This window comes from Nostoc mirabile CHAB5784, from assembly GCF_020829645.1.
GTDB classification, from domain to species: Bacteria; Cyanobacteriota; Cyanobacteriia; order Cyanobacteriales; family Nostocaceae; genus Nostoc; species Nostoc mirabile.
In genome coordinates, this window is record NZ_JAIVFS010000001.1 from 241,326 (window position 1) to 298,996 (window position 57,671).

At 41.3% G+C, this 57,671-nt stretch carries 48 protein-coding genes and 2 pseudogenes (2 of these 50 cut by a window edge); 21 read left to right on the forward strand and 29 right to left on the reverse strand.

Annotated elements, in window-relative coordinates:
• The 4 genes from LC653_RS01220 to LC653_RS01235 form a co-directional block, all read left to right on the forward strand.
• Nucleotides 1–2,570, forward strand: partial view of a methyl-accepting chemotaxis protein gene (locus tag LC653_RS01220; RefSeq protein ID WP_229492217.1) — the 3' portion only. Its footprint begins 364 nt before the window's first position; the window shows 2,570 of its 2,934 coding nt (coding positions 365–2,934); its start codon lies off the left edge, out of view; it ends in the stop codon at nucleotides 2,568–2,570.
• A gap of 99 nt (nucleotides 2,571–2,669) precedes the next feature.
• Nucleotides 2,670–8,804, forward strand: coding sequence for a hybrid sensor histidine kinase/response regulator (locus LC653_RS01225; protein ID WP_229492218.1), 6,135 nt, complete (start codon nucleotides 2,670–2,672; stop codon nucleotides 8,802–8,804).
• Between the two features lie 517 nt (nucleotides 8,805–9,321).
• Nucleotides 9,322–10,020: a PEP-CTERM sorting domain-containing protein gene (locus tag LC653_RS01230; protein ID WP_229492219.1), complete on the forward strand. Its 699-nt coding sequence runs from the start codon at nucleotides 9,322–9,324 to the stop codon at nucleotides 10,018–10,020.
• Between the two features lie 1,296 nt (nucleotides 10,021–11,316).
• The gene (locus LC653_RS01235; RefSeq protein ID WP_196527888.1) at nucleotides 11,317–11,661 is read left to right on the forward strand and encodes a DUF1815 family protein; all 345 of its coding nucleotides are present in this window, start codon (nucleotides 11,317–11,319) and stop codon (nucleotides 11,659–11,661) included.
• Nucleotides 11,662–12,062: 401 nt separating this feature from the next.
• Here the strand turns inward: LC653_RS01235 and LC653_RS01240 are convergent.
• A pseudogene (locus LC653_RS01240) lies at nucleotides 12,063–12,848 on the reverse strand (CHAT domain-containing protein); the annotation flags it as partial.
• A 703-nt stretch (nucleotides 12,849–13,551) separates the two neighbouring features.
• Nucleotides 13,552–13,809 (reverse strand): hypothetical protein, encoded by a 258-nt coding sequence (locus tag LC653_RS01245; RefSeq protein WP_229492220.1) that lies wholly within the window; start codon nucleotides 13,807–13,809, stop codon nucleotides 13,552–13,554.
• Nucleotides 13,810–13,925: 116 nt separating this feature from the next.
• Here LC653_RS01245 and LC653_RS01250 point away from each other — a divergent pair, with 116 nt between their 5' ends.
• Nucleotides 13,926–14,426, forward strand: coding sequence for an acyl-CoA thioesterase (locus LC653_RS01250; protein WP_229492221.1), 501 nt, complete (start codon nucleotides 13,926–13,928; stop codon nucleotides 14,424–14,426).
• 99 nt (nucleotides 14,427–14,525) lie between these two features.
• Here the strand turns inward: LC653_RS01250 and LC653_RS01255 are convergent, their stop codons facing one another.
• From LC653_RS01255 to dxr, 3 genes are all read right to left on the reverse strand, one after another.
• Nucleotides 14,526–14,723: a hypothetical protein gene (locus LC653_RS01255; RefSeq protein WP_196527886.1), complete on the reverse strand. Its 198-nt coding sequence runs from the start codon at nucleotides 14,721–14,723 to the stop codon at nucleotides 14,526–14,528.
• A 360-nt stretch (nucleotides 14,724–15,083) separates the two neighbouring features.
• Entirely contained in the window at nucleotides 15,084–15,257 is a 174-nt protein-coding gene (locus LC653_RS01260; RefSeq protein WP_229492222.1) for a hypothetical protein, read from the reverse strand.
• Nucleotides 15,258–15,636: 379 nt separating this feature from the next.
• Nucleotides 15,637–16,833 (reverse strand): 1-deoxy-D-xylulose-5-phosphate reductoisomerase, encoded by a 1,197-nt coding sequence (gene dxr / locus LC653_RS01265; RefSeq protein ID WP_229492223.1) that lies wholly within the window; start codon nucleotides 16,831–16,833, stop codon nucleotides 15,637–15,639.
• A gap of 452 nt (nucleotides 16,834–17,285) precedes the next feature.
• Between dxr and LC653_RS01270 the strand changes: the two genes are divergently transcribed.
• The 4 genes from LC653_RS01270 to LC653_RS01285 all read left to right on the forward strand — a co-directional run bounded on the left by LC653_RS01270 (nucleotide 17,286) and on the right by LC653_RS01285 (nucleotide 23,397).
• The gene (locus LC653_RS01270) at nucleotides 17,286–18,593 is read left to right on the forward strand and encodes a mannosyltransferase family protein (RefSeq protein WP_229492224.1); all 1,308 of its coding nucleotides are present in this window, start codon (nucleotides 17,286–17,288) and stop codon (nucleotides 18,591–18,593) included.
• A 30-nt stretch (nucleotides 18,594–18,623) separates the two neighbouring features.
• A complete protein-coding gene (locus tag LC653_RS01275; protein WP_229492225.1) occupies nucleotides 18,624–20,555 on the forward strand; it encodes a DMT family transporter in 1,932 nt (643 codons plus the stop codon).
• A gap of 445 nt (nucleotides 20,556–21,000) precedes the next feature.
• Entirely contained in the window at nucleotides 21,001–22,095 is a 1,095-nt protein-coding gene (locus tag LC653_RS01280; protein WP_229492226.1) for a putative hexosyltransferase, read from the forward strand.
• Nucleotides 22,096–22,131: 36 nt separating this feature from the next.
• Nucleotides 22,132–23,397, forward strand: a complete 1,266-nt coding sequence (locus LC653_RS01285; protein ID WP_229492227.1) for a putative hexosyltransferase — start codon at nucleotides 22,132–22,134, stop codon at nucleotides 23,395–23,397.
• A gap of 23 nt (nucleotides 23,398–23,420) precedes the next feature.
• On the opposite strand, the gene LC653_RS01290 is transcribed toward LC653_RS01285, so the two are convergent.
• Nucleotides 23,421–24,989 carry an ArnT family glycosyltransferase gene (locus tag LC653_RS01290; RefSeq protein WP_229492228.1) on the reverse strand — a complete coding sequence of 523 codons (1,569 nt, stop codon included), beginning with the start codon at nucleotides 24,987–24,989 and terminating at the stop codon, nucleotides 23,421–23,423.
• A gap of 76 nt (nucleotides 24,990–25,065) precedes the next feature.
• On the opposite strand from LC653_RS01290, the gene LC653_RS01295 reads away from it, so the two are divergent.
• On the forward strand, nucleotides 25,066–26,457 hold the full coding sequence (locus tag LC653_RS01295; protein ID WP_229492229.1) for a DUF2079 domain-containing protein: 1,392 nt from the start codon (nucleotides 25,066–25,068) through the stop codon (nucleotides 26,455–26,457).
• Nucleotides 26,458–26,604: 147 nt separating this feature from the next.
• Here the strand turns inward: LC653_RS01295 and LC653_RS47165 are convergent.
• From LC653_RS47165 to rimI, 15 genes and pseudogenes are all read right to left on the reverse strand, one after another.
• Nucleotides 26,605–26,730, reverse strand: a pseudogene (locus tag LC653_RS47165) (Uma2 family endonuclease); the annotation flags it as partial.
• Nucleotides 26,731–26,891: 161 nt separating this feature from the next.
• Nucleotides 26,892–27,161, reverse strand: a complete 270-nt coding sequence (locus tag LC653_RS01305) for a hypothetical protein (protein ID WP_229492231.1) — start codon at nucleotides 27,159–27,161, stop codon at nucleotides 26,892–26,894.
• 401 nt (nucleotides 27,162–27,562) lie between these two features.
• The gene (locus LC653_RS01310) at nucleotides 27,563–28,114 is read right to left on the reverse strand and encodes a DUF6887 family protein (RefSeq protein ID WP_229492232.1); all 552 of its coding nucleotides are present in this window, start codon (nucleotides 28,112–28,114) and stop codon (nucleotides 27,563–27,565) included.
• Complete coding sequence (locus LC653_RS01315; RefSeq protein ID WP_190876219.1) at nucleotides 28,111–28,302, reverse strand: DUF6888 family protein; 192 nt, start codon at nucleotides 28,300–28,302, stop codon at nucleotides 28,111–28,113. Before LC653_RS01315 ends, LC653_RS01310 begins: the two co-directional genes overlap by 4 nt.
• A gap of 357 nt (nucleotides 28,303–28,659) precedes the next feature.
• Nucleotides 28,660–28,878 carry a type II toxin-antitoxin system HicA family toxin gene (locus LC653_RS01320; RefSeq protein WP_229492233.1) on the reverse strand — a complete coding sequence of 73 codons (219 nt, stop codon included), beginning with the start codon at nucleotides 28,876–28,878 and terminating at the stop codon, nucleotides 28,660–28,662.
• Between the two features lie 3 nt (nucleotides 28,879–28,881).
• Nucleotides 28,882–29,091, reverse strand: coding sequence for a type II toxin-antitoxin system HicB family antitoxin (locus tag LC653_RS01325; protein WP_196521206.1), 210 nt, complete (start codon nucleotides 29,089–29,091; stop codon nucleotides 28,882–28,884).
• 207 nt (nucleotides 29,092–29,298) lie between these two features.
• Nucleotides 29,299–29,568 (reverse strand): hypothetical protein, encoded by a 270-nt coding sequence (locus LC653_RS01330; protein ID WP_229492234.1) that lies wholly within the window; start codon nucleotides 29,566–29,568, stop codon nucleotides 29,299–29,301.
• Nucleotides 29,516–29,854, reverse strand: a complete 339-nt coding sequence (locus tag LC653_RS01335; protein ID WP_229492235.1) for a DUF6972 family protein — start codon at nucleotides 29,852–29,854, stop codon at nucleotides 29,516–29,518. Before LC653_RS01335 ends, LC653_RS01330 begins: the two co-directional genes overlap by 53 nt.
• A gap of 268 nt (nucleotides 29,855–30,122) precedes the next feature.
• Nucleotides 30,123–33,077, reverse strand: coding sequence for a calcium-translocating P-type ATPase, PMCA-type (locus LC653_RS01340; protein WP_229492236.1), 2,955 nt, complete (start codon nucleotides 33,075–33,077; stop codon nucleotides 30,123–30,125).
• A gap of 428 nt (nucleotides 33,078–33,505) precedes the next feature.
• The gene (locus tag LC653_RS01345) at nucleotides 33,506–34,207 is read right to left on the reverse strand and encodes a zinc-dependent metalloprotease family protein (protein ID WP_229492237.1); all 702 of its coding nucleotides are present in this window, start codon (nucleotides 34,205–34,207) and stop codon (nucleotides 33,506–33,508) included.
• 1 nt (nucleotide 34,208) lies between these two features.
• Complete coding sequence (locus LC653_RS01350) at nucleotides 34,209–34,817, reverse strand: tellurium resistance protein TerA (protein ID WP_229492238.1); 609 nt, start codon at nucleotides 34,815–34,817, stop codon at nucleotides 34,209–34,211.
• A 21-nt stretch (nucleotides 34,818–34,838) separates the two neighbouring features.
• The gene (locus tag LC653_RS01355; RefSeq protein ID WP_229492239.1) at nucleotides 34,839–35,444 is read right to left on the reverse strand and encodes a TerD family protein; all 606 of its coding nucleotides are present in this window, start codon (nucleotides 35,442–35,444) and stop codon (nucleotides 34,839–34,841) included.
• A gap of 10 nt (nucleotides 35,445–35,454) precedes the next feature.
• Nucleotides 35,455–36,030 carry a TerD family protein gene (locus LC653_RS01360; protein WP_229492240.1) on the reverse strand — a complete coding sequence of 192 codons (576 nt, stop codon included), beginning with the start codon at nucleotides 36,028–36,030 and terminating at the stop codon, nucleotides 35,455–35,457.
• 565 nt (nucleotides 36,031–36,595) lie between these two features.
• Complete coding sequence (locus tag LC653_RS01365) at nucleotides 36,596–39,064, reverse strand: ATP-dependent Clp protease ATP-binding subunit (protein WP_229492241.1); 2,469 nt, start codon at nucleotides 39,062–39,064, stop codon at nucleotides 36,596–36,598.
• Between the two features lie 489 nt (nucleotides 39,065–39,553).
• Nucleotides 39,554–40,105: a ribosomal protein S18-alanine N-acetyltransferase gene (rimI, locus tag LC653_RS01370; RefSeq protein WP_229492242.1), complete on the reverse strand. Its 552-nt coding sequence runs from the start codon at nucleotides 40,103–40,105 to the stop codon at nucleotides 39,554–39,556.
• Nucleotides 40,106–40,197: 92 nt separating this feature from the next.
• Here rimI and lysA point away from each other — a divergent pair, with 92 nt between their 5' ends.
• The 5 genes from lysA to LC653_RS01395 all read left to right on the forward strand — a co-directional run bounded on the left by lysA (nucleotide 40,198) and on the right by LC653_RS01395 (nucleotide 44,094).
• Complete coding sequence (lysA, locus tag LC653_RS01375) at nucleotides 40,198–41,607, forward strand: diaminopimelate decarboxylase (RefSeq protein ID WP_229492243.1); 1,410 nt, start codon at nucleotides 40,198–40,200, stop codon at nucleotides 41,605–41,607.
• Nucleotides 41,608–41,737: 130 nt separating this feature from the next.
• The gene (gene cdaA, locus LC653_RS01380; RefSeq protein ID WP_229492244.1) at nucleotides 41,738–42,661 is read left to right on the forward strand and encodes a diadenylate cyclase CdaA; all 924 of its coding nucleotides are present in this window, start codon (nucleotides 41,738–41,740) and stop codon (nucleotides 42,659–42,661) included.
• Nucleotides 42,658–43,407 carry an undecaprenyl pyrophosphate synthase gene (gene uppS, locus LC653_RS01385; RefSeq protein WP_229492245.1) on the forward strand — a complete coding sequence of 250 codons (750 nt, stop codon included), beginning with the start codon at nucleotides 42,658–42,660 and terminating at the stop codon, nucleotides 43,405–43,407. The genes cdaA and uppS overlap by 4 nt, the downstream gene beginning before the upstream one ends.
• 126 nt (nucleotides 43,408–43,533) lie before the next feature.
• A complete protein-coding gene (gene dhiT / locus LC653_RS01390; protein WP_229492246.1) occupies nucleotides 43,534–43,797 on the forward strand; it encodes a type II toxin-antitoxin system toxin DhiT in 264 nt (87 codons plus the stop codon).
• Nucleotides 43,798–43,815: 18 nt separating this feature from the next.
• Nucleotides 43,816–44,094 (forward strand): DUF2442 domain-containing protein, encoded by a 279-nt coding sequence (locus tag LC653_RS01395; protein ID WP_229492247.1) that lies wholly within the window; start codon nucleotides 43,816–43,818, stop codon nucleotides 44,092–44,094.
• A 127-nt stretch (nucleotides 44,095–44,221) separates the two neighbouring features.
• On the opposite strand, the gene LC653_RS01400 is transcribed toward LC653_RS01395, so the two are convergent.
• The 4 genes from LC653_RS01400 to LC653_RS01415 all read right to left on the reverse strand — a co-directional run bounded on the left by LC653_RS01400 (nucleotide 44,222) and on the right by LC653_RS01415 (nucleotide 45,677).
• A complete protein-coding gene (locus LC653_RS01400) occupies nucleotides 44,222–44,467 on the reverse strand; it encodes a DUF2283 domain-containing protein (protein WP_229492248.1) in 246 nt (81 codons plus the stop codon).
• The gene (locus LC653_RS01405; protein ID WP_229492249.1) at nucleotides 44,460–44,762 is read right to left on the reverse strand and encodes a hypothetical protein; all 303 of its coding nucleotides are present in this window, start codon (nucleotides 44,760–44,762) and stop codon (nucleotides 44,460–44,462) included. The genes LC653_RS01400 and LC653_RS01405 overlap by 8 nt, the downstream gene beginning before the upstream one ends.
• 48 nt (nucleotides 44,763–44,810) lie before the next feature.
• The gene (locus tag LC653_RS01410; RefSeq protein WP_229462475.1) at nucleotides 44,811–45,083 is read right to left on the reverse strand and encodes a DUF3143 domain-containing protein; all 273 of its coding nucleotides are present in this window, start codon (nucleotides 45,081–45,083) and stop codon (nucleotides 44,811–44,813) included.
• 69 nt (nucleotides 45,084–45,152) lie between these two features.
• The gene (locus LC653_RS01415) at nucleotides 45,153–45,677 is read right to left on the reverse strand and encodes a J domain-containing protein (protein ID WP_229492325.1); all 525 of its coding nucleotides are present in this window, start codon (nucleotides 45,675–45,677) and stop codon (nucleotides 45,153–45,155) included.
• 147 nt (nucleotides 45,678–45,824) lie between these two features.
• Here LC653_RS01415 and LC653_RS01420 point away from each other — a divergent pair, with 147 nt between their 5' ends.
• Both LC653_RS01420 and LC653_RS01425 read left to right on the forward strand, forming a co-directional pair.
• Nucleotides 45,825–46,184: a type II toxin-antitoxin system Phd/YefM family antitoxin gene (locus LC653_RS01420; protein ID WP_229492250.1), complete on the forward strand. Its 360-nt coding sequence runs from the start codon at nucleotides 45,825–45,827 to the stop codon at nucleotides 46,182–46,184.
• A complete protein-coding gene (locus tag LC653_RS01425; protein WP_229492251.1) occupies nucleotides 46,181–46,480 on the forward strand; it encodes a type II toxin-antitoxin system RelE/ParE family toxin in 300 nt (99 codons plus the stop codon). Before LC653_RS01420 ends, LC653_RS01425 begins: the two co-directional genes overlap by 4 nt.
• A 153-nt stretch (nucleotides 46,481–46,633) precedes the next feature.
• On the opposite strand, the gene LC653_RS01430 is transcribed toward LC653_RS01425, so the two are convergent.
• The gene (locus tag LC653_RS01430; RefSeq protein ID WP_229492252.1) at nucleotides 46,634–47,629 is read right to left on the reverse strand and encodes a DnaJ C-terminal domain-containing protein; all 996 of its coding nucleotides are present in this window, start codon (nucleotides 47,627–47,629) and stop codon (nucleotides 46,634–46,636) included.
• A 179-nt stretch (nucleotides 47,630–47,808) separates the two neighbouring features.
• Nucleotides 47,809–49,899, reverse strand: coding sequence for a molecular chaperone DnaK (gene dnaK, locus LC653_RS01435; RefSeq protein ID WP_229492253.1), 2,091 nt, complete (start codon nucleotides 49,897–49,899; stop codon nucleotides 47,809–47,811).
• Between the two features lie 518 nt (nucleotides 49,900–50,417).
• On the opposite strand from dnaK, the gene LC653_RS01440 reads away from it, so the two are divergent.
• Nucleotides 50,418–51,266, forward strand: a complete 849-nt coding sequence (locus tag LC653_RS01440) for a M28 family peptidase (protein ID WP_229492254.1) — start codon at nucleotides 50,418–50,420, stop codon at nucleotides 51,264–51,266.
• 46 nt (nucleotides 51,267–51,312) lie between these two features.
• Here the strand turns inward: LC653_RS01440 and LC653_RS01445 are convergent, their stop codons facing one another.
• On the reverse strand, nucleotides 51,313–51,615 hold the full coding sequence (locus LC653_RS01445) for a type II toxin-antitoxin system RelE/ParE family toxin (RefSeq protein ID WP_229492255.1): 303 nt from the start codon (nucleotides 51,613–51,615) through the stop codon (nucleotides 51,313–51,315).
• Nucleotides 51,612–51,842 (reverse strand): addiction module protein, encoded by a 231-nt coding sequence (locus LC653_RS01450; protein WP_229453941.1) that lies wholly within the window; start codon nucleotides 51,840–51,842, stop codon nucleotides 51,612–51,614. The genes LC653_RS01445 and LC653_RS01450 overlap by 4 nt, the downstream gene beginning before the upstream one ends.
• A gap of 306 nt (nucleotides 51,843–52,148) precedes the next feature.
• On the opposite strand from LC653_RS01450, the gene LC653_RS01455 reads away from it, so the two are divergent.
• From LC653_RS01455 to LC653_RS01465, 3 genes are all read left to right on the forward strand, one after another.
• Nucleotides 52,149–53,681, forward strand: coding sequence for a SagB/ThcOx family dehydrogenase (locus LC653_RS01455; RefSeq protein WP_229492326.1), 1,533 nt, complete (start codon nucleotides 52,149–52,151; stop codon nucleotides 53,679–53,681).
• A 660-nt stretch (nucleotides 53,682–54,341) separates the two neighbouring features.
• On the forward strand, nucleotides 54,342–57,137 hold the full coding sequence (locus LC653_RS01460; RefSeq protein WP_229492256.1) for a PAS domain S-box protein: 2,796 nt from the start codon (nucleotides 54,342–54,344) through the stop codon (nucleotides 57,135–57,137).
• A gap of 158 nt (nucleotides 57,138–57,295) precedes the next feature.
• Nucleotides 57,296–57,671, forward strand: partial view of a hybrid sensor histidine kinase/response regulator gene (locus LC653_RS01465; RefSeq protein WP_229492257.1) — the start only. Its footprint extends 1,121 nt past the window's final position; 376 of the gene's 1,497 nt are visible here — the first part of the coding sequence; its start codon is at nucleotides 57,296–57,298; its stop codon lies beyond the right edge, outside the window.

Consider the following 57,671-nt stretch of genomic DNA (forward strand, 5'->3'; position numbering starts at 1 on the left):
AAGAATTAGAAGATTTGGGCGCTAGTAAGGATTTTGACAGCAATAACCTTGATTTGAACTTTTTTGGAGAGCATCAAGAACCTGTAAATGGCGTTGAGGAACTATCTTCAAAAAGTCCATTTGATATACCAACAGAAGATAGTATTGGAACGAGACAAATATCAGATTCTTCTACAGCTTATGGTGACGATCCTTTTGCTTTCAATGAAGAACTACAGGAACAAGAGTTAAATAACAGCAAATGGGAGGAGAAAGCAGAATTAGAGTTGCCTGCTTTCTGGCAGGAAGATATATCAGAAGAAAGCCACGAAGAATCATTAGTAAATAGTCATTTTTCAGATAATGGGAAAAATTCCGATCGCGGGAATTCAGCTATTGACAATAATAACTCTTCATCTTCTAATTCCAAAACTGGGAATAACGAGAATAATTTCCCTGATTTATTGAGTGAGCCAAAGTCCCCAGAGCTTAGTAATGAAGACTTGGAATATACAAAATCTAGTTTGGGAGACGAAACTTTATTTATTGTTCAAGAAGAACTTAAAAATAGTTCATCAACAAATAGCAACAGTCAATATGATTTGCCTGAAACCGAAGCACCCGATTGGTTGAAGTCAAAAAATTTTGCAGATGAAGAAGCTTTTGCGCCGAATTTATCTGATGATGCTTCGTCTTTTAGCAGGAATCTCCCTGTAAAAGAAAAGCAGTTTAAATCAGGCGAAGTTATCGGTAAAAATAGCTTTGATGACGATGATAATTTTGATATGGAAGCATTTGAGTCTGCCTTTGGCTCAGAAGGGTTAAGCCCTTATGAAGACTCAAACAATATACTGAATGGAGAAAATTCTAAAAGCAATATAGAGTTTTTAGATGATTTTGAGGAATTTGATGATTTAGGTAACATTCCAGGGTTTGACCTGCTCGAAGGAGATTCTAACTTCGCTGATCTAGCAATGCATTCTGCTTCATCAGAAACTAGTGGCAGTGGACGTTCTCAAGCCGTGGAAGCTTCTGCAAGTAGTGCAGCTAGCGATCGCGAAGAGGAACTATTCACAATGACTGGTTCCCATGAAGAAGTTCCAGTCTTTAGCCAAACAGATGTCTCAAAACTCGAACCCAACGTCAGCGTTGAGCAAGGATGGTTAGCACCATTAGAAAATGCCTCCATAGAAAGGAAACAATGGTTAATTGCTGGAAGTGTGGGCATTGTCTCGGCACTGGTTGTAGCCACAGTTAGCTTTGTCGCTACCACATTTTCGCCAGCCCAACAACGAGAATCAGTGCGGAACACAGGTTGGGCAATGTCACTCGCAGCTGGGATTGCAGGTTTTACCACCGCAGGCTTCATGGGAAATCTTGCACTTAAACAAATTCGGCGCACAACTGATGATCTCCAAGCTCAGTTTGAGGCTGTGCGTCAAGGAAATCTGAATGCTCAAGCCACAGTGTTTTCCGAAGATGAATTGGGTCATTTATCCACTGGCTTTAATGAAATGGCGCGGGTAATTTTCACAACCACAAGTGAAGCCCAACGGAAAGCCGATGAACAAGAGGAAGCCAAAGAAAACCTGCAACGCCAGGTGATTCGTCTCTTGGATGATGTGGAAGGAGCTGCTAGAGGTGATTTAACAGTCCAAGCGGAAGTGACAGCCGACGTATTGGGAGCGGTAGCTGACGCCTTTAACCTGACAATTCAAAACCTGCGGGATATCGTTCAACAGGTAAAAGTGGCGGCGAAGGATGTGACAAAAGGTGCAACCAACTCTGAAACTTTTGCGAGAGCCTTATCTAGTGATGCTTTGCGCCAAGCAGAAGAGTTGGCGGTAACGCTGAATTCTGTACAAGTAATGACTGACTCGATTCAACGGGTAGCAGAGGCGGCGCGGGAAGCTGAAACCGTCGCCCGTGATGCTAGTACGATCGCTCTCAAAGGTGGCGAAGCAGTAGAAAATACTGTGGCGGGGATTTTGGAAATTCGAGAAACCGTTGCCGAAACCACTCGAAAAGTGAAGCGGTTAGCGGAATCTTCCCAAGAAATTTCTAAAATTGTGGCGTTGATTTCCCAAATTGCTTCCAGAACAAACTTACTGGCACTCAATGCTAGTATTGAGGCGGCAAGGGCAGGAGAAGCTGGACGCGGGTTTGCGATCGTAGCAGACGAAGTGCGCCAGTTAGCAGACAAATCTGCTAAATCTCTGAAGGAAATTGAACAAATTGTGATGCAAATCCAAAGCGAAACAGGCTCTGTAATGACCGCGATGGAAGAAGGCACACAACAAGTAATTAAAGGTACAAAATTGGCAGAAGAAGCCAAGCGATCGCTCGAAAACATTATTCAAGTGGCGAATCGCATCGATATTCTTGTACGCTCAATTACCAGCGACACTGTGGAACAAACTGAAACTTCCCGCGCCGTCGCTCACGTAATGCAATCAGTAGAACTCACCGCGCAAGAAACTTCCCAGGAAGCACAGCGAGTTTCAGGTGCGCTACAACACTTAGTTGGTGTATCCCGTGACTTGATCGCCTCCGTTGAACGTTTCCGAGTGGAAACTACGGAAACCAGATAAATTGTCATTTGTCCAAAGTCCAATTTTTATTTGCTAATGACCAATGACTAATGACCAATGACCAATGACCAATGACCAATGACTAATGACTAAAAAACTATGCTGCCGGAACAACAACAGCGGATTTTGGGTTACTTTATCGAAGAAGCCAGGGATCACCTGAATACCATTGAGCAGGGCTTGCTGAATTTAGAGGGTACACTGAACGACCCGGAAATGATCAGTGAAGTCTTCCGGGCGGCTCACTCCATCAAAGGAGGAGCGGCGATGCTTGGATTGACTAGCATCCAGCATACCTCCCACCGTCTAGAAGATTGTTTTAAAGTTCTCAAAGATAATCCGGTTCAGATTGACCAAAAGTTAGAGTCTTTATTTCTTGGTGTATCTGATACCCTGAAAGCGCTGTTAGAGCATTTGAGCGGGCCTTATGGTCTTTCTGAAGATGCAGCTAATACTTTGATGTCAGAAACTGAGCCAGTCTTTCAATGGCTGTATCAGCATCTGGAACTACTTGTAGAACAAGGAAAAAATGGAGTAGCTAGCACAACAGAACGACACACAACCTCTGTAGAGAATGTCTCCACACTTACAGAACTTTTCCTGCGGCGAGATATTCCCAGTTTGCCAGAAGACACCCATCAGGAATCTCCAGAAATATCGTTCTCAGTAACACCCCAAGAAGTGCGAGACAATGCTGCGCGATCGCCTCTCACCGCCAAAGAAAATAATTGGAGCGAATTTCAAGCCCAGGTGCTGCAAAGACTGCGGGAAATGTTGCAACTGTTTAAGCAAACAACAACACCCTCAACTCGACAAAACCTTCAGGAATGCTGTTACCAGTTAGTTAGACTTGGTGAAACTTGGAATTTGTCCAAGTGGTGTGGTTTGTGTCAAGCAGCAGCGAGTGCGATCGGCAATCCTGAAAATACCTATCTCACTTTAGCTAAAATTGTCATTACCGAAATCAAGCAAGCTCAAGAATTAGTCTTGCAAGGTAGGGAAGCCGAAATTGCAATTAGTCAGCAACTAGAAGCGCTTTTGAACCTTGCTGAAATTGAGTTATTAGAAGTTACCCCTGATTTGTTTGACGAACAGTCTGCGGCTTTGACAGAATTATCAACTGCCTCAGAGCCAATTCTATCTGCTAACACCGAGCCGTTAGTCATAACTAACCTAGCCCAGACAACTGAAGAACTTAATCTAGACGAGGATAGCGCAGCCTCAACTCTTGGAGAGGCTGCGCCAACGAGTCCGCGAGCGTCTGGCTACGCCAACGTCAAGGGCGATCGCCCCTATATTCAACAAGGGACACCACTAAACGCTGCTACTCACACTAGTCTTACTTTCGCCACACATGAAGAAGTACATCCAATCAGTAGCAATCTTGACCCCAATGGCCCAGAGGTAGGAATAGCTGAGTTAAATACCCTTGCCGATTTATTTGACGGTGATACTCCCGAACTAGATGAAAGCTGGCATCAAGAAGAAACCTTAGATATTGCTGCTACGGATGATTTTGGGATTGATTTCAGCAGCACAGACGCTGAGGATGCTAATAGCGATTTATCCGATTTCCTCTCTTTTGATGAAGATACAAGCAACGAGCAGCACCCAACAACCACAGCCACTACAGAAGATTTATCTTTGTTATTTGGCGACAATTTTTTAGAAAAAGAGAATTCAGAATCGCAAAATCAACAAACATCTGCTACGACTTTAGAGTTAAGCGATATTAACGTACTTGATATAAATTTAGACTCTTCTTCCCAAGATTTACAAGAATTTATTGATATTTATAGTGATACAAACCTGCCTCCTGATGTCAACAAAAACGATGTGGTTCAAGATTTATTGACACTGGCGCTAGATGATGATATAGAACTATTACCTACAGGCGAAGTAACTCAACCAGAAACAGAAGTGAACGCCTCTGTGGAACTATCTACCAACCAACAAAACAGTTTTGATAACTTATTCTTAGAAACTAGAAATGCAAATTGGGTAGAAGAAATTACCCCTAGTGACTACGTAGAATTACCCCAGGAAACAGGCTTGTCTTTAGACAGCCTATTTGCTGAAATGGAAGAACAGACACCACTGCCTACAAGTGAACCAGAAGTCGGTGATTTATTTGATACATCTCCAACAACAGCACCTGAGTTTTCTGAATCAGAAAATGATCTGAGCAACTTCTGGAACCAGGAAACCACAGAGGAACAGGACGAATTCAATTCTTTAATTGAGCAAAATGTGGAAAGGGCGTTAGAAGAGAGTTTGTTTGCTGCAACTAATGACATTTTTGCCGACAGTCAGCAGCCAATACCTTCTCCTATAGCCAGTTTTGACATAGAAGAAGATTTTGATCTCAATTTCCAGCAGCAAGAGCAGCTAGATTTGATATTCTCATCAGATTCTGGAGATAATTTATTTGATGAGTTAACACCGAGTAACCCAAGTATTTCCCCTGCAATCAGCGATCGCATACAGCCCTTTGCGCCTGAAACGCCTTTGTTGGCGCAGCATCTAGGGGAAGAAATTATCAAGCGATCGCAACAACCAGAAGCTTTAGATTTTGTTCCAGAATTTACTAATCAGCCCTCAGAGATATCTGCTGTTGATCTGGAACTTGATTCATTCAACCCTTTCGATGGAAATCCGCAACTGCTGTTTGAGGATGTCGCTAGAGACTCCACTTATATTCAGATGGAAACCACAGATGAAACTGTGGATGAACTATCAGCTACAGAAAATATCAACTTTGGGGAAACTTCAGATTTAGCCTCACTTCAAGCACAGCCAGATGATTCATTCGACTCTTTCGATGAAAATCCGCAACTGCTGTTTGAGGATGTCGCTACATCCACCTATATTCAGATCGAAACCACAGATAATACTGTGGATGAACTATCGGTTATAGAAAATATTAGTTTTGGAGAAACTTCAGATTTAGAATCACTTCCAGCACAGCCAGATGATTCATTCGACTCTTTCGATGAAAATCCGCAACTGCTGTTTGAAAATGTCGCTACATCCACCTATATTCAGATGGAAACCACAGATAATCTGGATATATCGGCTATAGAAAATTCTCTAGATAACAGTTTTGGGGAAATTTCAGATTTAGGATCACTTCAAGCACAGCCAGATGATTTGCTCGGTTTCGATGAAAATCCGCAACTGCTGTTTGAAAATGTCGCTACATCCACCTATATTCAGATGGAAACCACAGATAATCTGGATATATCGGCTATAGAAAATTCTCTAGATAACAGTTTTGGGGAAATTTCAGATTTAGGATCACTTCAAGCACAGCCAGATGATTTGCTCGGTTTCGATGAAGATCCGCAACTGCTGTTTGAGGATGTCGCTACATCCACCTATATTCAGATTGAAACCACAGATAATACTGTGGATGAACTATCGGCTATAGAAAATATTAATTTTGGGGAAACTTCAGATTTAGGATCATTTCAAGCACAGCCAGATGATTCATTCGACTCTTTCGATGAAAATCCGCAACTGCTGTTTGAGGATGTCGCTACATCCACCTATATTCAGATGGAAACCACAAATAATACTGTGGATAAACTATCGGCTATAGAAAATATTAATTTTGAGGAAACTTCAGATTTAGCCAAGACTTGCCCAGAAGTTTTAGGTACTGAGCCGAAGAATAACTTAGAAACTGCCTTTGAGTTCCTAGAAAACAGAGATATTGAAGATACAGAGCTTGGTTTTGCAAATGATTTATTGTTTACAGAAACTGCTCTATCAGAAGCAATAAACCAGGAAGAATTAGGAGAAAGTGCGACAACAATTGATTCACAAACGGTTATTCAGGAAGGTGTAGAAACCGATTTGTGGGATCTAGCAGAGACATCTGAACCTGTACCAGTGTCAGAGGGCGAAAACGCTATTGTTACCTCAATTGAAGAATTGGTAACGACAGAAAACGTTGAAGTAGTTGCTCCAGAAGATGACTTTGCAGACTTGGAAGCATTACTAGGAGAGGAAGTAGCACTTAACCCCAAAGCTAAGGAGATACCAGAAGTAGATTTTGCAGCCCTGGAAGAATTGCTAGGTACAGATAACAACAGCGATGTCTACAACGGGCTACGCCAACGCCAGCCCTTCAACAATCAACCAGTCTTGGCGAAAAATGCCATTCCATCACCAGCTACAGATGAATTTGGTGATTTGGAGAAGTTGCTGGCAGAAGCGGATCAAACAATATCCCATTCACCATCAGTAAAATCTAACACCAACAAAATTCCCCGTCCCTCTACTCGTCGAACTGCAAGATTTGAAGAAACGATGAAGGTTCCAGTTAAGCAACTAGACGATATGAGTAATTTAGTTGGGGAGTTGGTGGTAAATCGCAATACCTTAGAGCAGGATCATGAACGGCTGCGGCAGTCATTAGATAACTTGCTAATTCAGGTACAACAACTCTCAGATGTAGGCGCAAGAATGCAAGAGTTGTACGAGCGATCGCTACTAGAAGCTTCTCTATTAGCTGGACGCAAAAAGAAAGACCCCGGACTCCAAGCGCCTGATTCCAATGCCGATAGGGGTTTTAGCGAGTTAGAAATGGATCGTTTTACTCCCTTCCATACCCTGTCCCAGCAGATGATTGAACGCATTGTTCGAGTGCGTGAGTCGGCAAGTGACATTGATTTTGTTACCGAAGAAACCGAGCGAGTAGCAAGGCAGTTCCGCCAAGTAACTACCCAGCTACAAGAGGGATTAACAAGAGCGCGAATGGTGCCTTTTGCTCAAACTATCGATCGCTGGCGGCGAGGAGTGCGCGACAACGCCATCAAGTGTGGCAAACAAGTGGAGTTGGTGATCGAAGGTGGCGATACCTTAATTGACAAGATGATTTTGGATCATCTCACCGATCCGTTAACTCACATGCTGAATAATGCGATCGCTCACGGTATTGAAACGGCAGAAGAAAGGCAAGCTGCTGGTAAACCAGCCATAGGAATCATTACTATCCGTGCCTTCCACCAAGGCAACCAAACGATCATTTCTGTAGGCGATGATGGCGCAGGCATCGATTCAGCAAAGGTTAAGGCTAAGGCGGTGAAGATTGGCATGATTACACAAGCGCAGGCAAAAGCCATGTCTCGCCTGGAAGTTTATGATCTGCTGTTCCAGTCTGGTTTTACAATCAAAGACCAAGCAGATGAAATTTCTGGTCGTGGTGTGGGTATGGACGTAGTACGCTCCGAGATTAGCGAAATTCGGGGGACAGTGAACACTGATTCTGCGATCGGTAAGGGAACCACTTTCACCATTCGTCTGCCACTGACTCTGAGTATTTGTAAAGCTCTCTGCTGCGTCTCTGATCGAGCCAGAATCGCTTTCCCGATGGACGGTGTAGAAGATACGCTGGATATACCAGTCAAAAATATCCAGCACGATGCCAATGGGGAATCATTTATTTCCTGGCGCGATACGGTGCTGCCATTCCGACCTCTGAAGGAACTTTTAACCTTCAATCGCCAAATCAGTCGCGGCAATGTCTATGGCGGCACTAGAGATGATGATATGGTTTCTGTGGTCGTGGTGCGATCGGCAAATACCCTAATTGCTCTACAGATTGACCTAGTGTTGAGCGAACAAGAAATTGTAATTAAGCAGTTTGAAGGGCCAGCGCCTAAACCCATTGGTGTCGCTGGTGCTACAGTCCTGGGTGATGGTCGGATTATGCCTATTGCTGACGTACTAGAAATAATTGACATCTTCCAAGGACGGATTTCTACACAAATTGGTGGCAATTCTTGGCAACAGAAAGGAATCCCTGTAGACATCTCTCCTGCGAAGATTGATCCGACAGTGCTAATCGTCGATGACTCGATTACAGTCCGAGAGTTGCTCTCCCTAACCTTTAATAAGGCAGGTTATCGTGTAGAACAGGCGCGTGATGGACAGGAAGCTTGGGATAAACTCCGCTCTGGTCTGCCTTGCGATATCGTATTTTGCGACATCGAAATGCCCCGTTGCGATGGTCTGGAGTTACTCTCTCGCATTCAGAAAGACTCTAACCTCAACCACTTACCGATCGCCATGCTCACCTCACGAGGTGCAGACAAGCACAGACAAATTGCAGCTCAACTCGGTGCTAGTGGCTACTTTACCAAGCCCTATCTCGAAGAAGCTTTACTTGAAGCTGCGGCGCGGATGTTGAAAGGGGAGAAACTTGTTAGCACTACAAGTAATGTTTAGTAACCAATAAGTAGTAATGCAAAATTATTTACACATCTTATTTGGCTCTGTGCCTTATCCATAGGACTTACGCACCAATACGGTTCAGTTAAGCCCAAAAAATAAAAATGTGTAGCGACTGTCTTAAAAGTCAAGCGTATTGGCTTACGCACAGGCAACGGAAAATCGTAGACGCAAACCCGAGAGCGTCTCCAAGAGTTGCGGCTTGCCGCAGGCTACCACGGAGACACAGAGAGAAGCCAGTGCGCCCTTGCGGTTCCCCGACTTGTAGCAACTGGCGCGACACGGAGAAATAAGAGTTTGAGAGGTATTTTACGTAAGTCCTGATTCAATAAAGGATACAGTATTTCAAAATAAGAAATTAATTTTGCATGAGTACTTAAAAGACCTTGGCAGTAAACCTGTCAAGGTTTTTTACTTAAAATTTTCAGTCTTTATTGAAACATGATATTGAAATGTGTATAGTGTTATTTATCAAAACTATGATGCTATTTGCTTTATATATAATGAATCAAAAATGAAAAGTTTAATAAAATTAGGATCTGCTGCTATCTCTGGCGTTGTTCTTTCTCTTGCAATTATAGAAGTAGCAAAAGCAGATATTGTACCGGGCACCGTTTCTAGTGATGCGTTCGATTCTACACAAGGCACAGTGATCACGAATGAAGACACAATCATTGATCCTATTAACGCTTTTCGTACAAGTGGAGGGTTTGAGGACGGTCATACACTTATGCGTAATGGTGGTCTTGGCTCAATCAGCTTCATTGAGTTTGCCACTGCTTCCCCGGTTACAATCGGTGGTGTAAGGTTATTTGCCCACAATGATGGCGAATATTTCGGTTTTCGTCGTGCGATGAGCAATTTTTCACTCTTGGCTGACACAAATTCTGACAGCGTTTTTGAGACTGTTGTAGCTAACCAAAATATTAATCCCAATTATGCGCTACAGACTGGTAACAATGCAGCACTCCCAGAAGACCTCGATCTGACAATCCCATCTCTTGTTGGCAACATAACCGCACAATCCTGGCGGCTTGAAGTTACGCAAGGAACTGATATACAGCCTTTCGAGGGTGCTCGTCTGGTTGAGTTGGACGCTTTACCACCTGTACCTACCTCTGTTCCTGAACCCACTTCTGTAAGTGGCATTGCTCTTGTCGGTGCTTCGGGAGCATGGATAAAGCGTAAACAAAAAGCTTCTAAATACGCCTAATTGGAAATAAATAACGCACAGTAAAGTAAAAACTTACATACTAGGAAACGCGATCTCCTAAACTATTATTATCTGGTAAGTGATATCGCAATACGGTTCGGTTAAGGCAAGAGACGCGATAAATCGCCGTCAAGACAAAGGACTGATTATTGTAAAGACGGCGATTTATCGCGTCTTTGCGATTAGCGGCGTGTCATCAAAAAACTTTATCCGAACCGTATTGAGTGATATCGCGCTTCCTCGGTTATAGTTCAATACGCTTGGGTTAAGCCAGAAAAATAAATTTGCGTAGGTTGGGGAGCCACTGCGCCCTTGCGGTTTCCCGACTTGAAGCATGTGGCGTTTGAGGAACGAAACCCAACATTTTCGGGCATTTGTTGGGTAACACTAAAGTTCAACCCAACCTACAATTATCCTTAACCCAAGCGTATTGGGTTATAGTTTTCTTTTGCAAAGGTTTTCAACGAGCATTACTATAAGAAATAATTATTTAGTTTGAATAAATAATCGAAATATATTATATAGTAAGCATTCAATTTGGCAAAACCAAACTAAGATAAGGAGCTTTCCAAATTTCTGTGCTTTGTTTTATACAACTTTTTTAGAGTAATCCCAAAATATCTGAAAATATTGCCTAAATGGCAACATTGCTCTGCTGAGTTTAGGTATTGTCAATGTTAAGTTTATCTATTGTGAATTCTCTACTCAGACTTATCTATTAATTACGTAAAGTTTGTATAAAGAACTATAACTAACCTGGTTCTAGTACTGAATAGCAAATTTGCACTGTTATCTGCCCAACTTTATATACAGGAGGAGCGAATTTGGTATACTAAATTCCTTGTATATACCAAAATCTACGTTAAAAGGAGAACAGAGTAAATATCTAAGCAAAAGAGAGTATAACGATGTAAAACTACGTTATAACCTCTAACTAACACTCATTTAGGCTGCAACTCGCCAATAAAAGCGAAATATGTAGCTTTTCAGTAGTTGACTAGTGCTAGATTTAAGTTACTCTTAAAGCGGATCGCTTCTTGTAAGAATCTACCCTGACAAAAGTGTATAAAGATATAGTTAAATTTAGAAATTCTGTCCGAGATTTTTAATTTACAAACTGAATAGTTTGATACGGCGCTCAAAAACCTGATCCACTACCCTAAACAAGGTAGTCAATTAACGACTCAATATCATCTGTCTGGTAATTGTATTGAATAGTTTACAATACCAGTGGATGAGAAAATCTAAAGAAAATATAAAAGAAACTCAAATTACTGTGGTGTCTGGAGGACAAAAGTGTTTCTGAGACTAGCACATCAACATCGACAATTCGTCCAAGACTTGGTAATGAACCTGCAAGCCTTGGCGGTTGTATTAGAGCGGCGCGGGTATCTTGCATCCTGTTACACCTGTGGCGACCAAATGAATAGTGCATCGTTTATGGTTAGCTTGGGTGATAACCACCTGATTCGGTTTTTGGTGTCCGATTACGGGATTACTTGGACGGAAATGCGGGATGACCGCGAATTAATGAAGCTAGAAGGTGCAGAGGCAATTAGCCAGTTAGACGAACTGGCTGATCTTGTCAAGCAATCTATGCAAACCGATACAGGCTCTAAAACTCTTGCCAAGAAGTATTAAGGTTCCAAAGGTCGATGGCAAATTAGAAATTGATTATCGGTAATTGGTAATGGTGGCTTAGTTAGCGATCGCTCTTACCTATTCTCCATTACCATTAAGTGATTGGCTCGTGGCTGGCCCATCGCATATTTTTTTGTATCTGCCAAAACCTCACGAGCCAGATTCTGAGCCTTCAGCTTGAAGTTGGTAAAATGTACTGCTAATCACAATCAAGATAATTAGTAATTACTAATTCATAATTCATAATTAAAAGACAGGTTAAAAAAACCTGCAACTATCAAGCAACCCCGTTTTGCTTAGGGTCTAAATCTACTTATATAACGCAATTATGAATTATCAATTATGAATTATGAATTTTTAATGAATTTTCTAGCTGACACATCAGCCAGAAGCTTGACTACCTAAAGTCCATTGCCAATCAAAATAAAGGATGCCCAGTAGTACGGGTGACTAAAATCACTAACTGCTGCCACGGGTACATTGTGATTTATTACCTTCCAGTCCCCAGTCATTAACGAGATTTGAGCTTGGCGTAAAGCTTCAGTTTTAGTCAACTTAACAGTAGAGAGGATATTATAAAAAGCACTGATAAGTGCCTGTGTACCACCATTATCTATAGACCATAAAGAGGCGATCGCAGCTCTTGCGCCGGTTTGTTGCATCTGATAGCCAAAGCCCAAAATTTCCTCACCATTACTTAACTTGCCTCCTAAGCCGGTTTCACAGGCGCTCAACACTACCAAATCCACATTGGGGAGTGACCAAGTGGCGACATTTCTAAAGTTAACGCGATCGCCATTCCCGAATAAAATAAACGAATCTTCTGGTTTACCGACGACAAAGGCTGCATGAGTCGCTAAATGGACAATTGTATAATCATCCATTTGGGGTACAGTAGCTCTGGGGCTAAAGGCATCGTCTAAAAGCTTCGTAGTTTCAGGAACCGCACCTGCTAGACTTTCCACTTCTCGCGTTGCAAAGGGCAATCCAGCGAAAGCAACCTGTCGATTCCCAACTTTAATTTGATAATTACCTTTAGTAAAAGCACCGGCTAAAACCCGCAAAGTAGATTGTTTTGGGGTATTTAAGTTAGTCAGGCTGGCAGATGTAATGTGATTGACAGCCAAGCGCTGTACTAGCCACTGTTTGTCATCATATAAAGCAGTTAAAGGAATGTAGCGTAACTGGTCAAGCAGCGTAGCTGCAATTCGTAATTGATAATTCGTAATTCGTAATTCAAGCCCACGATTAAAATCGGGGGCTTGAAATATGGTGCTACGCATTTTCGTTTCTCCATTAATAAATTAAGGGGCTTGAAACCATAAATTACGAATTACGAATTACGAATTAGTAATTATTTGGTCATCTGGAGCGTAAATCAGAGTTTGTGTACCTGATAGATCCAGGTCTTTTTCTATTGGTTTAATTAGCCAGCCATACAGTTGTCGTGCAGGTGCTTTAATATAGCAGTTCTCGTTTGGATGCAACACATGGTAGGGGCTAAGCTTTGCTCATGCGTGTCAACTTAACGTTAAAAGGGCGGTTATAAACCGCACGCCAGTTGCAACAAGAGTGGCTCGCCGCCCAACGCACTGGCTTGTCTACACGAGACAAAACCTGCCTCCGTGGGTTAAGCAATCAAAGATTTTGTATTAGTCCACGGAGGTGGACGAGAGCGAGAGTGCCGCGAATTCCCTGAGCCAAGGCAAAAGTAGACACCAATGAGCAATGTTGTGCCCCTACGATTAGTCTGTATTCCATGCAATTGAGAAGGGCTATTGATAAATTCGTTAAATCCATCCAGGAGTTGCTGTTGATTTAAAACTAATTGCTCTATGCGTTGTTTCTGTTGGAGCGATCGCTCTTTGGGGGAAATTTTCCGTAGTGTTGTCAGGCTAATGCTTTTTGTAATATCTGCAACGCCTCTTTTGATTGCCCTTGCCGAGATTCTTTGATAGCTTCTTCGTTGAGCCTTGCAATTTCTGAGAGTTGATTATTTTTGGGTAAAGCTTGAGCTTTTTCTCCAGAGTTGTACCTCAACCTTGGATTTGTGCTTACCTGGTTATTGTCTGGATACACCATCCCAAAACCTAGTAAACTAAGTAGAGTTAAAGTAACAACACTCACATACCGGAGATTAGGCTGCATAACAAAACACTCCCTATACTCGGAAGGTAAATATTAAATCAATAAGTCCGGCAACGCAATTAATTTTTATGCTATTCAATAATTTGGAAAATTTATAAGTGCTGAGAAATTTGAAGATGTCACAAGAAAAACCCAGCCAAGCAAAATTACCATCAACCAGCGCCCTTGACAATCGATCAACTAATGAATTTGGGAATTGGTTTGAATATCCTGTCAGAGTGCAACCCCACCACACTGACTATGCCGGTCTTGTCTGGCACGGTTCCTATATAGCTTGGATGGAAGAAGCACGGATTGAATGCTTGCGATCTATAGGGATTGAATTTGCTGATTTAGTCGCTATAGGTTGCGATTTACCAGTAGTAGAACTGTCGGTGCGCTATCACCGTTCAATTAAATTGGGTATGGCAGTGTTGGTAAAAACGCGCATGGCTGAGGTGACTGGTGTGCGAATCAATTGGGATTATGCCATTGTCTCAACTGATGGGCAACAATTGTACGTCACTGCCAAGGTGACTTTAGTAGCTTTAGATAGCGAAAGAGGGAAGATTATGCGTCAGTTGCCGGCGAGTGTTAAGGATGCACTGGCTAAAATTTCAGCATTAAATAAAAATTGACCAACAAAGCTTATAAAGGCAATTTGCTTCAAGCTTCAAAATTTTATCTGGTCATTATTTGTAATTCACCTTAGTTAATAAAGGTGAATTTTTAATTTTTTACTTGCCGTTTTGGAACTGTGATATAGTTTGCGTAAACTGCATTATATAATGCCAAATATCTTGTGGGGTAATGCCAAAACTAATGTTTAATAAAATCAGGATTGCGGCAATAGTTAATGCACTACTCACGGTTGCTTTTAACAACTTCCACAATATTATGAAGATAATCCAGGCTACAATCAACGTAGCAATCATAATGTAGAAATTCCTTAACAATAGCCCTTACCTGACAAGGCGTTTATTCAGAAAGGGTAAGTTTTTATCTAAAGTAAAAATTACCAGTACTAAAGCTATTAGAACTAATTTGAAATAGATAGATACTAAAGGTAAGATTTTTTAACTGTACCAATGCCATATTACCTGAAAATGAGACAATGATTCAGATAAGAGGCAACTTATTTGGCAATTTGGCAGAATACTTAAAAAGATTTTTTTATTGATATGCTTGTATAAATAATTTCAGTATAATGAAGTTATATTTTTGTAACGATACAGTAACGCTATTTGATTTGTGAGAATCAAAAGGCTCAGAATAGAGTGTATGGTAACCAAAATTTATACCAAAGTTGGAAAGTTATACAGCATAGTATATTTAGGGTTGATTGCCCTAGCTTGTGTAGCTAATGCAATAATTTGGATTCTAATAGCTCGAAATAATACTGCTGGTAGTGAGATATCTTTGACAGCAATATTTTTTCCAGCGATCGCCGTTTTAGTGGCAGTTTCCACAATAGTTGGAATATGTCAAGAAAAGATGTGGGCAAAATGGATTACAATTGCGATCTATAGTTGGTATATTTTTAGGATTATTCAGGCAATTAGCAACGTATATTTATCACGATCACTTGTAATAAATATAACCTTGTTTCAATCGATACATTTAATCGCTTTAATTCTTCCGGTTTTAGGAATTATTTTGTTATTACAAAAGCCAAAGACAAATGTCTCTAGTTAATCAATAGCTATTTCAGAGAAAGAGGCTAACAACGCATAGCAGAGAATGGACAAAAATGAATTTAGCCGTTAGCCTTCAGCATTAGGCTGAAGGCTAAACAAGAATTAATCAAGAGCCAGAAAATCTGCCTTTTGGGTATCTGGGTAAAGGTTTTTATCTCAGAGAAATTATCCGCGAGTGAGTTTCTAACTTTTCAGTTGCTGTTAAAACTTCTTGTCTTGCCCATTTATCTGCTTTCAAAATGTCATCTAAAGAGGGATTAGAACGGTTATCATTTTGATGGCGATCGCACACCCATTCGATACACCGGGGAATATCTAAAAACCGAATTTTTTCTGATAAAAATAAAGCCACAGCTTGCTCATTTGCGGCATTTAATACAGCTGGCATCGAACCACCAGCTTTACCCACAGCATAAGCTAACTGCATACAAGGATACTTTTGGTGATCTGGTTCACGGAAGGTTAAGTTTCCGGCTTTGACTAAATCTAGTCGCTCCCAGTTGGTGTAAATGCGATCAGGCCAAGATAGCGCATACAGCAAAGGTAAGCGCATATCCGGCCAACCGAGTTGGGCTAAAACTGAAGTATCTTGCAGTTCAATCAGCGAGTGAATAATGCTCTGGGGATGAATGACAATTTCGATATTGTCATAATCCAACCCAAACAGAAAGTGAGCCTCAATTACTTCCAGTCCTTTATTCATCAAAGTAGCAGAGTCTACAGTGATTTTACGCCCCATCGACCAATTAGGATGCTTGAGAGCGTCAGCAACGGTTACATCTGCTAACTTTTCTACATCCCAGTCCCGGAAAGCCCCACCAGATGCAGTCAGCAAAATTTTCCGCAAGCCTGCTTTTGGCACACCTTGGAGGCATTGAAATATTGCGGAATGTTCGGAATCGGCAGGGAGTAATTTTACACCATGTTTTTCGACTAGGGGTAGAACCACAGGGGCCCCAGCAATCAGGGTTTCTTTGTTTGCTAAGGCAATATCTTTACCAGCTTCAATAGCTGCGATCGTGGGTAGCAAACCAGCACAACCAACGATCCCAGTGACAACGGTTTGAGCATCGCCGTAGCGAGCGACTTCTATCACTCCGGCCTCACCAGTCAGTAGAATCGGTTGGGGATCGAGGTCAATGATAGCTTCTTTGAGCGCTGGTAATTTATCTTCTGAGCAAATGGCTGCTATTTCCGGTCGAAACTGCCGAATTTGAGCAGCCAACATCTCTACATTGTTCCCAGCTGCCAATCCCACAATCCGAAACTGATCTGGATACTGAGTGACAATATCTAAAGTCTGAGTACCAATAGAACCAGTGGAACCAACAAGAGTAATCGCTTTCACAATTGCTTAAGGATTTACAGACAACTCCCACTATAAATTGCTGGGGACTCTTTAATAACAGGAATCACTATAATCGATACACTGACGACGGGGAGGGGGAGACGCAAGGAAAGGACGCAAATAAGGAAAGTTTACCTGTGTCCTCCTCACTGCGCTAGCCCCAATCCGTTAATTTCAACTCGATAGACTGCTAAACATAAAGTACTAAAGTTGCTCAACTTTCATATAAATAGACAAAAATTGTATTTATAAATAGTATATTTTTAAAGATAAATTAGGAAAAAATTGTCAAAAGTAACCAAATAGGAAATAATTTTAATTAATTGCTAATCTGTCCAGTTTGTTAATGATGTTGGTGGAAGATTTAATATGCAAAATATTACTCATAAATTGCTGTGTTGCCGCTATATGTAAAAAAATATATAAAGGAGTTTGTTGAAGCACTCAAGCTTATGGTTAAAGTTCAGATAGTTAGAAAAAAATTTTTATGGAAAAATGATTTCCTTTTTCCAGCAGTAATATGGCTTGCCAGTCGAATATTCATCTGGACTGCTATGTTGCTGATTGCGCCAAAGCTACCACTACCAGCAGAAGAATTTTTGCCCCGTTTTGGCTGGGGGGTTGTTGATGCATGGGATAGTATGCATTACCGAGCGATCGCTACTTTTGGATATGAATTTGTGAATGACGGTAAGCAACACAATCTTGCCTTTTTTCCCCTGTTTCCCTTAAGCATTTGGGTTTTGATGAAACTGGGCTTGCCGTTTGAATTAGCCGGTACGTTAGTCAACAATTTGGCATTTTTCGCAGCCCTTTACTGTTTGTACTTTTGGATCAAAGAGAATTATGGGATCAATGCAGCGCAGTGGACGACTGCTGTAGTTTCTTTGTATCCATCTTCCATGTTTACAGGGGTGATTTACACCGAGGGGCTGTATTTGTTTTTGAGTACATCGGCTTTGCGGGCGTTTGATCAAAAGCAGTATGGCTGGACTGCGCTTTGGGGCGCGATGGCGACAGCAACACGTCCTACAGGTATGGCACTAATTCCAGCATTTGCGATCGCAGCGTGGAAAGAACGCCGACCACCCATTGCCTATATAGCTGGTTTTACTACCGCCATTGGCATACTTCTATTCAGTTTGTATTGTGCGATTTATTTTGGTAACCCTTTAGCTTTTATCGAAGCACAGCGCGGATGGCGACCAACTCTGGGGTTTGATTGGCAGGGTTGGTTAAATATGCTGATGCAAATTTTAGTTGGCACAAAAAATTGGCAATATGGTTGGGTTCAAAACCCCTCTGGCGGGATTCAAGATCCCTGGTATCTGTTGTTGTTTGGCGTAATTGTTGCTAGTAGCTATCTTTTATGGCGTTTCCGTCAACGTTTTAGTTCTGTGAAATTATTCTATGGCTTTTATGCTTTAGTCTTATTGTTGTTAATTCTGGCAAGTGAAGAGTGGATCAATAACTTGCTCAACTTGTTCATGGTCTTAGGTGGTGGCTATGTGTTGTGGCGCTTACACACGAAATTGACCGCAGTTACAGTTATTTATGGCTTTTGCGGTATTGGTTTGCTCCTAGCTTCTGGAGGTACCATCTCTTTGAGCCGCCTCGCCTATGGTATAGTGCCTCTGAATATAGCCATTGGTGTGCTGCTATCTCGCCATCCTCGTCAGGGATATTTAATATTGGGCGCTTTTGTGACATTACTAGCCAAAATAGCTGTAGGATTTGCCCAAGAGCGTTGGGTTGGTTAGAGGGTTTGATCTATATATTTAAATTTCCTAATGAATGTATCCAATCAAACGAAGATAGCGATCGCTTCATTATTTGTAGGTGTAGGTGCCATTTCTTTTGGCTCTATTTTTATGAAATTGAGCGAAATTGAACTCAGCCCCAGTGCCACTGTATTTAATCGCTTTTGGCTTGCTAGTGTGGTCTTCTTGGTATGGCATGGATACAAGGCAATACGGCAGCAATTCTCCTTAGAAAAACCTGTAGAACAGCAGACCTACACCAGTCAGGATCTGTACCTATTGCTAGGCGCTGGTATTCTTTGGGCTGCCACTTTAGTCTTTTTGGCTTGGTCGCTGACTCAAACTAGCGTTGCGATTTCTAGTGTATTGCATAATCTCGCCCCCATTTTTACTAGCTTAGGTGTGTGGCTGTTATTTCGTCAGGGTTTTGAGAGCCAGTTCCTGATTGGGATGGTCATTGCCCTTGGAGGAGCGATCGCCATTGAATTTGAGGAACTGCAAATCGCCACAGACGAAGTTCAAGGAGGCTTTGCTGCAATCATTTCTGCGGTTTTCTTGAGTGGATACCTGCTAATCGTAGAAAAATTACGAACCAAATTTTCTCCCGCCACAATCCAGTTGTGGATCAGTGCGATCGCGGCTTTAGTCATCTTCCCCATACTTTTGTTCACTCAAGATCAGGTTTTCCCCTCTACAGTCAGTGGGTGGCTTTGGGTGATTTCCCTAGCCCTGATCTGCCAAGTTTTAGGTCATGGGCTTTTGACCTATAGCCTTGCCAAGTTTTCCTCTGTGGTTGTCTCCTTAGTGCATCTGTTAGAGCCAGTATTTAGTGGCATTTTCGCTCTTATAATATTTTCGGAAAAATTAACTTTCTCAAATTGGGTAGGTTTTGCTGTAGTTTTAATGGGTTTATACTTAGCCATATCTAGCCAAGCTGCTGTTAATTTGCCGTTTCAGGAATCAGTCAAAACTGTAGTTAACGCTTTGGTTAAAAGTATGACGATTAAACTGTCATTACTAAAGCAACAATTCTCTGAAACACCAGCTTTACTAGGAGCTGTCTCGTTATTTGTTGCCCTAATTCCCATATCTTTAGCACCATCTTTAGCAAAATTGTGTCAACAAGAAATTGGTGCAAATGCTGTAGGATTTCATCGCAGTTGGATCGCCGCAGTCGTCTTTGGGCTGTGGAATAGACTTGAGGCTTTGCGCCGCCAACAACCTGATCATCAACCTATAGAAAAGAAGCCTTTTACAAAACAGGACGTGTGGCTGTTATTGGCAATGGGAAGTGCTGCAACGACCTCCCTGTTGTTATGGGCTTGGTCGCTGAGTCAAACTAGCGTTGCTAACGTGGCTTTACTGTCTAATTTGAATCCCTTATTCGTTGCTGCGGCTGAGTATCTGTTATTAGGCCGGCGCTTCGATAACAGGTTTGTTATTGGTATGGTCATAGCGCTTTTAGGAGCGATCGCCTTTGAATTTCATAAGATGCAATTTGTAACTGACCAAATACTTGGTGATGCGCTAGCATTTCTAACCGCGGTTTTTATTGCCACCTATTTGCTGCTGATAGAACAACTCCAAACCCGATTTACTACCGCAACCATAATGCTCTGGCGTTGTGGTGTGACTACAATGTTTCTGTTGCCTATCCTCCCATTCATCGAAGAGAGATTGTTTCCCTATTCTTGGATGGGGTGGTTTTTCATCATTTTTCAAGCTCTCTTCTGCCAAGTGTTGGGTCAGGGACTTTTGACTTATAGCCTCAGCAGACTCTCGTCAGGCGTCGTCGCTGTTACCCTTCTCCTCAATCCAGTCTTGGCTTCCATTTTCGCTTGGTTCATTTTTTCAGAACAAGTAGGTTTGTTTGACTGGATGACTTTCGCTGTAGTTTTAGTGGGTATCTATCTAGCCCAATCTAGTCAATCCACTGTTCAAGTAACAAATGAAGGCTTGTAGCACCATGACAAGTAGTAAACAAACATAGTTACTGGCAACAAGAGCAAGCAGCAGAAATTGCGTTGGCGTGTAAGCTACGCGCAGCGTCTCGTAGAGAAGCCCCCCGTAGGCATCGCTGGATGCACAGAATTATCGGTAGTACCAGCGTGGACACAGTATCAGTTCCTTTAAGAAGGGTGGGAAATAAATCTAAGTCCCCAATTTATCGGGGAGCCAGTGCGGTCTTGGGGGTTTCCCCCATGAGCAACTGGCGTGGATTTAGAGGGATCTAAAACTTTTGATACCGACAAGAGGGCTTTTAAAACATCCTGTTGATCTAATTTGGACACAGCCAACTTGACTGATACAATTTATAACTAAAGCTTCCGACAAAACATTATTAAAATTAGTGAAATCTCAGTTCAATAGGCTATTAAGGTTTCTCCCATTCCCGGTTACTGGATACTTGGCTATTGGCATTATATTAGCAGTACTGATTCGATTGATTTGTGTTCCCAATGAATCGCTGGATTATAAATATTTTTTAGAGCCTTGGTATGATTTCATCGCATCTCATGGCGGATTTAGCGCTCTAAAATATAGTTTTGCTGACTATACACCCCCCTACCTCTACTGGATTTTAATTTCTGCCACCCTGCTATCTGGATTGCCGAAAATTTTCGCCATCAAGCTTTTTGCAATGACTGTTGATTTTCTTTGTGCTTTTTTAACTTACAAAATTGTCAGATTAAAATACCCAGAAGGGAGAATGCCAACTTTTGCTTTTTTGGCAGTTATATTCAGTCCTAGTGTTATTTGTAATAGTGTCCTATGGGGTCAATGTGACGTTATCTATACAACAGGATTGATTGCCTGTATTTATTTTTTATCTATTCAAAAACAACTTCTAGCATTAGTTAGCTTCGGTATAGCACTTTCTTTTAAGTTCCAAGCTATGTTTTTAGCACCTTTATTATTGATTATGTTGCTTAAAAAAAGAATTTATTGGTATTACTTACCATTAATTATATTAGTATATGTAGTTTTAATATTGCCAGCTTGGTTTGCTGGCAGACCAATGTCAGAATTGCTGTTAGTATACTTTAACCAAGCTAATAAATATAAAGAACTCACTAAAAATGCACCTAATCTTTATCAATGGATTCCCAGTAATTTTTATAATATTGTTGTTCCTATAGGTTTAGCCTTAACTATATGTGCAATATTTTTATTTGCATACATTGTTTATAAAAGTAGACTAGAAATTACTCAAGACAGACTGATACACTTAGCGACAATATCAGTTTTATTTATGCCATATATCCTGCCCAAAATGCACGATAGATATTTCTATCCTGCCGATATATTTTCTCTTATCTTTGCCTTTTACTTTCCCCAATATCGTTGGGTGGCTATCGTCGTGCAAATGTCCTCATTTTTCGGCTATTTGGGCACTACCATCTATATTCAGTTGTTTTCTGTACCTTTAGGTTTCACACTTTGGTTTGTTGTGCGAAATTGTGACATTATTTATCCAAAATTCAAAGCTTCCCCTGGCTAAAATATCAATCAAAAGTTAATTGATCTATCTGCAAAGATGAATATAAGGAAAAAATTTTTGGCGAATGGCTTATTTTTTGTCATAGCAATGTGGCTTTCTAGTAGGCTTCTAATAGCTATCGCTATGTTACTGATTGCCCCATTATTTCCCAGTTCATCAACTGGCGTTGCTGCCACGTTCAGTTGGGATGTTTTCCATGCTTGGGATAGTGTTTGGTATGAAAAAATTGTGGCTTTTGGTTATGATTTCTCTAGTGAGGTAAAGGAAATTCACACAGTTGCATTTTTTCCTTTATTTCCATTGTTAAGCCGGATAATTATGTTCATTGGCTTGCCTTTTAAAGTGGCAGGTATATTAGTTAATAATTCAGCTTTTTTAGCTGCCTTGCTTATACTTTATTTTTGGGTACAGGAGCTTTACGGCACAAGCACAGCACGATGGGCGACAGCTACTTTAGCATGGTGTCCCTATTCGCTTTATGGAACTGTAATTTACACTGAAGGTCTGTTTTTGTTATGTACCACATCTGCCTTACGAGCTTTTGATAAAAAGCAATATATTTGGGCAGCATTTTGGGGAGCATTATCTACAGCGACGCGACTACCTGGAGTTGCTCTCATCCCCGCTTTTCTGTTTGTTTCTTGGAAAGAACGTAGAGGCATAAAAGCTTATATTGCTAGTTTAACTGTTGGTTTGGGTATATGTCTGTACAGTCTTTATTGTCAACTTAAATTTGGCGATGCTTTGGCTTTCATCCATGCACAAAAAGCATGGCGTGGTGATGCAACAGGGTTTGCTTGGGAGGGTTGGTGGAAGATGCTGATGCAAATTACGGTAGGTTTCACTAATTGGAAATTTGGTTATATTAAAGACCCTTTATATCCATTATTATTTTTAATAATTATTGGTAGCGGCTGTTTGTTATGGCGCTTTCGTTTACATCTAGGGATGAGTAAATTCCGCAATGGATTATATTTTTTATGGCTATTGTTGTGGTCATTGACAGGAGATGAATTAGTTAAAATTGCACTAGTTTTTGGCGGTATCTATTTACTATGGTTATCACGGCCTAAAATTCCCCTTGTTGCTGTTGTCTATGGGTTTTCTTCCTTCGCTTTAATTTTAAGCACCGGGATTACAGCCTCGGCTGAACGCTACGCTTACGGTATTATATCGCTGTCAATGGCATTCGGGTTATTACTTGCGCGTTATCCTCGTTGGGGATACCCAATTATGTACTTTTTTGGAATACTAATGTTCACATTTTCTATTCGATTTGCCCGCGATCTTTGGGTAGCTTAGGTTTAATTCTGAATTCTGTTTTGTTAGGTTTTGCTAATAAGTGTAAATCCGTTAGCTGCTCCTATAATTTTACTACCATTTAAATTAATTTGCTGTAAAGCCTCATTGTCTAACAGCAAATAAGATTTATTAGATAACATTTTTTGTAAAATTGGCACAGTTGCAGCAGTTACCTTGCAATCGCTGTAAAAGTCTAAACTAGGACGCCCATAAGCAAAAGAAGTATAAATTTGTGTTCCTAGTGAAACATTTGCCCGGATTAATTCCGCTACTGGTTTAACTGGAAAAGCTTCATTCAATTCCCAAATCCATGATTGCGAACTCATCAACAGTGCTAAAACTAAGTACATCCCAGAAAATAAGACTGGAATAAAGTTCCGATCGCGCTGTTTAATTAGCCATGCTGCGATGCCCATACTTATTGCCAAAACAATGCTCATGACTATTAAAATAGGCTCTTTTTTAATAAAAAAGTAAACACAACCTCCTAACCCACCAATAGAAATAATAGCCAGAAATATTGTCCAACTTCGCACTCTAAAATGACAATTATGCCAAATTTCATTCAAATTAGCACCAATTGCCAAAGCTAAAAATGGATATACAGGCATGATATACCAGGGGAGTTTAGTTCTCATCAAAGAAATAGTTCCTAAGTAAATAATTGTACCCAACATAACTAGAGAACCCCAAGTGATATGACGTTTTTTCCAAGCTAGATAAAGCCCCCCAGGCAAAAACAACAGCCAGGGAAAACCATATTTGAGTAATTCTAATAAATAGTACCAAACAGGCCCGCTATTACCTTCAACAGTTTGTAAAAGGCGGTCAAAAGCTTGTGCTTGAAAATGTACATCTAAGAAAGTATTACCGTAATGTTGCCATTGAGCAGTATACCATGCGATCGCTGGAGCATTTCCTAATACAATTCCTACCCAGAGATAAGGACTTTTCACCAAAGCTAATTGTCGATCTGCAAGTAGGAATAAACAGGCGATCGCGCCCAACAGCAAAACTATCGTTCCTTTAGTCAGAATAATTAACCCCAGACAAAATCCCACGCCTAGAGCATATTTTCGGTTCTGACGTGCCTTCAAAAGACAAAATAACAACAGCAAGAAAAAAGAAATAGTCATCCCATCTAACATTGCTAGCCGTCCATGACGCACCACAGGCAACATTGTCAAGTAAACTAAAGCAGCAAATAAAGCCGGTAAACTTTGCTTAAAAGCCAAACGCCCCACCAAGTAAAGCAAAGGCACTCCCAAGGCAGTTAAAACCGCAGCAGGTAAGCGTGTAGTGAACTCTTGCACTCCTCCTAAGTGGTAGCACCAAGCAATTAACCATTGCATCAAAGGCGGTTTTAATAAAAATGGTTCTCCCTGAAGGGTGGGATAAAGCCAGTTACCAGTACGGTAAATTTCTCTGGCGACTAAAGCGTAAGTACCTTCATCCCAATCTCGTAAAGGGGAGTTTCCTAAAAATATCAGCCATAGAACTAGAGATATTACCAGTAAGCTAAATAAGCATTCTTTTTCTCGGAATATGACCGTTCTTTTTGTGAATAGCTTTAGAATATTTGTGCGATACATTTAGGGCTGATTATGGTAGTAAATAATATTGCTAATTATGTCCTAAAATACTCTCGATAGATATTTTTTTGATGGGATGAGGAAAAAACTGAATCAGCTTGGTTCAGTTGGTTGGATAATTGGTGTAAGTGCCTTAATTTTGTTTGGGTGCAGCAGCTTACGACACGAGTTATTTCAATCAACCGCTTTTGACTTAGGAATTTTTGATCAGGCAGTTTATTTAATTAGTCAAGGGCAACCGCCTATTAGTTCTTTCATGGGTTTTCATATTCTCGGCGATCATGCTGCTTGGATGTTCTATCCCTTGGCTTTACTGTATAAAATCTACCCCAGTGTTTACTGGTTATTTGCCGTGCAGGCAGCGGCCTTGGCATTAGGGGCTTTGCCTACTTGGCATCTAGCCCGTCAAGCTGGACTGAAGGAAAACCAAGCAATAGCGATCGTATTTGTATATCTCCTGTATCCGTTGGTGTTTAACGCCAATTTATTTGATTTTCATCCAGAAGTGATAGCTGTACCACTACTCTTGGCTGCGGTTTTAGCAGCACGGTTAGGTCAGTTGGGGTGGTTTTGTTTAAGTATTTTTGCGGTCTTGGGATGTAAGGAGGTATTGTCCCTCACCGTTGCCGCAATGGGAGTTTGGTTACTGTTGTTTGAAAAGCGGCGTTTATATGGTGCGATCGCTCTTTGTGCTGGTATCGGCTGGTTTATTATTGCTACTCAGGTAATTATTCCTTTTTTCAGCGGTGCAGAAGCTGGAGCAGTGGGACGTTACAGCTATTTAGGTAATTCCGTTCTAGGCATTGCTAAAAATATAGTGTTTCAGCCAGGACTGATCTTGGGAAAGGTTTTTTCCCTGGATAACCTGGGATATTTGCTTCTGCTGCTAGCACCTGTGATTTGGGGGCTTTCCCCACAAGGAATAAAACCTTTGGTAGGAGCTATTCCTTGTTTGGCGCTCAACATTCTAGCTGATTACCAACCTCAAAAAGACTTGGTACATCAGTACTCTATTCCAGCGTTACCATTCCTGTTGTTGGCTGTAATTTCTAGTCTCGCCGCAGGTAAAGGATGGCTACAAAATAAACGAGCGATTATTCTGTGGTCATTGGTGGCGTTTTTAAGTCTGGCAAAATTTACCCATTTTGGAGGTAAATATTTAGAGTCTATAGATACTTGGCAAGCTACAAAACAAGCGATCGCTCAGATTCAAACTAAAGGAAGTGTTTACACCACAGCACAAATTTCTCCGCATTTAAGCAACCGAAAATTGATTAACTATACAAATGCCGATTCCCCACCAACTGATTTAAATGCTTATAATTATGTATTGCTCAATGTCCGTCATCCCAGCTTGTCAAGTAGTCAGGAGTTTGCTGCTAGCTTGGTCAATCAACTGAAAAATAATCAAGAATTTCAGTTGAAATATCAGCGTGATGATGTGTATTTGTTTGTCAAATTAGCTTGATGGGTGGAGTAATAATTCTCATTACTGTTGATAGAAAGTCCATATATAAATCTGGTTGATTGGTTAGTCGAAATATGATATTAATGGTTGCGCGTCCGTTCTTGACAATACCATAAATCACCGATAATCACGCTCCATCTCACCCTGTTCTCCTTCCGCGAAGATTTCGACAATTTCTCCTTTGAGTAGTTCAACTTTGCGATCGCTCAAAATGCCAGCGTCAATCATGTGGTGATATTCGTCAATCGTCCACTTAGCAACTATCACACTCATGACGATTGATTCCTCCTGATGATTCTTTATTTCCGGTGGTAAACAAAGGTAATCTGTAAAACCTGTGTCTATAACAAATTCAATCGTAAAATCTGGTAAATTTGGCAGTCGAAATTCTACATTAATAGTTGCGTGTGCATCCTTGACAATACCGGAAATCACTATAAATCACGCTCCAGAAAACCACAGAAGGAAACAGCAACTTTATAACCAATACGAATACCATATAGTCGAGCAAATGGATTATTTTTGCGTAATAGATGTGCCGATTCTAAGCCTGTTTTGTCAACTGCGTATTCACCTGTTTCTATATCAATAATCACCATTTTACCGATGTTTTCTTCTCGTTTCACTTGTTGACGAATGCTGTTTTCGTATAGTTCTTTCGCACGTCGTGCAACTTCTTCGCGGCTTAAAAGTATGCAATGCATGTTTTTGTTCCTTTGTTACTACTGTGTACTAATTTTACTATCAAGCTATAATGCAATGGGTTTTAGTTAATCAATATCTCAGAAATTTACCAGATATTAAACTATAAAGTACGGTAGCACACCTTAACCTGTTCTCCTTCGGTGAGATTTCGACAATTTATCCTTTGACTAGTTCAACTTTGCGATCGCTCAAAATACCAGCGTAAATCATGCGGTGATATTCTTCTTGCTAAAGCGATCGCACTTCATCTTCAAGAGAAATTAGAGCTATGCCCAAAAGCGATAGGAACCCTTTAGTTCACGGCTCTAATCTTGAACAAAAGGAGAATCACCGCACAAAATATAGAGATGTTGAGAGTAAAAAATATCTCAGTGAAATTAGAACTGAGTACAGCGAAGTGTTAAGTAGCCTCTGTTGAGAAAATAAAAACCTCTGCTGCTTGAGTCGGCCAAACAAATAGATTTTGCTTTGCAATATCCAGGTCAATAGCAACGGCTTCTATTTGTTTTATAGAGTTATCTTGACCTCTATATTTGAGCAATGTAGTAAATTGACCAATTTCTAGACTTGGTTCACTGATGCGTATTTGCAGTGGCGGGTTAATTTGAATTGGTTCCCAGATTCCAGTTGCTTGATCAATTTCTATCCCAGTAAGATGATGCTTGGTAACAAATTTATTATCTAAATGATTCCACCATTCAGAAATTATCTGAGCTTCTTTAGTATATTTTGGTGTATTATTACAGTACCAACGAATAGCATTGGAACTATATTTAATTGCTTCTTTAACTTTGTCTTCCCAATTCTCATCATTCAAGTCTATGCTGATCATTTGCCCTTCAGACTTTGAGCGATCAATATACACATGGAAAGCTGCAACATCTTCTCGGTGAGTGAGAACATAGCGACGTAGTTCATTGAGATTCATTGCTTCATACTTAGCTACTGTCATGGTTCATACCCTCCGGTTGGTTTAATCTCAAAGTCCAGATTTTCGCCAGCAAGTACGTATAAGTTGCCAGTACGTTCATCTACCCTAACAAGTTCGATGTTTGTGTATGGCCATCCAGGGTAAATTACATTAGTAAGTCGATAACAAAGCCTGTAGAGTCCCTGAGTTTGTTCGTTTGTGGGCTTCATATCGACTTTACTTGATTTCTCTACTGATTATATCGGTAAATGATACCTGAAATCATCTGCGAAAGGCGATCGCATCTTTATTAGTGCATCTTAACTCTCAATAAAATGCTCCAACTTTTACCAAGGATTTATATCTAAATCGACTTCAGAAAGATTATTAATCACCGGAATAAATTGTCCAGAGTCAACATGATACTTCGCCAGCATATTCTCTAAATCATCATAAAACCGCACCTCGATTCCACAAGCGCGAGAAATCCACTGAGCGTTATCAAAATAAAGAACATTTTCATAATGTCGCTAGACTCAGCACCAAAAGTTTCGACTATCTGTTAGAAGTAAGTATTAGTTTGACTGCTACCCCAACATTTCTTCAACAGTCAAACCAATGTCACTTGCAATTTGCCGTAGCAATTTAGGCGAGATATCACGTCCCTTATGAAAAGGTACGGTTGTTCCCCGACCATCTTCGTGGCGAAACTGCTTATGCGAACCTTTCTGACGCACCTCTACAAACCCAAGGCTTTCTAGTATCCGAACAACCTCTTGTGGTTTCAAAATTGGGATCTTGCTCATAATCTACTGGATTACAATTTGTTGTGTACCAACAAACTCTGTATCGAATGCTAAATTTTCATCCTCCAGAAGCATCTCAATTACTTCACGCAGATTCTCTTGTAATTCATCCAATGTTTCTGCCTGAGAGTGCGCTCCAGGAAATCCGGGAACATAGCCAACATAAAGCTTTGTATCAGAATCTCGCTCAACAATTGCAGTGAAAGTTTTCATAGTTTTAGCATTAAAGCTATGTCAAATATTCACAGCATAGCACTAGCATCTCAAAATGGACTGGACTAGCGGAATTGAACACGGCTAGAGTGTGGGTGGCTAATTGACAAGTAACTACTGACCTTAGTCGGTGCTGGTAACACTTGCGTAAATCATAAGACTTATGCAAGTGTTTTCAATCATATTCTCTAAAAACTCTCTAGTAACTTAGGCTAATTCCGCAGCTAAAAGCCTACCTTGAATTGGTTCATACTCATCTTCTAGTAACCAGAACTTGGCTGTATTATAGTCATTACTAAAAAATACAACTTTATAACCCTGCGCCGGATCATAAATTTGGCAGCTATCTTCACTATCGCAAAGCAATAAAAGAATGTATGGAGGGGATAACATTGGATCTATCCATACTTCTGTAAATTCCCAGTTATTCTTCACTCGGTCTTGTGCGGGGGATGACGTGGTATTGGTCGTCTGCATTGATTTTTATCTCCCCATAGTAAAGTAGAATACGGCTACCATCTGGACTGATTCTATAACCTATTGGTTCATCAAAAAACATCCCATAACGGTCATATCCTCGAATCATTCCGGTGAACTGCCCATTTTCTATTATGGCTTGAGTAACTCTATTCATTGTAGGTTCATCGTTAAATACATGAGCGGCAAGTCCTCGTTTGAGAAGTCTTTGACTTTGAGGTGTACCTGCTATGTGCTTGGCAACTTGTCTTACGTCAAGGGTAATTTGACGATTAATTCCACTCATGATTAAGAGTTAAGTTTTTTGTCTTTCCAGGATTTACACTAAAAACAGCTAGATTTCAAAATTACGATAAAAATATAACGATCGCAAACCCAGATATTTTTACACAAAAAACGGTAGAGCAATAAATACTCTACCGATTTCTAATTTTTATTTGAGATTTAAATCCCAAACTCTAAATTTTACTCAACGCCTTGGAATTAAAATTACCGATGCTATTTTTGATATCGGTTTACCAAGGATTTGCCAAAATTTGCAGTAGTTAATAGGATTATCGCAGATGACTTTTCAATTTCAACCGCATTATGAAGCGCCATAGCTCACCAATCCAAAGCACTGTCGATGTTACAACAATTACACTTATCCAGTCTACCAAAGACAAAGGTACTGTTCTAAAAACGCTACCACCAAACTGAATAATTAATATCTGTCCGACAAAAATGGTAATAGCGATCGCTACAAATCCTTTATTCTTAGACAAACCTTTGAAGGCAGACTGTTTTAACCCCAAGCATCGAGCATTGAACAAATTCCAGAATTGTAACATTACGAACACGCCGAAGAACACGGAAAGCTCATAAGGAGTGATTTCTCCATCTCGACGGATATAGCGTAAGAAACCAACCAGAAAAAGCAAAAATGCTAACCCAACAGTAAAAATATTCTGTGCCATTGCTTTGGTGACAATAAAGGCTTCTGGGTTACGGGGAGAGTGCTGCATGACGCTCCGATGAGGGGGTTCCGTCGCCAAAGCCAAAGCAGCAAAGGTATCCATAATTAAGTTTACCCAGAGCATTTGGGTGACAGTTAGAGGTAGCGCTACACCAATAAATGGCCCTACTAAAGCAATTCCTAACGCCACAACGTTGATTGTTAACTGAAATAGAATAAATCTTTGGATATTTTGATAAAGTGATCGCCCCCAAACAACTGCATTTACAATACTGCGAAAAGAATCGTCAAGCAAAATGATGTCACTGGCTTCTTTAGCGATCGCTGTACCACTTCCCATTGCTAGACCTACCTGAGCTTGCTTGAGAGCAGCTGCATCGTTTGTACCATCTCCGGTGACACCTACCACCTCACCATTTTCCTGTAATAGTTTTACTAGCCGCAGCTTATCAAGTGGTCGCGCTCTGGAAAGTACCTTTAATTGCAGCACTGCCTGACTTGCTTCTTCGTCACTCAGTTGGTCAAATTGTTGACCAGTCAAATGTAAATAACCGCTATTAAAGTCATCTTCTTGTTGCCAAAGTCCAATTTGACGAGCAATTTCCTTAGCCGTCTCCGAGTTATCACCTGTTACAACTTTGACTTGTATTCCTGCATCTAAGCAGGCTTGGATGGCATCAGGTACTTCTGGACGCAAGGGGTCTAAAATTGCCACAAACCCCAGCCAAGTCATGTCGTGAGCAATTTCGTCCAAGTTCGTCTCACTCGAATGCTGTGAGACTTCATGGTAAGCAAACCCTAGTGCCCGCATTCCTCGTCTTTGATATTCTTTAATTGCAGATGCGATCGCGGCTTTATTCTTGAGTGATTCTAGTCCTTGCTGTGTAATAATTTGCGAGCAACGCTCTAAAATTACCTCTGGCGCTCCTTTTACATAAAGCACATCCTCCCCAGTTACAGAGGAAATGCCGATTGTGCCCATGTATTTTTTCTGACCACAAAAAGGCATTCGGGATTTGATTTGAAAGTTACCTCGGTAAGATATGTAATCAATATCTTGGCTATCTAGCCATAAAAGTAAAGCTCCTTCTGTAGCATTGCCAATGGGACGAGGAGCCTGCAAAGCTTTTTTCTCTAAATCAGCAGTACTATTGACTGCGATCGCCTCTGCTATTAACCCTTTGACATCTTTAAGCGCTGGCAACAGTTGAGAATTCAGACTGGGAAAATTGACTTCATACACCCGCATTTGATTTTGGGTAAGAGTGCCAGTCTTATCAGAGCAAATTACCGTAGCTGAACCAATAGTTTCGCAAGCGTGCATCCGACGCACCAAATTATTGGAAGCCGCCATCTTTTTCATACTGTAGGCAAGGCTGAGGGTAACACTCATCGCCAAACCTTCTGGCACAGCTACCACAATAATTGTCACAGCTACCATAAAGTAGTGCAGTAATGCTTTGGCAACACTACCAGGAACCCAGCTATTTATAGAGCCAGGAATTAGTCCTAGAGGATAGCCTAAAGCAAGTCCGATAGTGAAAAATACTAATCCTATACCAACTGTTTTTAGCCAACTAGGAAGACTATTATTTTCCAGCCATTTTGGTGCTACAAGTTTGCTACCAGCTAGCTCCAGACCATCATAAATCACAGGTAGCCATACTCGGCTAAGTGCTACTAGCACACTAATAATTGACAGTCCGACAACATACCATTGTTGAGAACTCAGGCTTAATTCTTTAGTGACAAAACCGCGCACCAGCAAAGATACGAAAGTAAAACCAGCAAATCCAAGACCAACTACACCAATGAGTTTACTAAGTTTTTCTAGTTGGTGATTAAGCGGTGTGTCTTGTGTGGTTTCGATGCTGGCAATTGCTGTTGCCAATTTACCAATTTCTGTATTGTCACCAACCGCAGTGACTTCAAAATAACCCTGTCCTTGTTCAACAATCGTACTGCGATAAATCTTGTAAGCTGGGTAGGTTCCTTCTTCAATACTTTGATTTTCTGCGTCAGCCTGATTAAGCTTTTTAACTGGTTCCGCTTCTCCCGTGATTTTTGACTGGTCAATTTCTAAAGATATTTCTTCTAAAATTTGTCCATCAGCTGGGATTTCTTCACCTTGTTCTACATATACAATATCACCAAAAACTAAATCTTTGCGTTTAACGGTGGTAAAGCTGCTATCTCGGATGACTTTGATAGAAACTTCATCATAAACTTGATTGAGAATGTCAAATTCTTTACTGGCTTTGTATTCGTTAAAAAAAGCGAGAGTTGTCGCTAATAAGATAGCAGCTACAATCCCTAAGCCTTCAGCATATTCACCCTCAAAAATCCCGACACTAATAGCGATCGCAGCCGCAATCATCAGAATCCGAATTACTGGATCTTCAAATTTTTCTAAGAACAATTTCCACAATGGCTCTCGTTCTGGAGGAGTGAGAACATTAGTACCATATTTTTGACGATTAAGCTTAACCTTTTCCGAAGTTAGTCCTTGATATGATAATTGAGTCTTGTTGAGCTTATTACTATTAGTAAGCATATTGTATCCATTGACTTTTCAAAATTAGTATCTGAGCTAAATTACACATCAACACTTCTGGTATTGAAGAATACTATACATAATTGTTTAATGGCAATCTATAGTCTAACGCCATTACAATTTTTTAAAATTAACAAAATTAACTGTTTATCACTGTATTTGTAATTATTCATCTGTTTTCATTAATGCACTACCAACTCCCATTGTTATGAACCCTGCAAAAGGGAATGTTTTAAAAAAGCCAAATATATTGCCAAAAAACAGAAACAAACCAAATAAAAAAATTATACTTCCTGCTGGGGATTTCATCTTTTTAAATTCCTAATTATTAAATAAAGTAATTAGCTGTATAGACACAAAATTTCGTGCCTATACCAAGAATATTGAGCTTAACTGAACGGTATTGCTCTTTGAAGTTCAATCCAAATTCATGATGATGAATGTTTATATTTACGAATGGCGTTATTCATCAAGATGATCTGTTGAGCATGAAATGAGGGAGGCATCAAACTGTGAATTCCATGATCAAGTCCATCGTGCATCACATCTGTTGATAGTTGTGAGTGGTCTAATCCCAAAGTGTGACCAATTTCGTGGGTAATAGTATTAGCAATCAAGTTAGACAATTGGCTCAGATTCAGACTCGCTCGGTAAGAAGCATTAAGTACTTGGTCTATACGAACAGCTGCACAGTCTGTAACTTTACTATGACGGAAACTAGCAATCCCTAGATAGTCAACTGGTTCTTGATCAACGAACACATAGACATGGGTAAAGTTTTGGTTCCACTCATTTTCATCAGGTGGTTCTGAGGTCAAAAACACATTGACACTCCTAAAAGCACTAAAGACTTTAGCAAGCGCATCTGCCATAACTTCTAGCATGGTGCTATTATCTTCAATGTCGATAAACATACCTGAAATATTGACCCAAACACAATGGCGAATTTCGCTGTTTTTTGCAACAATCAACCATCCACAATATGGACACACTCGCCAATTAGTTTGGATATGAGAACGGCAACCTTGACAGCGAGGTTTTGAAGGTCTATCAAGGTTAATTCGTTCCCAAATCGGAACTTGTAGCTTACGATTTGTCTTAGTTAGATTCAGGCGATCGTAGAGCGACATTTTACTTAGAGCCAGCTACCCAGCTAAAGCCAAAACGATAGTAATCGTCTGCCTCTTTATGTCCACTAAAGTATTTCTCTTCCTTTAAAATCGTAATTTCAGAGGCAATGTTACTTACCATAGCCGCTGCACAGAAAGGTCGATTTGTATCTGGGTTATTGAGTTCCAAACAAATTTCTTCCCCATTACTAATCTTGAAAAACATTCGACCACCGACAGACCTAAAATCAGCCGCTCCCTGATAGATGAGAGCAAAAAACATCACTCGTTTGATAGTATCAGGTCTGTAAATGAACATATTTTCGCCGTCTGAGGCTGCTCCAGTACGGTCATCTTTATCAAGAAAGATGTAAGGAGAAGAATTTTTGGCTCCAAAATTTCCTCCTAGAGGCTGGATGACCCCTTTTTCACCATTTACAGTTTCATACATACAGCCTAAGTCAAGGTCAGGAGCATTATTACCTCCAAGCAACTTAGAAAAGAATCCAGCGTTTTGATTGGACTGCTGATTCCAATTCAGGTTGATATGAACCGTCAGTTGCTTAGAGTTACCTGCTTTACTCAGGTCTATTTTGTGGGAATCGCCACTCTTTTGAAGTGTAATAGGCATAATTACAAGTTTGCTCAGTATTTAAGAGTAAGAGCCAGCGAGTTCACCTAAGCCATTGACATTGACACCATTGCCAATAGCTGCTAGTTTCCAGTCATCATTGTGTCGATACACTTCAGCTAAGACCATCCCAGTCATGCCCAAATACTCCTTACCGGAGAGGTTATATCGAGCCAGTTCTTTGTTATTAGCTGCATTAACCAGGCGCACAAAAGCATTTTCAATTTGACTAAAGTCCTGCTTACGGGCAATGCAATCGTAAATATTGACTACGAAGAGTAACTTTACAATCTGGGCAGGTATGCGCGGCAAATCAACTATAATCACTTCATCATCGCCATCACCTGCACCAGTTAAATTGTCCCCTGTGTGAGTTATGGCTCCAGACAAATGCTGAAGATTACCGAAGTAGATAATATTCTCTTTAGCGGTTAATTTGCCATTTGCATCCAGACAGATTACAGATGCATCTAGGTCATAGTCTTGACCACCGCCACCAAAATTACTAAAAAATCCACCGCCTGAGCGTTTAGCGACATCCCAGCCCAGTCCACACATCATTTTGCTTAGACCAGGAGCTTCTTTAGAAAGTGAAATCCGTTGTCCTTTCTGTAAACTAATTGCCATACTCAATCTCCTAGCTAAAACGGTCTAATAAAGCTTTTAATCCACCTTGATAGCCTGAACCAACAGCATTTAAACGCCACTCTCCGTCTTTACGATAGAGTTCAGCCATAATTAATGCAGTTTCGATTGAGTAATCCTCCACTAGGTCATACCGGACTACTTCTTGGTTGCTTTGAGCATTAACGACGCGCACAAAAGCATTTTGAACTTGACCAAAATTTTGCTTCCGTTCTGCGGCTTCATGAATAGTTACAGTAATAAAAATTTGATGAACATCAGCAGGAACCTTTTGCAGATTAATTTTGATGACTTCATCATCGCCATCGCCTGCGCCTGTCAGATTATCTCCCGTGTGTTGAACTGACTTATTTGGATCTGGGCTGACAAGATTGTTGTAGAAAATGAAGTGGTTATCTGAAATTAGTTTTTCGTTACTCCCCACCAGGAAAGCTGATGCATCTAAGTCAAAGGCGAAGCCAGTGTCCGTTACTTTGACATCCCATCCAAGACCAATAAATACCTCAGTTAGTCCTGGTGCAACTTTGTCGAGTGATACACGTTGTCCTTTTGTAAGTGTAACTGCCATGATTTGGTAGACTCCTTAAATTTTTTACTAGTATCAGTTATGTCTCTGCAATAAATAATTGCTTATTTGTAGCGTTCGAGAAGTGCTTGTAAGCCGCCTTGATAACCCGAACCTACAGCGTTGAGACCCATTCACTTCAATCATTATGCGTCTTTTTTTTTACAATTTTATATAGTAATAATACTTAATTTGTATTTTTTTGAATTGAGTTTTTTAAGTGTTAGTACTGGCACTTAAACATTTTTGAGGGATAAACAAGCCTCAAACTCATGCAGGGTAAGGGAAATACACCAAATGCTCAAAAATAACTTAAACCCAGATATATCAATACATTAAGCAAAACGATGTCAAAGTCTTTCTGCATATAGATTTGAGGCTCGGAAACACTATATTAGTTATTAAATAGCTTTTTTATGTTTCATTTATAAAGCAAGTAATAATAACATGAAAACTTTCTGTCCTTACTTAAGATGATTGCTATTTGACAATAAAAAAACGGTAGAGCAATAAATACTCTACCGTTTTCTAATTTTTTATTTGAGACTTAAATCCCAAACCCTAAATCTTACTCAACACCTTGGGGTAACAATTCCCGACGCTGTTGAGAACTAACTTGCACAACGCCATTTTCATCCACATCAACTAAGGCTGTATCGCCATCCTTAATGCGACCAGACAGAATCTCTTCTGCTAGGCTATCTTCTAACAGGCGCATAATTGCCCGACGTAATGGCCTTGCGCCGTAGCTGGGACTGTAACCTTCAGTGATCAACCGATCCTTGAAGCGATCGCTAACTTCTAAGGTGATACCCTTTTCAGTTAGACGACCAAATACTTCCTTGAGCATAATTTCGGCGATTTGTGTCACCTCTGGCTTGCTCAACTGACGGAAGACGATAATTTCATCGAGTCGGTTGAGGAACTCTGGACGGAAGTACTGCTTCAATTCTTCGTTCACCAAAGAGCGAATCCGGTTGTAAGTTGACTCGCTGGCATCTTCGGAGAATTCAAAGCCGATACCGCTACCGCCTTTTTCAATTACCTTAGAACCAATATTGGAAGTTAAAATCAGCAAGGTGTTCTTGAAGTCCACCGTGCGACCTTTGGCATCAGTTAACCGACCGTCTTCCAAAATTTGCAGCAGCATATTGAATACATCGGGGTGTGCTTTTTCGATTTCGTCGAACAACACCACGGTGTAAGGACGCCGCCGCACGGCTTCGGTCAGCTGACCACCTTCGTTATAACCAACATAACCAGGAGGCGAACCAATCAGCTTGCTGACGGTGTGACGCTCCATGTATTCGGACATATCTAAACGGATCATCGCTTCTTCGGAACCGAAGAAGTAAGCAGCCAATGACTTCGCCAACTCGGTTTTACCTACACCAGTAGGCCCAGAGAAGACAAAGCTAGCTATGGGTCGGTTGGGATTCTTCAAACCAACACGAGCGCGACGGATTGCCCGTGAAACTGCTCTCACAGCTTCATCCTGACCGATTAAACGCTGATGCAAGGTGTCTTCCATGTGCAGCAGCTTTTCAGATTCAGATTCGGTGAGTTTGTTCACCGGTACCCCAGTCCAGGAAGCGACAATGTGGGCAATGTCTTCTTCTGTAACTACAGGTTCTTCACCTTCTGTGCCAGTTGCATTGGTCTTGCTTTGAGCAATGGCCCGGATTTCAGCTTTGATTTCCATTTCCCGATCGCGCAGTTCTCCAGCTTTGTCAAAGTCTTGAGAGCGCACCGCCTCATCTTTTTCTTTTAATATCTGACGCAGCTCTTTGTCTAACTCCTTGGCTGCGGGTGGCAGTTGGGAGTTAATCAAGCGCACCCTAGAACCAGCTTCATCAACCAAGTCGATGGCTTTATCTGGGAGGTAGCGATCGCTAATGTAACGGTCTGACAATTTTGCCGCCGCCACCAATGCTTCGTCGGAGATTTTCAGTTTATGGTGTTGCTCGTAGCGTTCGCGCAGACCATATAAAATTTCTATTGTTTCATCAACTGTAGGTTCACCAACCATCACTGGCTGGAAACGCCGCTCTAGAGCTGCATCTCGCTCGATGTGCTTCCGGTATTCATCTAGGGTTGTAGCACCGATGCACTGCAACTCACCTCTTGCCAAAGCTGGCTTGAGGATATTCGCTGCGTCAATAGCACCTTCTGCCGCACCTGCACCAATTAAGGTGTGTACCTCATCAATCACGAGAATGACATTACCCGCAGAGCGGATTTCATCCATGATTTTTTTCAAGCGTTCTTCAAATTCACCCCGGTACTTGGTTCCTGCTACGAGCAAACCAATATCCAGTGTGACGACGCGTTTATCTTCCAGGATGTCAGGGATATCTTTAGTGGCAATGCGTGAAGCTAAACCTTCAGCGATCGCAGTTTTGCCAACCCCTGGTTCTCCAATCAGCACTGGGTTATTTTTTGTTCGGCGACCCAATATCTGAATCACCCGCTCAATTTCCTTGGCGCGTCCCACCACTGGATCGAGCTTATTGTCAATCGCCATTTGGGTCAGGTTTGAGCCAAATTCATCCAGAGTCGGGGTTTTTGTGCGCCCGGATGAACCGCCTGGTGAAACTTCGGCAGTTTCTCCCAACATCCGAATGACTTGGGTTCTTACCTTAGATAGATCCACACCAAGGTTTTCTAGCACCCTGGCTGCGACGCCTTCCCCTTCGCGGATTAGGCCCAACAGCAGATGCTCGGTGCCAATGTAGTTATGCCCCAGTTGGCGTGCTTCTTCCAATGAGAGTTCTAAAACTCGCTTTGCTCGTGGCGTAAACGGAATTTCCACAGCAACAAAGCCCGATCCCCGTCCTATAATTTTTTCAACTTCAATTCGGGCATCTTTGAGATTGACGCCCATTGATTTCAGCACCTTGGCAGCCACTCCAGTGCCTTCGCCAATCAGACCCAGGAGGATCTGCTCGGTTCCGACAAAGTTGTGACCTAAACGGCGGGCCTCTTCTTGGGCCAGCATGATTACCTTAATGGCTTTTTCTGTGAAGCGCTCAAACATGGCTTTATCCCATCATCTGCGGTCGTGCCGGTATGCTGATTTTAGCACAGGCAAAGCTTTTGGATGCCTGTATAACAGATTATAGACATCCTGAAGCTATGACTTGGGTTGATGGGCTAATTGTTAACTATTGACTACTCTTATCTGGCTAGTGTACTGAGGAGCTTTAGTTCACCAGCCTTTTTGGGATTTATTACAAACAGTTCACTGCTTAGATTAAGGGTTTCTTGACTCAATCCCAAACATTTATATTTAACATATATATTTTTTAATATCAAGTTAAAATAATTAATATATAATTTAATTATGTAAATTTAGTTTTAAATAAAATATTTAAATATAAATAGATGTGGCAAAGTTACATTTTTTTGCTGAAGCTGATCACAAGCCCCAATAATTCAAAATTAATAATGCCCAAAACTTAAATAATTCGTAATGAATTACGAATTACGTTAGCGTAGCGGGGCGTAGCCCATTACGAATTACGAATTAGTTAAAAAGCAAGTGCCAAGAGGATTTATCGAGGCGATCGCTGACAATGGAATACCACTGGTCTAAAGTTGCTTTAAATTTGCGCTGTTGTAAATCTGGCAGCCAAAGGATTAGGGCATCCTCATCGTTATCTTGGTAGTAACGCCGCCGCCGCCCAGCTGTTTGAAAGCCAAATTTTTGATATAAAGATATTGCCGCCAAGTTGGAAGCTCGGACTTCGAGGGTAGCTCGCTCCATTTTGCGATCGCAAGCTGTCTTAATGAGTGAATATAATAAAGCCGCACCCATTCCTTGACGGTGATATTGGGGATGAACCGCCAAAATTGTAATGTGGGCTTCATCTAAAATTGACCAAAAGCAACCCATTCCTAGCAAACTTGTGCTGGAGGAGGGGGAAAATAAACCGAGTATATCGCTGTTGGGACTATCCAATTCTCGTTTGTAGCCATCCATTGTCCAAAGTCCGCCAAAACAGGCTTGATCGAGTTCCAGAATAGCACTGAGATTTTCTAATGCCAGTAATTTAATTTCTAAGTCTAATGAGATCACATTTATTGAATAACGTTACAAACCCTTTGTACACTGGGAATCGGGAGACAAACTCAAAGCCCGTAATTTGAACAAGGAAAATTTTTATAGTTATGGTATCGACTCACCCCACTGGGGTTCAACATTCTGGAAGTCAATATTTACCTCAAAGGCACGACACCAAGGCAAATCCATCGCCTAATCAAGAACTTTTACCCTTGACTGCCAGAGTTCATAATCATGACCTCCTGCAAATTGGTGGGTGTGATGTCACAACCCTAGTTGAGCAGTTTGGTTCACCTTTATATATTTTAGATGAAGAAACCTTACGTTCAGCTTGTCAGCAATACCGAGACGCTTTCAAGCAATACTACAAGGGCGAATCTCAAGTATTGTACGCCTCAAAAGCTTGGAATTGTTTAGCAGTTTGTGCGATCGCCGCTTCCGTTGGTTTAGGAATTGATGTCGCATCAGGCGGTGAACTCTACACTGCGCTGCAAGCAGGCGTCAATCCTGAGAAAATCTATCTTCATAGCAACAATAAATCTCGTGAAGAACTGATTTTTGCTACAGAAGTCGGCTGCACTATTGTCGTGGATAACTGGCACGAGTTACGCACTTTAGTAGAAATTGTCAAAACGGCAAATTCCCCCTCCGTACAGCCTCGATTCTTGTTGCGCTTGACTCCGGGTATTGAATGTCACACACATGAATATATTCGCACGGGGCAACTAGATAGTAAATTTGGCTTTGATCCGAATGAGTTAGGGGAATTATTTACTTTTGTCAGTAAACAATCTGTCATTAACTGCGTAGGGTTACATGCTCATATCGGTTCCCAAATTTTTGAGCGCCAACCGCATCGAGATTTAGCGGCTCTGATGGTACAGTGGTTACGTGATGCGGCGAAGTATGGTTTACATTTGACAGAGTTAAATGTCGGTGGTGGTTTAGGGATTAAGTATATAGAATCAGACGATCCCCCCAGCATTGAAGAGTGGGTGAAGGCGATTTGTGAAGTAATTCAAGAAGCTTGTGCAACCGAAAATCTGCCTTTGCCAAAATTACTAAGTGAACCAGGGCGATCGCTAATTGCCACAGCTTGCGTCACTGCTTATACTATTGGTTCATCCAAAGTTATCCCAGAAATTCGTACCTACGTAGCGATCGATGGGGGAATGTCTGATAATCCTCGCCCGATTACTTACCAATCAGTTTATCGGGCAGTAGTTGCCAATAAAATGTCTTCACCTTTAACCCAAACAGTCACAATTGCTGGTAAACATTGTGAATCAGGAGATATTCTGATTAAGAATGCACTACTTCCAAAGACTGAACCAGGAGATATTCTCGTAGTTATGGGAACTGGTGCGTACAATTACAGTATGGCATCTAACTACAACCGCTTGCCCCGATCGGCAGCAGTTGTGGTGGCGAATGGCGAAGCAAATTTAATTTTGCAACGTGAAACTTATCAAGACTTAATTCGACAAGATCGCCTACCAGAAAGGCTGAAAATTTAGTCATTTGTCCTTGGTCATTGGTCATTAGCCAGGAACTAATGACTAATGACCATTGTAGAGACGCGATTAATCGCGTCTCTACTGACTAATGACTAAATGTAATTAGAGGCAAAAGTGTAATCCAGATGTCATGAGAGATTGGTGGAAGCAATGGCTGATAAACCTGGGATGGTCACAGTCCTTGCTACTTGGGACTCTGGATATTGTGTTAGTGTTGGCGCTGACGTACATGATACTAGTTATTATTAGTGAGCGCCGGACACTGTGGATGGTGAGGGGATTCATTATCTTAATGCTAGCCTCAGCACTAAGTGGCAGATTAGGACTACCTCTGCTAAGTTTTGTATTGGAAAAGTTGGTAATTGGTTGTGCTGTAGCGATGGCAGTTGCTTTACAGTCAGAGTTTCGGCGGTTTTTGGAACAATTGGGGCGTGGCGAATTCCGCCAGCTGTTTCAACCCGATCGGCTGGCAATCCCCAAATCTGATAGTGTAATTGATGAAATTGTTGAGGCTGTTAAAGAATTGTCAAAAAACCGCATTGGAGCTTTACTAATTGTGGAAACCACAGGGCCAATTGATGAGCGAGATTTTTCTGTGCCAGGAGTAAAGCTAAATGCGGAGGTTTCTAAAGAACTGATCCAAACAATTTTTCAGCCAAAAACTTTGTTACACGATGGGGCAACATTAATTCGCGGATCGCGGATCATCTCATCGGGTATAATTTTACCACTTTCGGGACGCACAGCCTCGCGCCAGTTGGGAACACGCCACCGGGCGGCAATGGGAATTACTGAGCGGGTCGAAAATTGCATTTGTGTCGTTGTGTCTGAAGAAACGGGTTCCATTTCCTTAGCTGAACGGGGAACCCTAAATAGACCCTTGACGATTAGGAAGCTGAAAGAATCATTAGAGGCTCTTTTGTCCCCAATCGTGGATAGGGAAGCTGTAGCTCCTGGTCTGTTAAGTTTTGTTCGTCAGATAGGTGGGAAGACACGAACACTGGTTTCACGTTTACTCAGATTACCATCGACCGCTTCTCGAGATAAAAAATGACAGCACAACAAACTAAACTGCAAGATTTGCCTACTGACTTAAAACGAGAACTATTGCCGCAGCACGTTGCGGTAATTATGGATGGCAATGGTCGATGGGCTAAACGTCAGGGTTTACCTCGGATTATGGGCCATAAGCGAGGAGTAGATGCTCTCAAGGATTTACTTCGCTGTTGTCAGGATTGGGGAATTCAGGCGCTGACGGCTTATGCTTTTTCAACGGAGAACTGGAAAAGACCACAGGAAGAGGTGGATTTTTTGATGACTCTGTTTCAAAGAGTTTTGCGCCAAGAACTGCGGGAAATGGTCGAAGAGAATGTTCAAATTAAGTTTGTGGGAAATTTGCAGGCCCTGCCACAATCGCTCCAACAAGAAATATCCCGTTCAATGGAAGCAACCAAGGATAATGGTGGTATCCGGTTTTCAGTAGCAACTAATTATGGCGGACGACAGGAGATATTACAAGCTTGTCAGGCGATCGCAAAACAAGTCCAGCAAGGTCTGCTACAACCCGATGAAATTAATGAACAGGTCTTTGAGAGCCACTTGTACACAGCCGGAATTACTGACCCAGATTTGTTAATTCGCACCAGTGGAGAAATGCGCCTCTCAAATTTCCTTCTCTGGCAAATGGCTTATGGAGAAATTTACATCACCGATGCTCTTTGGCCCGATTTTGACCGGGCTGAGTTTCACCGCGCCTTGTGCGCCTACCAACAACGGGAGCGGCGATTTGGGAAAGTATAAAATAGTACATTTATTAATTCGCTAGGATGCGTTAGCGAAGCTACAAGATTGGCGATCGCCCTCAAACAATGAGCGATACCTGCGGCGGTAAACTACGCATTTTGGTAGAATCAAGCGGTTCAGTATTTGTTAGATATCGTTATGCCAGAGGTTGCACGGTTCTATGGAATTGTGATTAAAGTCTTCTTTGGCGATCACCCTCCGCCTCATTTTCATGCAATCTATGGCGAGTACAATGCGTTAGTCAGCATTGAATCACTTGAAACCATTGAAGGAGATTTGCCAAATCGCGCACAAAAGCTAGTCCAAGAGTGGGCAACTTTATACCAGCAAGAACTGTTACAAATGTGGAATACCCAGGAGTTTCGTAAGCTACCTCCTTTGAAGTAAATTTAGTTAGGAGCAGCTATGTTGTATCCCCGAATTCATCAAGCCAAAGTAATGGATGATACTACTTTAGTGATTGAATTTACCAATCAAGAGGTGAAAAAATACGATATTCGTCATCTCTTAGATACTCCAATGTTTTCTCCACTTCGACAACCTGCTTTTTTTAAGAACTTTAAAGTAGAGCCAGGGGGCTATGGGATTGTGTGGAATGAGGAGATTGATCTTAGCGAATATGAGCTTTGGAAGAATGGTATGTCCTTGATGGAGAGTGAAGACAAGGCTGGCGATCGCATTTAGCAGTCATAGTGCGTAGTTTACTACCGCAGGTTCGCTCTCCTCCCTTTTGGCGATGCCTGCGGCGGTAAACTACGCACCTCAACTCAAAAGATGAGCGAGATCGCACTACACGATCGGCGATCGCTGGCTATACTTTGCTGCGAACCAAGTTCAACAGCTTACCTTGAACAGATTCCAAAATAAAATCTCGGATGTAATTACTGGCATTGAGAATTTCCACGCCTATCAACTCTCCGGCTGCATTCAGTTCAGCAGTCACATTTGGACTAATTTCAATACTTGCTGATTCTGGCTCTTCGGAGATGAGCAGATGAAGAATATCCTCTTCTTTAAAATAGTTTATTTGTGGCAATTGTTGCTTAATGTTAGACATTTGTGATTAACCGTCCGGTTTTTAGACGAAATCGAATTTGTTGTCGAGTTGTGGCGTGAATTGTAATCGGTGTAATTGTATTTTCACTTTGTTCATAAGGAATTAAAACTAGCTGTTCACCATGCTTTCCAACTGCGATCGCCCGATCGGTTTCTACATCATAATATCGTTCGCTGGAGAAGCGTAGGATATTTTCAATCAGATCAAGATCAAAGCCTCTTCCGGTTGCACGGTAACGAAGATAGGATGTCCAGATAATCTCAGGCATTGGTTCATGATTAGCGGTTGTTGTCACCCACTATTATTCCTGCGATCGCCCTATATTTTCCCTCAAAAGCGATATTTATGGCCCAGAAAACACCGCTTGTTCTACATCATCCCGACTGAGAGAATACTTAAATGAACGTTGGATATCTTGCCCATTTTCCCCAGATTGGACATATCGCACTACGATTTGCTCAACGTCGAGCCATAGTTCAGCTTTCCAACTAGGGCGCTGTACATGCCAGCAATGCCTCTGTGTGTCGTCTTGTTGACAGCCTTGGTTTTTTAGCCACTGTTCAATTTGTGGCAAAGGATGATTATATAAGGGGGTATCAGAGGGAAGAAGAGGCATAGTAATTTTGGATTTTAGATTTTGGACTTCGGCTACGCTCAGTCGAACGATTTTGGATTAGGAAATTTTTTAGTTTTTAATTACTATAAGGGTAATTAGTTGAGACAGATGGGTAATTTGCTGTTGTACAGATGGAGTTGGCTGTAGCAAATGCGTTTGGAAAGCAGCCTCACCACGAGTTAAACCAATGGCAACTGCTAGTAGCAGACAACCTACAAATGTTAACACCAGCATAAATAAAGCAAAGATTTCGCCAGATGATAGGGGGCGATCGCTAGGATCGAGGTAAGCTGATTTTGACCAGTCATGAGAACGGGAGACGGGACGGTTCAAGTCAGGAGGTGGTTGAATCACCGCAAAGCGAGAATAGCCAATTTTTGAATCGTAGCTTAGTCGCCGTTCTGGATGGCTAAGGGTGGCGTAGGCTTCGTTGATTTGCTGAAATTTGAGAGTGGCGATCGCAGTAGGCAAGTCTGTAGTATCAGGATGATAGCGTTTGCTCAGTTGCCGATAAGCGCGACGAATGTCAATTACCGATGCCGAGGGATGCAGTCCTAGCAGGGAGTAATAAGTTGGTTTACTGCTTTGTGGCATTGCCCCGTTGTGATTCACGGCTGTTTGAGTCACCTTGCTCAAAGATATTTTTTATATTCTAAATCCTTTGTGATTGGGCAACATGGAAGAAGACACAGCAGGTCAAGTATTTGATAAAATATTTGATAAAGCATTGAATTAGATGCGATGGATATCAAAATTAATCTCGAAAATATTCAAACTCTCACCGATTTTAAACGCAATGCCAAGGATTACCTAGAGCGGATCAAGTCCACAAAGTCGCCACTTGTACTAACTGTAAACGGGAAAGCGGAGGTTGTGGTACATGAAGCGCAAGCGTTTCAGCAGATGATAGATAAACTCGCTCGTCTTGAGGAAGAACTCCAAAAATTCAAGCTAGAAGCGTTACGCAGTCAGATCGATATTGGTATTAAGCAACTTGAGAGCGGTCAGTATACTGAATATAATGATGAGTCACTTTCGGCTTTTTTTGCAAATATTAAAGCACGAGGGCAGGAAAAATTGGCTGACAGCGATTCTTTATGAGTCGATTTCGGATTTCTACTCAAGCAGGGCAAGATATTGAAAATATCTGGAAATATATAGCGCCAAATAATTTAAAAGCTGCTAATAGACTTTTTGATAGTCTGCGAGAAAGCTTTCCAAAACTGGCTAAATTTCCTCAATTAGGCAGAGAACGGCCTGAATTAGCACCTTTTTTGCGAAGTTTTCCGGTAAAAAACTATTTAATTTTTTATCGCCCAATAGACGAAGGCATAGAAATTGTACGTATATTGCACGGCTCACAAGATATAGAAACTATTTTTCAAGATGAAGGTTGAAGTCAAAATAATTCGTAATTCATAGTTAAGTCCCTACGAATAAATGAGAGGGCTTAAAATATTGATTCCATTTTTTCTCCATTGATAAATTAAGGGATTTATAGCATTACTTACAAATTATTTTGGTCAATAGCTGGAGATGCTATCTCATGCCTAACCTAGTAAATTAGCACGGGGTTTAAAGGTTTCAATTTGCCGTAACTTTTCGTAAAGTTCCCGTTCTTCTTGACTAATATTTTTCGGTGTGACTATTTGAATTTCCACTAATTGATCGCCACGTTTGCCATCATCGCTGGGGTAGCCTTTATTCCCTAGTCGTAATTTTTGACCAGACCTAACTCCTTGAGGGATGGTCATTTTTACAGGGCCATCGAGAGTTGGTGCTTCTACCTGTCCTCCTAAAACTGCCTCAGTGGCAGTAACAGGGACTTGGCAGAGAATATTTAAACCTTCTAGCTTAAATAATGGATGAGGATTAACGGTAATTTTTAAGTATAGGTCGCCACCACCAACGCCTTGGTTCCGCAAACGGATGGTTTGACCTGTTACCATACCTGGAGGCATATTAACTTCTAGCGATCGCCCATCTTCCAAACGAATGCGTTCATTACCACCTTGATAAGCTTTTTCTAATGGGAGCGTTAATCTGGCTTCTATATCTCGACGGGTAGTGCGAGGTGGGGTGCTAACTGTGTAGGCAACTTTTGTTCTGGGCGAACGAAACGGATCGCTAGTATTGCCGTTATTGGAGTTACTTGCCCCACTCTTATTTTTGACGCCGATAACTTGATTAATAAAGCTTTCAAAATCAGAGAATTGGCTTGGATCTACGTCCTGATTGCCGTTGCGATCGCTAGCGCCACTTTGCCAGGTTTTAGCCTTTGGCGTCTGTTTGTTGCCTGCAAAGCCTTTTTGCTTCCAGTAGCGGCTAAACTGGTCGTACTGCGATCGCTTGGCTGAGTCTGAAAGGACTTCATAAGCTTCGCCAATATCCTTAAATTTTTCCTCAGATTCTTTGTTACCAGGATTAAGATCGGGGTGATATTGCCTTGCTAAACGCCGATAAACTTTTTTAATTTCCTCACCAGAGGCGTCTTTAGATACTCCTAAAATCTCGTAGTAATCGCGGAAATTCGGCAATTTTTGCATAGTTCAGTTATTTAAATTTTAGATTTTAGATTTTGGATTAATTAGGAGAGACGCGATTAATCGCGTCTGTACAAGAGTGAGGAGTAGAGACGCGATTAATCGCGTCTGTACAGGAGTTGAAAGATTTAATTTTTAACTCCTCACTCCTAACTCCTCACTTCTCACTTTTATTAGGAGTATTACAACCAATCATTGTCTTCTTCATCATCCCAGTTATCTTGGTAGCTGGGACGGGATTTGCGTGGTGGACGGCTTTGGCTTTCATAGGAGGAAGAACGACTGTCTCGACTATAGTCTCTGCCATAGTCTTTACCGTAATCTCTGCCATAGTCCTTACTGTATGAGTCGCGTTCCCGATATGTATCTCTGGGAAATTCGCGTTCTTTATCTTTATCTTTATCACCAGTAAAGATGTCACGGATTGTACCAAACAAGTCATCATCTTCATCTTCAGCATAAGTTTCCCTGACTTCCCGATTTAGCTCATAGAGAGCATCTTGCAAATCGGCGTAGGCTTGGTCAATACCGCGATCGCTATTTTCCTTAAGACTCTCTTTTAAGTCTCGGCAAATATTATCAATTCTTTGGCGGCGGTTTCGGGCAAACTGCATACCAAATTCTAGTGCTACTTCTCTAAGCTGTCGTTCTGCTTGGAAAATCAACGCCTCAGAACGAGTCCGCTTTTCTACCCGTTCTTTACGTTCGCGATCAACATCGGCGTATTTCTGAGCATCCTGAATCATTCGATTCACTTCTGACTCATTCAAGGTGGAAGCGCCTTGAATGGTGATACTCTGCTCTCGCCCAGTGGTTCTATCTAGGGCTGTTACCTGCAAAATACCGTTAGCATCAATATCAAATGACACCTGAACTTGGGGAATTCCTCGTGGTGCTGGTGGAATGCCATACAGCTTGAACCGTCCTAAAGACTTATTGTTTGCTGCCATATCCCGTTCGCCCTGGACTACGTGAATTTCCACAGTATTCTGGTTATTTTCGGACGTGGAAAAAATATCAGAACGACGGACTGGGATGGTGGTATTGCGGGGAATGAGTTTTTTCATCACGCCGCCGATGGTTTCCAATCCCATAGAAAGGGGTGTAACATCTAAAAGCAGCACATCTTTGAGTTCGCCTGCGAGAATTCCTGCTTGAATTGCTGCACCCACTCCCACTACTTCATCGGGGTTGACGTTTTCGTTGGGTTCTGTACCAATCAAGTCCCGCACTAGCTGCTTCACCATTGGCATCCGTGTAGAACCGCCAACTAACACCACTTCTTCAATGTCTCTAGGTGAGAGTCCGGCATCTTTGAGGGCGCGTTTAACCGGTGTCCGCAATCGCCCCACCAAATCACCACACAAACCTTCAAACTGGGAACGCGTTAGACGAGTTTCCAAATGTTTGGGGCCTTCCTGATCGGCAGCAATAAAAGGTAAGTTAATTTCGGTGATGCTGACAGCAGAAAGTTCAATTTTTGCCTTTTCCGCCGCTTCCATCAGACGTTGTAAAGATTGTCTCTCGCGTCTTAAATCTACCCCTTCGGCTTCCAGAAATTGCTCTGCTAGCCAATCTACTATTACTTTGTCAAAGTCGTTACCACCAAGTTGCGTATCTCCACTGGTAGCTTTAACTTCAAATATGCCATCGCCTACTTCTAAAATCGACACGTCAAAAGTGCCGCCACCCAAGTCAAATACTAAGATAGTTTCCGTGTCACCTCGATCCAATCCATAAGCCAAAGATGCAGCAGTTGGTTCATTGAGAATCCGCAGCACCTCCAAACCAGCAATTCTGCCAGCATCGCGGGTTGCTTGCCGTTGAGAATCGTTAAAATAAGCGGGTACTGTAATCACTGCCCCTGTTACCGGTTCACCCAAATAGCGACTAGCATCGTCTGCCAATTTCTTCAGCACCATTGCCGAAATTTCTTCTGGGGCGAAATCCTTATTGAGACGGGGACAGGCAACTTTAATATTGCCTACTTCGTCCTTGCGGATGGTGTAGGGTACACGCTTGGAATCTGGACTAAGTTCGGCATACTTGCGCCCAATGAAGCGTTTAACTGCAAAAAAGGTATTTTGTGGATTGAGGACGGTTTGTCGCCGTGCCATTTGCCCAACCACCCTTTCGCCTTCTTTGCTAAAGCCAACTACGGAGGGGGTTGTTCGCATTCCTTCTGCATTGGCAATCACCACCGGCTTGCCACCCTCCATAACGGCGACTACTGAGTTGGTTGTACCCAAGTCGATGCCGACTACCTTGCCCATGCGTTACTCTTCTCCTAAAGTGTCTTATATATTTATTATGATTGGGCGGAACTACCTCTAGCTTTGTGCTATTGGATGAAAACACCTCAATGGTATAATAGTCATCATTAAGGCAATAAGCTAAGAAGTGCAGCTAGAGCAGATAGTTGCAAGACTAGGATAGCATTGACGATGATTGGTGTGTCCAAGCAATCTCAATTCTTGTTATCCAGCTACTTCTATGTACTGTATCTGCAAGTTTGTAAATGCACCTTAAAAAGAGGCAAGGGGGCAGGGAGCAGGGAGCAGGGGGGATAGAACAGAATTAGGATTCGACACTTCGGCAGAGCTACGTGACCACCCTACCTGTTACGCATGATCCCGTAGGGTATGAAAACCACTTAATAGAAGTGGGGGATTAAGACCCATGTTCCCCCCTTCATTCCACGACAGCAACAAGGGGTCATTTCCCCCTGCCCCCTGCCCCCTGCCCCCTGCCCCTTCGTTGAAAATCTTAATATTGGAACTATTTTAACCATTTGAATTTAACAGAGCGATTACAAACTTCCCTGGCTGAGATTGCGCGAGAACGCGATCCTTATATGGCAACGGCTGGACATTTTTTTGTCCAAGAATACATCCGCCAGCAATTTTCCCAATGGGGGAGTGTGGAAATCCACACCTTTGAAGTCAGGGGTAAAGCTTGTAAGAACTTGATATTAAATTTACCCTCCCAAGGGAGACGACAAAAAAAGGATTTGCCACCGATTTTAATTGGCGCTCATTATGATGGCGTTCCGGGAACAGTAGCGGCTGATGATAATGCCACGGGTGTGGCGGTGTTGCTGGAATTAGCCAAAAAGTTTGCTGCCCAAGCTATAAGATATCCCTTAAGGCTAGTTGCTTTCGATATGGAAGAATACGGCTTACTGGGTAGTGCTGATTATGCAGCCCTGTTGCACGAACAAAAGCAACAGCTACGCTTAATGATTTCCCTAGAAATGCTGGGCTATACCGATTCTACGCCTGGTTCCCAAAGTTACCCCCCTCCTCTGGAACGCTTCTACCCAGACAGAGGCGATTTTATTGCTTTAATTGGCAATTTGCGAACATTGCCTGACTTAATTGGCATGAGCCGTAATATTCGCAAAGCTGGCGTATCTAGTCAATGGCTACCTGTGCCGAATCGAGGTTTAATAGTTCCCCAAACCAGACTTAGCGATCATGCACCTTTTTGGGATTTGGGTTATCCGGCAATGATGGTGACAGATACGGCATTCTTGCGAAATCCCCATTATCACAAAGCTAGTGATGCGATCGCTACTTTAGATTTAGATTTTCTTAGCGGTGTATGTGAAGGGTTGGAAATTGCGATTCGGCGGTTGTGAAAAGTTAAGATAAATTAAATAAGTTTATTTTTTGCCCTCTAAAGCATCATTCAACCTGTCGTTTCTTCCAATAATCTGGTCTGCGCTTTCCATGAGCTATGGCAACAATCCAAATAAACTCCCCAAATTCTGCGTAGAAGATGAGATAGGGAAAACACTGAAGGACGTAGCGACGCAACTCGGCAATTTTGTACGGCGCTCCTATGCTTGGGTTTTGCTGAATTTTGCCAATAGCCTGCTCCACTTCAGATAAGAAATCTAGCCCCAAGCCAGCCTTTTGCTCCTCGTAGTATGCGACTGAATTATCTAGCTCTGCTCTAGCTTCGCTGTGAATGATGATTTGCTTCACGAGTACTTTTCTCGCAGTTGAGCGAATACCTTGTCTGAAAGTTCACCATAAGCTGTTCCACTACTAATTTCTTCCATCCTTCTCGTTAACTCAACATCCCAAGCAAATTCTGCGTTATTGTCAACATCTTGATCTAAAGAGTGGATCAAAAAGTAAGCAAGCTCTGCACGCTCTTGCATAGATAGCTGAGATAGTTCAAGCCTAAGTTTCTGTACTGTCTCGGTCATAGTCTGCGATCCTCTTGCGATTAATCAGCATAGAGTTAGTGTTGAATGTGACAGATTAAGGTCATCGGTTTGCCATGAATCGAAGCGCCACATAATCTTCAATATAAAGGTTTATAGTTTAATACGCTTGGTGTTAGCGCCTACCTCCCCAATTCCCCATTCCCCACTCCCCACTCCCCATTCCCCATTCCAGTTGTTACCAATCACCACTTCGTGACTATAAGGATTGTACGAATTGACACGAAACAATGAGGCTAATGAATGCCAAGATCAAAAAAAGGATGCCCCAAGGATATTAAAAGTACTATGCCAGAATTACATCAATCAATTGCCCAGCATTACCACGAACGGACTAAATACAACCCTGAGACTCTCGCCTCCAAAAGTCAGCAGTTAGACTGGGCTAAACAGCCAGTGCCTTTCAAAGAGTACAAAATTGGCTCTACTTTTGATCTCAAACCCTATATCCAAGAAAAAACAGAGGGATTTGCTAATAACCCAGATGCTCAATGGTGGCAAAGACTTTCACGGCTGCTGTTTCGCAGCTATGGATTGACGGCGAGAATGCCTTCTATGGGTAGCGCGGTGTATTTACGTGCTGCTCCGAGTGCAGGCGGATTATATCCTGCTGAGGTGTATGTGGTTTCTCGTGGTACGGCGTTATTGCCACCCGGTCTATATAACTACCAGTGTCGGACTCATTCTCTGATGCATTATTGGGAAAGTGATGTTTGGCAAAATCTCCAAGCAGCTTGTTTTTGGCATCCTTCCCTAGAAAATACCCAACTAGCAATTATTGTGACTGCGGTTTTCTATCGCTCTGCGTGGCGCTATGAAGATCGGGCTTATCGGCGGATTTTTCTAGATACGGGACATCTGTTGGGCAATATCGAGTTAGCTGGTGCAATTACTGACTTTCGCCCCCATTTAATCGGCGGTTTTGTGGATGAATCGGTAAACGATCTGCTTTATATCGATCCGCAACAAGAAGGTGCGATCGCTGTCTTACCTCTGGCAGACTTGTTAGATATCAATCAAAATTTGCCAGTGGGATGTACTGCTTTACCTTCCACCACCGAAACCAGTTATCCCAAAATCCCCGATGGTGAATTGCTGACATATTTCCATCGACACACCCAGATCCAATCAGGTGTAACTGGCAATTTCAATCTACCAACTATTAAACAAGAAAAATCTTTGGAGGATAAATATAACTTTCCTTTCTGTTTGAAAATTCCCACTAACACCGTACCTATAGACTGGGGACAAAAGCTGTCAGAATTGGAAATTACTATGTATAAGCGACGCTCTACCCGCGCTTATAATGGTGATGATTTAAGCCTCGATGAGTTGAAAAGTTTACTCGATTTTGCTTACCAACCACAAAATTACATCGACCAAAGTTTAGATATTTCTCCAGATTACTTTGATTTGAATTTAATAGAAACATTTATTGCTGTTTGCGGAGTCAAAGGATTGGAGGCAGGTTGTTATTATTACGCACCCAAAGCCCAAGAATTACGCCAAATTCGCTTTAAAAACTTTCGGCGAGAGTTACATTTTCTCTGTTTGGGGCAAGAATTAGGGCGGGATGCAGCAGCAGTGTTGTTTCATACAGCCGATTTGAAAGCTGCAATCGCACAATATGGCGATCGCGTTTACCGTTACTTACATCTGGATGCCGGCCATTTAGGACAACGCTTGAATTTAGCAGCAATACACCTGAATGTAGGCGTTAGTGGTATCGGTGGTTTCTTTGATGACCAAGTAAATGAAGTTTTGGGTATCCCTGCTGATGAAGCTGTTCTATATATCACTACTTTGGGACGCCCAAGATAAAAATAATCCTAGAGACGCACAGAATGCAGAGAGTTTTTTTCTGTATTCTTTGCGTCTATGTACAAGTTATCTTTACTTAGTGTAAACTATCAAACATAAGTAAGTCGGTGGAAAAAACAGAACTATGTTACGAAAAGTAAATACACCTGAAACCCTTACCAATGACAAAGGACAAATGACAAATGACAAATGACAGCCTTCACCAGTTAGCTTTATTTGCGCCGATTTACTTACTTTACACTGCTAGATTCCTATGAAGATTGAACCAACATATACCTCTGTGGGAAGTCTTTTTGAGTAAAGACCCTTATTTTTCATGCCTAAGTATCAAAGAGCGTAGATGTTGCTCTTAAGGTTTTTTATCGAGAAATTATCAGATATTATATCATGTTCGCTTGATTACTTATTAAACCCGAAGAACCCCACCCCGCCAAAGCTATGCTTCGTCTCCCCTCCCCGCAAGCAAGCGGGGAGGGGATTAAGGGGTGGGGTGCAATGACTGTGGAAATCATAACTAATTATGCGAACATGATATTACACATTGAAATTGCAAATTTAATACATCACAAAATTCACATACTTTACATAAAATCAATTATATTTTTAGATTTAAGCAAATTAAATCTGGTAATATAAAATATTTTTTTCACACAACCACTAATGCTATTTCCAGAGAATGAAAGTCAACGGCGAGAAGTACTTAATCAGTATGAAATTTTAGATACGCCACCAGAAGAAATTTTTGATGAACTAGCTCAACTAGCTGCTAACCTCTGTGAAACACCAATTGCTCTTATTAGCCTAGTTGATGCAGAACGGGAATGGTTCAAGTCGAAAATTGGAGTAACTATATCAGAAATCCCTCGAAGTATTTCCTTTGGAGGTTATACCATCTTGCAAAGTGAAATATTAATTATTTGCGACACTTTGCAAGATGAACGGTTTGCTATAAATCCTCTTGTAACATCAAATCATTATTTCCGCTTTTATGCAGGTGTTCCCCTAATTACCTCCAGTGGCTTTGCATTAGGTAGTCTTTGTGTAATTGATTTTGCACCGCGAAATTTGACTGTTAAAGAGCAAGTAGCCTTACAACAGTTAGCTAGACAAGTAATTAGGTATTTAGAGTTACATCGACAAAAACTTATTGATGATAGCCAAAGGAGTTTTAATCTTCTTTTCTCTAAAAATCCTAATCCCATGTGGGTATATAACCAGAATAATCTGCAATTTTTAGATGTAAATGAAGCTGCTGTTGTCCACTATGGTTACTCACGAGAAGAGTTTTTGCAAATGCGAATAACTGACATTCGCCTTTCAGAAGATGTGCCTACATTCATAGAATATTTAAGAGAAAATCACTCTAACTTACATTTTGCTGGACAATGGCAACATCGGCGAAAATGCGGAGAGATTATTGACGTTGAAATTTTCACACATAAAATAGACTATGCCAGTTACAACGCTCGGTTGGTTAATATACGAGACATAACAGAACACAAACGAATAGCAAGAACCCTTGATGAAAGTGAAGCTAGATTTAGAATTATTTTTGAAGCCATTCCTATTCCATTAATTATTTCGCGTGTGTCTGACGGTTTGATATTATATGCTAATCCAGAGTTAATTAAAACTTTTCGATTTTCACCAAAGGATTTAACTAATCGAGAAGTCTTAGATTTGTACCATAAATCAGCCGATTTTGAGTTACTGTTAGAAGCCCTGAATCAACATGGCTTTATTCATAACTATGAACTTAAATTAAAAAGAGCAGATGGAACTTATTTTTGGGCGATCGCTTCACTGCAATATTTAAATTTTAATAATGAAGCAGCAATTTTAACAGTGTTTTATGATATTACAAAACGCAAAACTTTAGAAACAAAACTTCAAGAGCAAAATAACTTTTTGCAGAGAGTCTTTGAAAGTATACCGTTGATGATTGCACTTTTTGATACCAATAGCAAACTTCAATGGGTAAACCAAGAATGGGAAAGTGTTTTAGGCTGGAAATTTCAAGACTTCCAAGCTGGCAATGTCCTAGAAGCGCTATATCCTAATCCTGAATATCGACAAGATGTGATTAATTTTATTGAGTCTGCACAACGCAATTGGAGTGACTTTAAAACTCAGATGCAGAATGGTCATTTACTCGACACATCTTGGACTAATGTTAAACTTTCAAATGGTCAAATTATCGGTATTGGGCAAGACATCACAGAACGTAAGCTAACTGAACTGGCTCTAAAAGCCCAAGCCGAGCGGGAGCAATTGATGCGAACCGTTGCTCAACGGATTCGTCAATCTTTGAATCTTCAAGATATTCTGAATGCAACAGTTCAAGAAGTGCGAGATTTACTTAGGGTTGATCGAGTGATAGTTTATCAGTTTGATCCAGAGGTGATCGGCGCAATTGTGGCGGAATCGGTGGAACCTGGATGGACTGTTTCTTTGAACGTCCAGATTCATGATACATGTTTTCAAGCAGGCGCAGGAGTGGAGTATTATCAGGGACGTAAACGAGCGATCGCTAATATTTATGAAGCGGGATTAGCTGATTGCCATATTCGTCTATTAGAACAGTTTGAAGTCAAAGCAAATTTAGTTGTGCCGATTTTACTAGAAGTAAGCTCTCAAAACCCTGGTTCTCACCTTTGGGGTTTACTGATTGCTCACCAATGCTCTGGTTTTCGGGAGTGGGAAGAAAATCAATTAGATTTGCTCGATCAACTGACAGTCCAATTAGCGATCGCCATTCAACAATCGAGCATCCTTGAGCAAGCTCAAACTGAACTTGTTCAAAGACAAAACGCTCAAGTAAAGTTAAAAAATGCCTTAGCTGAAAAAGAAGTTCTATTAAAGGAAGTTCATCATCGAGTTAAAAATAATTTGCAAATTGTCTCCAGTTTATTACAACTCCAGTCTCAAACACTCAAAGATCCAGAAGCCATCAAAGCTCTTCGAGAAAGTCAGAACCGGATTGAGTCAATATCTCTAATTCATAAAAATTTATATACTTCCGCTAACATTGGACAAATTGATGTTGGTGACTATATCGATAATTTGGCAGCAAGCTTGCTAATTTCTTACCAAATATGGCCTGGTAAAATTGGTCTAGAAACTGATATAGATTCAGTGAGTTTGAATGTTGACCAAGCTATTGCTTGTGGACTAGTTATTAACGAATTAATCTCCAATGCCCTCAAACACGCTTTTCCCAACCAAGAAACAGGCACAATCAGTATTGCTTTACGTAATGTTGGTAATAATATCGAGATGACTATCCGAGACAATGGGATTGGTTTACCAGAGAATTTAGATTGGACAACTACTGATTCTTTAGGTCTTTCGTTAGTATATGACTTGGTTACAGAACAACTCGAAGGCAACATTACTCTAGAACGCAATCATGGAACGGCATTCAAAATTCAATTCACGCAGTTAAATAATTCGTAATTCGTAATTCGTAATGACGCTCGCGGACTCGCTAACGCAACGCTTTCGTAAATTTTGTTTTGTAATGGGGATTTAACCCCAACACAAAACTTGCTTTTTTATTGAACCGGGGGACTTAAACCCACGGAACTAGTTAACTTTGCATTCGTAAATATCAAATGGGTCAAGCTAGGATTTTAGTCGTTGAAGATGAAGTGATTGTGGCTAGAACTATTGCCAGCCAACTCAGGCAACTAGGATACATTGTTACGGGTACAGCTTCATCTGGAAAAGTTGCCATTGCCAAGGCATGGGAAACTCAACCAGAACTAGTATTAATGGATATTATCCTTAAAGGTGAGATGGACGGTATTACTACTGCCAGTCTTATTCGTGAGCAGTTAGACGTTCCTGTAATTTTTTTAACCGCTTATGGTGACGATCATACTTTAGAAAGAGCAAAAATTACCCAACCTTTCGGATATATCGTTAAACCCTTTACTATAAAAGATTTAAGAATAGCGATCGAAATTGGGCTTCTAAAACACCAATTAG

What these genes read in the sequence shown, in the direction of transcription:
- LC653_RS01225 (WP_229492218.1), top strand. Translation starts at nt 2,670, where the DNA reads ATGCTGCCGGAACAACAACAGCGGATTTTGGGTTACTTTATCGAAGAA.
- LC653_RS01230 (WP_229492219.1), top strand. Translation starts at nt 9,322, where the DNA reads ATGAAAAGTTTAATAAAATTAGGATCTGCTGCTATCTCTGGCGTTGTT.
- LC653_RS01245 (WP_229492220.1), bottom strand. Translation starts at nt 13,809, where the DNA reads ATGCAGCCTAATCTCCGGTATGTGAGTGTTGTTACTTTAACTCTACTT.
- LC653_RS01250 (WP_229492221.1), top strand. Translation starts at nt 13,926, where the DNA reads ATGTCACAAGAAAAACCCAGCCAAGCAAAATTACCATCAACCAGCGCC.
- LC653_RS01255 (WP_196527886.1), bottom strand. Translation starts at nt 14,723, where the DNA reads ATGATTGCTACGTTGATTGTAGCCTGGATTATCTTCATAATATTGTGG.
- LC653_RS01270 (WP_229492224.1), top strand. Translation starts at nt 17,286, where the DNA reads ATGGTTAAAGTTCAGATAGTTAGAAAAAAATTTTTATGGAAAAATGAT.
- LC653_RS01275 (WP_229492225.1), top strand. Translation starts at nt 18,624, where the DNA reads ATGAATGTATCCAATCAAACGAAGATAGCGATCGCTTCATTATTTGTA.
- LC653_RS01285 (WP_229492227.1), top strand. Translation starts at nt 22,132, where the DNA reads ATGAATATAAGGAAAAAATTTTTGGCGAATGGCTTATTTTTTGTCATA.
- LC653_RS01290 (WP_229492228.1), bottom strand. Translation starts at nt 24,989, where the DNA reads ATGTATCGCACAAATATTCTAAAGCTATTCACAAAAAGAACGGTCATA.
- LC653_RS01295 (WP_229492229.1), top strand. Translation starts at nt 25,066, where the DNA reads ATGAGGAAAAAACTGAATCAGCTTGGTTCAGTTGGTTGGATAATTGGT.
- LC653_RS01305 (WP_229492231.1), bottom strand. Translation starts at nt 27,161, where the DNA reads ATGCATTGCATACTTTTAAGCCGCGAAGAAGTTGCACGACGTGCGAAA.
- LC653_RS01310 (WP_229492232.1), bottom strand. Translation starts at nt 28,114, where the DNA reads ATGACAGTAGCTAAGTATGAAGCAATGAATCTCAATGAACTACGTCGC.
- LC653_RS01315 (WP_190876219.1), bottom strand. Translation starts at nt 28,302, where the DNA reads ATGAAGCCCACAAACGAACAAACTCAGGGACTCTACAGGCTTTGTTAT.
- LC653_RS01320 (WP_229492233.1), bottom strand. Translation starts at nt 28,878, where the DNA reads ATGAGCAAGATCCCAATTTTGAAACCACAAGAGGTTGTTCGGATACTA.
- LC653_RS01325 (WP_196521206.1), bottom strand. Translation starts at nt 29,091, where the DNA reads ATGAAAACTTTCACTGCAATTGTTGAGCGAGATTCTGATACAAAGCTT.
- LC653_RS01330 (WP_229492234.1), bottom strand. Translation starts at nt 29,568, where the DNA reads ATGCAGACGACCAATACCACGTCATCCCCCGCACAAGACCGAGTGAAG.
- LC653_RS01335 (WP_229492235.1), bottom strand. Translation starts at nt 29,854, where the DNA reads ATGAGTGGAATTAATCGTCAAATTACCCTTGACGTAAGACAAGTTGCC.
- LC653_RS01340 (WP_229492236.1), bottom strand. Translation starts at nt 33,077, where the DNA reads ATGCTTACTAATAGTAATAAGCTCAACAAGACTCAATTATCATATCAA.
- LC653_RS01345 (WP_229492237.1), bottom strand. Translation starts at nt 34,207, where the DNA reads ATGTCGCTCTACGATCGCCTGAATCTAACTAAGACAAATCGTAAGCTA.
- LC653_RS01350 (WP_229492238.1), bottom strand. Translation starts at nt 34,817, where the DNA reads ATGCCTATTACACTTCAAAAGAGTGGCGATTCCCACAAAATAGACCTG.
- LC653_RS01355 (WP_229492239.1), bottom strand. Translation starts at nt 35,444, where the DNA reads ATGGCAATTAGTTTACAGAAAGGACAACGGATTTCACTTTCTAAAGAA.
- LC653_RS01360 (WP_229492240.1), bottom strand. Translation starts at nt 36,030, where the DNA reads ATGGCAGTTACACTTACAAAAGGACAACGTGTATCACTCGACAAAGTT.
- LC653_RS01365 (WP_229492241.1), bottom strand. Translation starts at nt 39,064, where the DNA reads ATGTTTGAGCGCTTCACAGAAAAAGCCATTAAGGTAATCATGCTGGCC.
- lysA (WP_229492243.1), top strand. Translation starts at nt 40,198, where the DNA reads ATGGTATCGACTCACCCCACTGGGGTTCAACATTCTGGAAGTCAATAT.
- cdaA (WP_229492244.1), top strand. Translation starts at nt 41,738, where the DNA reads ATGAGAGATTGGTGGAAGCAATGGCTGATAAACCTGGGATGGTCACAG.
- uppS (WP_229492245.1), top strand. Translation starts at nt 42,658, where the DNA reads ATGACAGCACAACAAACTAAACTGCAAGATTTGCCTACTGACTTAAAA.
- LC653_RS01395 (WP_229492247.1), top strand. Translation starts at nt 43,816, where the DNA reads ATGTTGTATCCCCGAATTCATCAAGCCAAAGTAATGGATGATACTACT.
- LC653_RS01400 (WP_229492248.1), bottom strand. Translation starts at nt 44,467, where the DNA reads ATGTCTAACATTAAGCAACAATTGCCACAAATAAACTATTTTAAAGAA.
- LC653_RS01410 (WP_229462475.1), bottom strand. Translation starts at nt 45,083, where the DNA reads ATGCCTCTTCTTCCCTCTGATACCCCCTTATATAATCATCCTTTGCCA.
- LC653_RS01415 (WP_229492325.1), bottom strand. Translation starts at nt 45,677, where the DNA reads ATGCCACAAAGCAGTAAACCAACTTATTACTCCCTGCTAGGACTGCAT.
- LC653_RS01420 (WP_229492250.1), top strand. Translation starts at nt 45,825, where the DNA reads ATGGATATCAAAATTAATCTCGAAAATATTCAAACTCTCACCGATTTT.
- LC653_RS01425 (WP_229492251.1), top strand. Translation starts at nt 46,181, where the DNA reads ATGAGTCGATTTCGGATTTCTACTCAAGCAGGGCAAGATATTGAAAAT.
- LC653_RS01430 (WP_229492252.1), bottom strand. Translation starts at nt 47,629, where the DNA reads ATGCAAAAATTGCCGAATTTCCGCGATTACTACGAGATTTTAGGAGTA.
- dnaK (WP_229492253.1), bottom strand. Translation starts at nt 49,899, where the DNA reads ATGGGCAAGGTAGTCGGCATCGACTTGGGTACAACCAACTCAGTAGTC.
- LC653_RS01450 (WP_229453941.1), bottom strand. Translation starts at nt 51,842, where the DNA reads ATGACCGAGACAGTACAGAAACTTAGGCTTGAACTATCTCAGCTATCT.
- LC653_RS01455 (WP_229492326.1), top strand. Translation starts at nt 52,149, where the DNA reads ATGCCAGAATTACATCAATCAATTGCCCAGCATTACCACGAACGGACT.
- LC653_RS01460 (WP_229492256.1), top strand. Translation starts at nt 54,342, where the DNA reads ATGCTATTTCCAGAGAATGAAAGTCAACGGCGAGAAGTACTTAATCAG.